The sequence below is a fragment of the Phytohabitans houttuyneae genome, from assembly GCF_011764425.1.
Lineage (GTDB): Bacteria > Actinomycetota > Actinomycetes > Mycobacteriales > Micromonosporaceae > Phytohabitans > Phytohabitans houttuyneae.
Map to the genome: position 1 here is coordinate 1,031,373 of NZ_BLPF01000004.1, position 56,941 is coordinate 1,088,313.

Sequence of the window (56,941 nt, forward strand, 5' to 3'; positions counted from 1 at the left end):
CGGCTGCCCGCGCGGGTGGTGTCGGTGACCGGCCCGCTGGCCTTCGCGGCGGCGGTGCTGGCGGTGGCGGGCATCGGGCAGAGCGGCTGGCCGTGGGGCCTGGGCAGCGCGCTGCTGCTGGTGGGCGGCGCCGGCCACGCGGCCGGCTTCACACCGCTTGTCACCCGCATCTCGCCGCTGATCCGCCCCGACCAGGCCGCCTCGTTTTCCGCGATGGTCTCCACCGGCGCCCTGCTGGCGAGCGTGCTCGGCGTGGCCGCACTCGGCGCCGTCTACCTGGGGACGGGCTCGTTTGCGCTGGTCGCGGTCCTGATCGCCGTCCTGCTGTGCGGCGGGGCGGCGAGCGCCTCCCGCGTGTAGCGCCGCATTATGCGGCACCCCCGGCTGGCGGCGGCCACTTCGAGGGTTCCGAGCCGACACGCGGTGTCCGCCCTCACCCTCATGCTCATGTACGCATCCACGCATCCGTGGCGGTCCGCCGCCGTGAGCCTTTTCGGGGCGGCCGGCCTCGCACTGGCGATCGGCCTGGGCACGGCCATGGACACGGGCGCGCCAGCGCTCAACCTCGCGTCAGACGCCGCAGCGATGCCGTCAGCGAAGCCGCTGACCGCGGAGCCGGCATCCACCGAGCTGGATGTGCCCGCCGCCGACGGCGTCCGCGTCCCGGCTTCGTCACCTTCTGATCCGTCACCTGTTGATCCTTCACCTTCTGATCTGGCGCTTTCCGATCCGGCGCTTTTCGGTCCAACCGCGCCCGCGTCGTCGCCGTCCTCACCTTCGCCGTCGCCGTCGCTGTCCGAGCCGTCGCTGTCCGAGCCGTCGCTGTCCGAGCCGTCGCTGTCCGAGCCATCGACGGCCGAGCCGTCCACGGACGAGCCGTCCACGGCCGAGCCGGTCTCACCGGCGGGGGCGGCGCCTGAGGAGGCGGAGCCGGCCTCACCGGCGGGGGCGGCGCCCGAGGCGGCGCAGGAGCCGGCCGCGGTGGAGTCCGTGGCCGCGCCGACGCCCACGGCGAGCAACAACCAGCCGATGGTCGGCCCACCGATGCCCACCAACGGCGACACGGACTGCGCGGACTACACGCGGCAGTCCTTCCCGATCGACCCCGCCAACGACCCGAACAACCTCGACGCGGACGGTGACGGCATCGCCTGCGAACCGCCGCCCGGCAGCCGCGAGTCCGAGGACCTGGACTGCGCCGACGTGGCGGAGCGTTCCTTCCGCATCGACCCGGCAAACGATCCGAACAACTTCGACGCCGACGGTGACGGCATCGCCTGCGAACCGCCGCCCGGCGAATGACCGCGAAAAGCCTGAGGCCCCGGTTCCCGCACCGGGGCCTCAGCCTGTGGCGGGGTCGTGGCTGCGCACCGCGGAGGGTGAGGCCGCGGGAGCAACGGTCCGGACCACCGCGGACATCGCGGTAGCTCAAATCGGCATGAATCTCTTTCGCGTCTCGTGGGGTGACGGACGGTCCGGGTGGCCGGGGTTGGCCCGCGTCGGTAATGCTGTGCACCGTGACCACCCCTCAAGATCTGGACGAACGTTTCCGGGAGGCGGTAGGCGGGCTGGCCGAGTCCGTGGGCCAGCAGGAGCCCGGCGCGCCTGTGCGCGAGGGCACCGACCTGACCGGGACCGCCGCGCTCGACCTGTTCGACGCCCAGCTCACCAGCCGTCACCTCGACCTGGCCGGGCGTTGGCTGCGCAGCTTCGGCGAGGGGTTCTACACGATCGGCTCCTCGGGCCACGAGGGCAACGCCGCCGTCGCCGCGGCCGTGCGGGTCGACGACCCGGCGCTGCTGCACTACCGCTCGGGCGCGTTCTACTGTGCGCGGGTCGCGCGGGCGCGGTCCGGCCCGGCCAATGGCAACGGCGACGACGCGGTCAGCGCCGCCGCGCGTGACGTGCTCCGGGGCATGGTGGCCTCCAGCCAGGAGCCCATCGCCGGCGGGCGGCACAAGGTTTTCGGCAACGCCGACCTGCACGTGATCCCGACGACCTCCACCGTGGCCTCGCACCTGCCGCGGGCGGTCGGTGTGGCGTTCGCGATCGAGAGGCTGCGGCGGCTGGGCCCGGCGGCGCGTGCGCTGCGGTCGGCGCGGCCCCAGCTCGACGCGCAGTCGCCGTGGCCGGCGGACGCGATCGCGGTGTGCTCGTTCGGCGACGCCTCGATCAACCACGCGAGCGCGGTGGCCGCCTTCAACACCGCCGGCTGGTGTGACCACGCCGGCCTGCGCCTGCCCGTGCTCTTCGTGTGCGAGGACAACGGCCTGGGCATCAGCGTCCGCTCGCCGTCGGGGTGGGTGGCGGCCGCGCTGCGCGCGCGGCCGGGGATCAGGTACTTCGCCGCCGACGGGTGCGACGCCGCCGCGACCTTCGACGCCGCGACGGAGGCAGCGGCCTGGGTACGCCGCCACCGCCGCCCCGCCGTCCTCCACCTGACCACCGTGCGGCTGATGGGGCACGCGGGCGCGGACGCCGAGAGTGCGTACCGGACGCCCGGCGACATCGCCGCCGACGTGGCGCGCGACCCGCTGGTGGCCACCGCGCGGCTGCTCGTGGCCGCCGGGCTGGCGCGGCCGGACGAGATCGTGTCGCGGTACGACGAGGTGGGCTGGCAGGTCCGCAAGGTCGCCGAGGAGGTGCTCGCCGAGCCCAAGCTGGAGGGTCCCGCCGACATCGCGGCCCCGCTGGCGCCCCGCCGGCCGGTGCGCGTGGCGAAGGCGATCGCCGAGGCCGCCTCGCGGGCGGAAGGGCCGTCCGGTGCGGCACGGGACGCTGGGTTTTCCGCCCGGCTGCCGGAGGAGCAGGGCCCGCTCACGCTGGCCCAGACGATCAACGCGGCGCTCGCCGACGGCATGGTGGCCAATCCGGGCATGGCGGTGTTCGGCGAGGACGTGGCCGTCAAGGGCGGCGTGTACGGGGTCACCAAGGGCCTGCGCGACCGCTTCGGCGCCTCGCGCGTCTTCGACACGCTGCTGGACGAGACGTCCATCCTCGGGCTCGGGCTCGGCGCGGGCCTGAGCGGCATGCTGCCGGTGCCGGAGATCCAGTACCTCGCCTACCTGCACAACGCCGAGGACCAGCTGCGGGGCGAGGCCGCCACCATGCAGTTCTTCTCCCGCGGCGCCTACCGCAACCCGATGGTCGTGCGGGTGGCCGGGCTCGCCTACCAGGAGGGGTTCGGCGGGCACTTCCACAACGACAACTCGGTGGCGGTGCTTCGGGACATTCCGGGCATAGTGGTCGCGGTGCCGGCCCGGCCGGACGACGCCGCGCCGATGCTGCGCACGTGCCTGGCCAGCGCGGCGGTGGACGGCAGCGTGTGCGTGTTCCTGGAGCCGATCGCGCTGTACCACACCCGCGACCTGTATGCGGAGGGTGACGGTGAGTGGCTCGCCTCGTACCTCCCGCCGGACGCCTGGTCCGCCGCTCACGTGCCGATCGGACGGGCCCGCGTGTACGGCGTGGGCTCGGCCGAGGACCTCACGATCATCACGTTCGGTAACGGGGTGCGCATGGCGCTGCGCGCCGCCGCCCGTTTGGCCGGCGAGGGCGTCGGCTCCCGGGTCGTGGACCTGCGCTGGCTGGCCCCGCTGCCGGTGGCGGACATCATCCGCGAGTCCTCCGCGACCGGGCGGGTGCTCATCGTGGACGAGACGCGCCGATCGGGCGGGGTCGGCGAGGGCGTACTGGCAACGTTGGTCGATGGCGGCTTCGTCGGCGCGGCGCGGCGAATCGCGTCGGTTGACTCCTTCATCCCATTAGGTCCGGCTGCCCGTCACGTCCTCGTGACCGAAGATGCCATCACACAGGGTGCCCGAGGGCTCTTGGCACGGTAAATTGCCTTCCACTCGGTGCGCCACTTGCGCGCGGCGACGCACTTGTGTGGACTACGCGCTATCGGCGGTTGACGCCGGCAGTGTTGAGATGAGGAGGCACGCGACAGTGAGCGCGACCGCTGGTCAGGCCGCCGACGGCGTACGCAGCCTGGCGGACCGGTTCGGCATCGAGCCGGGGATGGTGGTCATGGAGATGGGGTACGACGACGACGTCGACGAGGATCTCCGCGACGCCCTTATTGACCGCTGCGGGGAGCTGGTCGACGAAGATACGGACGAGGTCGTGGACGCGGTGCTGGTGTGGTACCGCGACGGCGACGGTGACTTGTTCGACCTGCTCGTCCAGACCCTCACCCCGCTGGCTGACAGCGGCGTGGTGTGGCTACTGACGCCCAAGGCCGGCCGGTCCGGGCACGTCGAGCCGAGCGAGATCAGCGAGGTGGCACCGACCGCCGGGCTGCAGCAGACCTCGACAGTCAATGCGGGTAAGGACTGGAGTGCCGCACGGCTCGTGACACCGCGCGCCGCTCGCAAGAAATAGCCCACCCGCGCGCGACCGGCGGGGCGACCAGCCACCGCCGGGCCGTCGCCATGCGCTGACGAGAAGGGTTCCCCCGATGCCGATCGACGTGGGTGTGCAGGCGCCCGACTTCCTCCTGCGCGACCAGAACAACCAGGAGGTGCGGCTCTCCGACTTCCGTGGCAGCAAGAGCGTGCTGCTGGTGTTCTACCCGCTCGCGTTCACCGGCACGTGCCGTGGCGAGCTGTGCGAAGTGTCGGAAAACCTCGACGTGTACGCCAGCAGCGAGGTCCAGATCCTCACCGTCAGCGTCGACTCCGTCTACAGCCACAAGGTGTGGGCCGAGCGTGAGGGGTACGACTTTCCGCTCCTGGCCGACTTCTGGCCGCACGGCGCCGTCGCACAGGCGTACGGCGTCTTCAACCAGGAGCGCGGGTACGCCAACCGCGGCACCTTCGTGATCGACAAGGCTGGCATCGTCCGCTTCGCCGAGATGAACATGCCCGGCGAGGCCCGCGACCAGGCAGGCTGGCGCAAGGCCCTCGCCGAGGTGCAGGCCTGACCGATCGACTTGCGCCGAGCAGGGGGCGCCCGGCAAGGTAAGCTTGCCGCCGCCTGGATTCATCCGGCGTGGGGGCGCGTAGCTCAGCGGAAGAGCACTCGGCTTACAACCGAGGGGTCGCAGGTTCGAACCCTGCCGCGCCCACAATCGTCGCCCCGGCGATCTCTAGGGCCTGTTTGAACAGAATTGTCCGGCGCAGCCCGGCAAGGATTTCCAAAAGGGTCTAATGCGGGCCGCTGTGTCCGGTGAAGTCGGGGCGTAGCGCACGCCCCGCCGCGCTGTGCGGGTCGGGTTCGCCGTCGGTGTCGGCGATCTCCCGCTGCACCTCCTCGTCGGCCTGCACGATGCCCGCGTCGTTGCCGGACTCGTCGTCGACCTGGCCGTCGCCCGGCGACATCGCCATCGCGCGGGTCAGCTCGGACAGCGGCAGCTTCTCCTCGTCCCGCCAGACGCCATCGGTGTCGTCGCTCATACCGCAAGGGCTACCCGACCGCGCTCCCCGCAAACGGCCCCCGTCCGTTTAGCGGTTCGCTTTTCAGCGCAACGCGACGATCAGGTCGCGGCAGACGCGTTCGCAGGAGCGGCATGCCTCGGCGCACACCTGGCAGTGCTGCTGGCGGGCGGCGTGCTTGGCGCACTCGTCCGCGCAGGCGCGGCAGGCGGTCGCGCACGCCTCCAGCATGGAGCGGCTGATCGCGCCGTCCTCCCCGGCGTGGCGGGAGAGCATGCGGGCGGTGGCGAGGCAGATGTCGGCGCAGTTGAGGTTGAGCGCGATGCACCGGGTCAGCTCGGCGACCGCGTCATCGCTCAGGCAGGCGTCGGCGCAGGCGGTACAGGTTTCGGCGCACGCGTTCAGCGTGTCGATCGTGGCGGCGAGCCGGGTGCGGTCGACATCCGCCCGTCGGGGGTGGGACTCCAGCATGGAGAGCGTGGTGGTCATGAGTGCGCGATTCCCCGTTAAAGCCGTCTCATGCGGCCGTGTCACGTCTGCGCCACAAGATCTGCCCAAAGCCGGCACTCACAGAACGTCCGATGTGGACGGTCCGGCCCGCCGTCAGTCGGCGAGGCGGGCGGCCCGCGCGTTGAGGTACCGCTGCTGCGGCGGGCTCGTCGTGCGCCCGGCGGCCAGCTCGTACGAAGCGCGCGCCGCCGCCCGCTCCCCGGCCATCTCCAGCAGGTGCGCACGCACCGCGTGCAGGCGGTGGTCGCGGGCGATCCGGTCGTCGGCCTCAAGCTCGCCGAGCAGGTCGAGGCCGGCCCGCGCACCGCGCGCCATCGCCACCGCCACGGCGTGGTTGAGCGCCACCACCGGGTTGTCCGACATTTCCATCAGCACCTCGTACAGGGCGAGGATCTGCGGCCAGTCGGTGGCCTCCGCGTGTGGCGCCTCGTCGTGCACCGCGGCGATGGCCGCCTGCACCTGGTACGGACCCGGTGTCCCCTTCGGCAGGGTCGCGCTGATCAGTGCGACGCCCTCCGCGATGTACGCCGCGTTCCACCGGCTCCGGTCCTGCTCGGCCATCGGCACAAGCTCGCCGCCGGGCCCGGTGCGCGCGGGGCGGCGCGCGTCGGTGAGCAGCATCAGCGCCAGCAGACCGGCCACCTCGGTGTCGTCCGGCAGCAGCCGGTGCACCAGGCGGGCGAGCCGGATCGCCTCGGTGGTCAGCTCGGCGCGCTGCAGGGCCGGGCCGGATGTGCTCGCGTACCCCTCATTGAAGATCAGATAGAGGACGTGGAGGACGGCGGCGAGCCGGGGCGCGCGCTCCTCGGGCCCGGGCATCCCGAAAGGGATGCCGCTGTGCTGGATGCTCTGCTTGGCCCGGGTGATCCGCCGGGTCATCGTCCCCTCCGGCACCAGAAACGCGCGGGCGATCTCCGCGGTGGTCAGGCCACCCACGGCGCGCAGTGTCAGCGCGATCTGGCCGGCCGGCGTGAGCGCCGGGTGGCAGCACATGAAAAGCAGGATCAGCGTGTCGTCGGAGTCGGACGCGGGCCGGTCGGCGGCCGGCGCCAGCCACTGCTCGGGCAACACCCACTGGGCGACGGTGTCCTCGCGCCGCTGCCGGGCCTGCTCGCTGCGGAGCAGGTCGGTCAGGCGCCGCGCGGCAACGGTGATCAGCCAGGCGCGCGGGCTGTCCGGCACGCCCTCCTTGGGCCACTGCAGCGCGGCCGCGAGCAGCGCCTCCTGCACGGCGTCCTCGGCGGTGTCGAAATGCCCGTACCGCCGCACGACCGCGCCGAGGACCTGCGGCGCGAGGGTGCGCAGCAGATCCTCGACCTCGGCGTCCGCCACGGTGCCGCTCAGAGCTCCAGGTCCTCGAAGCCGTCGACGATCGGGCGGATGTCCACGTACCAGTCGCGGCCGAGCTGTGCGTGCTCCGGGTGCGGCGTGTGCGCCAGCTTCGCGGCGATCTCGGTGGCGCGGTCGAAGCTCTCGCACTCGACGATCGTGTAGCCGGCCAGCACTTCCTGCGTCTCCGCGTACGGCCCGTCGGTCACCACCGGCACGCCGTCCCGCACGCTCACCCGGCGGGCGTGCACGGGCGCGGTGAGACCCCGGCCGTCGACGAACTCGCCGGACTCCACGAGCTCACCGTTCCACTTGGTCATGAACTCGTGCATGGCGCCGATCTCCTCCGGCGTCCACGCCGGCGCGTCACCCACCGCCTTGCCCGAGATCATGTCGTAGTCCCGCTGCGACCCCATCAGCATGATCAGGTACTTCATGGCAACGCCCCTCTCCATCCGGCGCCCCGGTGGCGCCGTCACGGGAGACGTCGGAGCCGCCGCCCGCCACCGGACATCGCTACCCCGCAGGCTACGAGACCTGTGGCGCGCACGCGGCCGGTCCCGCGTGGGAACCGGCCGCATGGTGTGCCAGCTACGCGGACATCGCGTAGGGATGCAGATGGGCACTTACCGCTTGAATTGCAAAATGCAATTGCGCGGGATCGGCAACCAGTGTCGCGCCGATCAGGGCAATCGATACAGCCACGAAAGCCAACGGTAAGAGACCGATGGTCGCGAGGGCTAAGAGCATGTCTGAGGGACTCGGTTGCCTCCGGTACCGAATGGTCGTGCTCCTCTGGTCAGGGGGCGTCATTGCCCCGCGCGGGACCAACCTATTGGGCGTTCACCATGACCGTCCATGGTGGACGCTAGTGCCAGTTGGTCCTTCCGCGCAACGCCTTTGGTGACACGACGTCCTGTGCAGCGCGTGACTACGCACTGTGTTGAGGCTTGCTGGAGCGAGCTATCGGGGACATTCGTTGAGCAGCTCGGAAATCGCGTTCGCAACGTGTTTCACGCCAATTCGGCGGTAGATTTTCTGTGCCTGCCGGAGCAGGTCGGTACCGTTCTCCGAATTGTCGAGGTGTTTATGGCATCGGCCCGCTCCGTGCAGGGCATTCGCCTCGGCGTTGGGATTGTGCGCTCGCCGCGCGAGGGCGAGAGCCTGTTCGTAGTGGTTGAGTGCCGCCTCCGGCTCGTCTGCGGCGAGCAGAAGCTCACCGATGTTGGAGAGCGCCTCCGACTGCCCTAACTCATCGGATACCTGCCGAAAGAGGGCAAGTGCCCGCTCGTGTGTCTGGGCCGCCGGCTCGTAGTCGTGGGTCAGTCGCTCCACGACCCCGAGGTGGTTGAGCACATCCGCCTCTCCGCTGCGGTAGCCCAGCTTGCGGTACAGGGCGAGGGCGTCTATCGCGACCTGGCGAGCCGCCGGGTAGCGGCCGGCGCGGATGTGTGCGGCCGCGAGGTAGTTGAGCGCGTGAGCCTCGCCTTGGCTGTCGCCGAGATCGCGTTGAATCAGGAGGGCCAGATCGAGCGCTTCGTGACTCGCGTCGTCCTCGCCGATGTGGCTGAGGGCGGTGCCGAGGAAGGTCAAGGCCTTCGCTTCACCGAGCCGGTCGCCGAGCTCGCGGTAGATGGCCAGCGCGCGCCGTTGTACGTCGATGGCGGACGGGTAGCCCTCTGTCAGTTGCCGCAGGCCGCCAAGCTGGTGAAGGGCCTCCGCCTCGCCTTGTCGGTCGCCGAGCTCCTCGCAGAGACGCAACGCCTGATCCGACATCTCCAGCGCCTGTGCAAAAGCGCCGCTGGCCCAGAGGGCGGTGCCCATCTCGTGGAGAGCACGGGCCTGACCGTGCGGGAGGTCCAGACTGCGGTATGTCGCGAGGGCCGCGCGCAGCTCCGCAGCAGCACCGTCATGGCTGCCCAGCCGCCACCGAACCCCGCCGAGCTCGGTCCGCACATCCGCCACTCCGAGCGCGTTGCCGATCCGCTCATAGATCTCCAGCGCCTGCTGAAGAGCTCGCTCAGCCTCGGGGTAGTGGCCAGCGTGTCGACGCAGGACCCCGAGCTCGCGCAGCGCGTCGGCTCGGCCTTCCTGATCCCCGGCCGCATCGGGCACGGACGCCGCTGACTCGTGGAGAGTGATCGCCTGATCCCACGGCCCAGCCAGCCGCAGGTACGGCGCCATCGCCGCGGACAAGGCCGGCAGCAGGCTCACCTGCCGCCGGGCACGGGGCAGGCCCGCACAGGCGAAGAGATTTGCCTGCTCGGCCTTCATCCAGCCCATCGCCTGCCGCCTGGTGCGCAGCGGCGGTAGGTCATCGTCAGTGGCAGCCGACGCGGTGGGTGGCGCGGTCGGGCGCGACAGGTGCCGCCCGGCGGACGCGGCGGCGCGCCGGTAGTAGTCCAGCAGCCGGGCGAGCGCACTGTCACGCTCGCGGGCCGAAGCGGTGCCGGCACGGATGATCGCGTACTCGCGGATCAGGTCGTGCATCCGGTAACGGCCGAGCGTGGGCTGGTCGAGGAGGTGTTGGTGGTACAGCGCGTCCAGGCATTTTCCGGCCTGGCGAGGACTGATGCCGTCGAGCGCGGCGGCGGCGAATCGGTCGACGTCCGGGCCAGGATGGAGGCCGAGGCGCCGGAAGAAGCGGCGCTGGGCGCTCGAGAGCTGGCGGTACGACACGCCGAAGACCGCCTCCACGGTGACGTCCTCGGCGCGCATGGAGGAGAGCGCGTGCTTGGCCTGCGTGAGCTCGCGTACCAGGTCGGCGACGGGCCATCGGGCCTCCAGCCGCAGGCGGGTGGCAAGCAGACAGATCGCGAGCGGCAAGTAGCCGCAGTTCCGCACGAGATCGTCCACAGTGCTCGCCTCGGCGGGCTCGAGGTGGCGGTTCGCCATCGTGGCGAAAAGCGCGGTCGCCTCCTCCGGCGGCAGCGGCTCCAGGGTCAGGTTGACCGGCGCCAGGGTCGCCACCAGGCCGCTCAACCGGTATCGGCTAGTGATCATGACAAGGCAGCGACCCGCGCCGGGCAACAGCGGGCGCACCTGCCGCCAACTGTCCGCGTTGTCGAGAATGACCAAGGCACGGTGTCCGGCCAAGCGTTTACGCCACAACGCCGCTCGGTCTTCGAGTGCCGTGGGGATCTCTGCCGGACGGACACCGTCGGCCGACAGCAACTGGGAAAGCGCATCGCCCGGATCGACCGGGCGCTGCCCCGCGGTGTGAGCGTGAAGATTGACGAAGAACTGCCCGTCCCGAAAATGCTCTTGAAGCATGTGCCCGGCGTGTACCGCGAATGCGGTCTTGCCGACGCCCGGCATTCCGTCGATCGCGTAAACGGGAACGATCGTCTGGGCTTCCGCACGCTGCACGACATAGTGCACCAACGCCCGCAGTTCGCGAGCCCGACCCGTGAAGCCGGCGGTGTCGCGAGGCAGAATGTTGCAGGGCTCGGCGGCTGTGGCGGTCTGCTCGCGGTACAAGAAGATCTGATTACCCGCCGATTGATAGATCTTTTCGCCTTCGCGGGCATGTAGTTGCCTGTCGCCATGAGGCGCCGCGCTACCGGCACCGTCATCGGCCGTTGGTGTCCACCCCACAACAACCACCGGTCCTCACTAATAGTGTTGTGATGACTACGGTACGAGGCGGATGCGAGTCAAGTTCACGGCATAGAAGATCTAATGGGCGACAGAACTGATCGACTGATTCATTCACGTCCGTCGGTCGAATGCATTGGCGTCGGTGATGTTCTTGGAACCCTCGACTTCGGTGAACAACTGGATGGGGGGTGGTTACCAAGAGCGATATCTGTCCTACTCTGGGTTGTTGGGAGGGTGACATGATTGATCCGCTCATGATCGCGGTGGCGACAACGCTGGCCGCAAAGACCGCTGAAGGGCTGTCCGAGGCGGGCCGTTCCGCGATGGGCAAGCTGATCCAGCGTGTTCGCGGACGGTTGGCCGCCGATCCGGACGGCGCGGCGGCGCTGGAGTCGGCGCGGCGCCAGCCGGAGGAAAGACAGCGGATGGAGCGGCTGGCCGCCGCCCTCTCCGAGGTTGCCGCGCGGGACCCGTTGGTCGCCGCCGACGTCGCTCGGTTGTGCGCCGCGGTCCGGGACGGCGGTGTGGCGGCCGCCGACGGTGGCGTGGTCAACCAGGTGTCCGGGAGCGTGGGCGAATCAGTTGTGCAAGCGCGCGACGTGAGCGGCGGTATCACGTTCGGCGCGCGTCCCGATCCGGGCGCGCGCGAAGCTCGATGACCGCGACGGGGCCGGACAGTCGCCCAGAGTCAGCGGTCGTCACGGGCAACCTCCTCAGCGGTTACGTAGCGGGAAACGCTGTGCAGGCCGGCGCGATACACGGCGGCGTTCACGTGTACCAACCGGCGGCTCCGGCGATCCCCGTTCCGCGCCAGTTGCCGCCACCGCCCGCTCGGCTGGTGGGGCGCGAGGAGGAACTCGCCGAGATCGACAGCATTGTGCGACGCGCCCGCGACGGACCCGCGATCGTGGTCCTGAGCGGCACCGGCGGCGTAGGAAAGTCGACTGTCGCGCTGGCGTGGGCTCACCGGGCCCGAGAGCGGTACCCGGACGGGCAGCTCCATCTCAGCCTCGGCGCGTTCGACCCCGCCGGCCCGGCCGACCCCGCCACACTCCTGGCCCGGATGCTCCGCTCGCTCGGCCTTGCGCCGGAGCGCGTACCAGCGGACACGGCCGAGTCGAGCGCCTTGTTCCGTTCCCTCGCGGCGGACAAGCAGCTACTGATCGTGCTCGACAACGCCGTCTCCGCCGCACAGGCGCGCCCACTCCTGCCGCCGTCACGGTCCGCCGCCGTGATCGTGACCGCGCGCTGGCGGTTGGGCGGCCTCCTCGGCGATGGAGCCGCGTTTCTCGACGTCGAGCCATTGGCCGACGAGCCGGCCACCGCTTTGCTGGCCGGCGCGATCGGCACCGAGCGGATGCTGGAAGACCCGGCGTCGGTTTCGACGCTTGTACGCTTTTGCGCTGGTCTGCCGATCGCGCTGGCGATGGCGGCCGCCCGGCTCGCCACACGGCCTCGGTGGCCGGTCGCCCGCGTTGTCGAGGAACTGGCCCAAGAGCGGCGGCGGCTGGTCGCCCTCGGCAGGGACGGTGACTCGGTGCAAGGGACGTTCGATGTGTCGTATCGTGCGCTGGATCCCGCGGCCGCACGGTGCTATCGGGCACTGGGACTGCATCCTGGCCCCGACTTCGGCGTCCCGGTTATGGCCGCGGCGCTGCATCGTGGCCTGGACGAGGCCGAGGACCTGCTCGACAGGCTTGTGGAGGCAAGCCTCCTCAGCGAGGGTGCGCAGCGGCGGTATCACCCGCATGACCTGATCAGGTTGCACGCGCGGGAGGTGGCCGGCGGCGACGCGGACGCGCCCAGCACGACATTGCGCATCCTCGAGTGGTACCTCGCGGGCGCACTCTCGGCCGACCGTGTCCTCACGCCGTACCGGCACCGTGATCCGGTGGACCCGTTCACCGAGCTGGACGCGGGCACGGTGCGACACGACAGCCGGCAGGAGGCGCTTGAGTGGCTGGAAACCGAACGGGACAACCTCGTCGCGGCTGTACAGCGCGCGGCTTCCGACCTGCCGCTGCTGGCGTGGCGGATAGCCGACTCGATGTGGCCGCTGTTCCTCCTGCGTCGCCACCACCGGGACCGTATGCTTGTGGACCGCGTCGCCGTGGAGTGTGCGGTGCGCTTGGGCGATCGCGATCGGGAAGCGCGGATGCTGCGCCGGTGGGCGTTCGCGCATTTCGACGTCGGGATGCTGGAGGAGGCGGAGCGGCACTTCGAGCGCAGCCGGTACCTGTGTGACGCGCTCGGCGACCAGTACGGCGTGGCCTCGGCGGTCGAAGGGCTCGGGATGGTGGCGGCGGCAAGCCACCGATACGAGGCGGCGGTCGACCACTTCGGGCAGCAGGAGCGCCTCTGCCGGGAGTTGGGCGAGCACCGTCGCACCGGCCTCGCATTGCTCAACCTTGGCGGGGCGCACAACGCGCTGTCCCGTCCCGACCGGGCCGTCCGCCATCTGCGCGAGGCGGATTCCATCTTTGCTGGCCTCGACGGAATCGATCCGTACAACCATGCGCGAGTAGGTATCGAGCTGGCCCGTGCGCTCGGCCGGCTCGGCGACTTCGCACCGGCACGGATGCGCCTGCGTGCGGCACTTGGCGAAATGCGCGGCGTGGGCTCGCCGCGTGGCGTGGCCGCCGCGCTGCACCGGCTCGGCGAGCTGGCGCTGTTGGCAGGGGACCACCGGTCGGCCGGGTCACATCTGGCCAGCGCGTTGCAGCTGTACGAGGAACTGGCCGACACGGAGGTGAGCGAGGTGCGACGTCTACTCGCGCTTGTCCCACCAGCCGAGGCTGACGCGCGCCGGATACCGTAGCCGAAGGGACGCCAGCTCGGAGCTGTCGAGCAGCACCGATGTAGGGCGACGGTGCCCGATGCGCCAGCCCGCGTAGAGAACGGCGTCGCCGAGAGCGTCCACCGGGTTTCCCGACGCCAGCCAGCCGTGCAGAAACGCGGCGAAGAGCGAGTCGCCGGCGCTGGACGTGTTCCGGACGCCAAGCGGCGTGGTGGCGGCGACCGTCACGAGCCGCCCGTCCCGCAGGCCCAAAACGCATCCGCGCGGGCCGCAGCCGACCGCCGCCATCCCGGCCCCCGGATGGCGTGTGAGCAACTGCGCTATCCACTGTGGAGCAGGGCAGGGAAGGCGCTCATGGCTGCAGAAGATGATGTCCGCGACGTCGAGCCATGGCTGGTAGTACGGCTCGTTGATGTCGGCGATCACGTTGACGTCAACGGCGATGGGTACGCCGCGCAGCACCGCCGCGGGCAGTAGGGACCGGACGAAGTCGGTGTTTGTCAGCACAGCCAGGTCGGCGCCGTCCAGCGCCTCGGCGAACCGCTCCTCGGGATAGCGGACGGTGTTGACGGTGGTGAGGTGCGGGTACACCATCCGTTGGCCGTTCGGCGCGACCAGCACGACCGCCTGGGAGGACTCCCACCCTTCCACGATTCCTGGCCCGTCCAGATCCGCGGCGCGTAGCTGAGCGCGGACGATCTCGCCCGCCGGGTCGCTGCCGACCACGGAGCAGAGCGTCACGTCGTCGCCGAGCGTTCGCAGGATGGAGGCGATCTGCGCGCCGGCCCCGCCGGGCCCCGTCTCCATCCAGGACGGGGCTACAACGGGTGCGTATCGGATGGGAAAGTCGTCGACCGCGAGGTGCACAGCGAGGCTCGCGACTCCCGCGACAAGGATCCGGCTCACCACCGGCCTCCTTCGTCGCCGACTGGAAACGCCGGCCCGACCGGAGCTGCCGTACATGGGTCCGGCGGTTCAGGCAGTCGAAGGAGGCTGTACATCTGCTCGCGCAGTAGCGCGGCCGCGCGGTTCGGCTTCGACGTGACACCACTCGCTACTGCGGAAGACAACGCTGCGCCGCGCGCGTCGAGGGCCTCACACAGTTGCGCGGCGAGCGGTGTGTCCGCCCGTACCATCGGCGCGGCCGCCGCCATGAGCTCCGCCGGCGAGCGCGGTGCGGTGTCCTGCGGCAACGGCCCGCCAAGCAGCACCGGTACGCCCGCCGCGGCCGCGTAGATGGTCGCCGAGCCATGGTCGCCGATGACTACATCCGCGGCGGCGACCAGCCCGCGCCAACTCGCCGGGTCGATGACCCGCAGACCCGCCTGCCGCAGCCGGGCCAGCCAGGCGAGCACCTGCCGGCGGCCGTGGCACCAGGCAGCGGGGTGAACCGCCATGACCACCTCGAAGTCGTCACGCGGCAGGCCGGCGATCTGCTCGAACAGGGCTGCCGGCGCGCGGCCCAGGAGCGACTGCGGCCCCAGGTCGAGCTGATCGCTACGAGGCGGCGCCCGTCCGGGACCGCCAAGGCTTGCCGGTACATCTCCCGGTTCGGGCGGCTGCTTGCCAGCCGGTCCAGGCACAGGTCGCCGACGACTGTCGCGACAGAGAGTGCCTCAGGGCACTGGCTGGACAGCACCGGCAGAACCTGGTCATGGGAAACCGCCAGCACCGCTGGCAGCAAACGGCCGTACCAGGTCAGCCACGGCGCACCGAGGCCGGTGACGAGGTGACTGGCCTGGCCACCGAGCGCCGGTGCCACGAGCTTGTTGTTCATGACTCCATGCGCGATAGCGAGCCAGGGCGCACGGATGCGGTGGACGCCGCCGCTGTCGGCGGCGATCATCAAGTCAAAGTCCGTGTGTGTCGCCTGCTCCCAGCCGATCTCCACAGCGCCGGCGGAGCGTAGGTATTCGCGAACGCCGCCGTCGAAGAGATCCGGAGCCTGTGTGAAAACGACCTGGATCCGATGATCGGGCTCCAGCAACTCGACCGCGTCGAGAACATGGCCGGCGGTGGCCATCGTGTGTACGGCCGCGAGGACCGTCCGCTCTGTCGCAAACGTGCGCCACTTCGCGGCGCCGGGGCCGGCGGGAAACTCCATCCACTGCATGGTGCCGAGGGTGTGCCCCACGTCCGGACAGGCGCCGGACACCGGGCCGGACACCAGTCCGGACGTATGTGCCGAACGCGCAGGTGGGGATAGCCGAGAAATTCTCGTGCCACACTTCGACAATGGACATCCGGCTGCTCGGCGAGGTGGAGATCGAATCCGCCGGCACGATATTCGCGCTGCCCCGTTCTGCGGAGCGTTGTGTCCTGGCGACCTTGGCCCTGAACGTCGGGCGAGTGGTCCCGCTCGGCACGTTTGTCGATCACATTTGGGGCTCCAGGACGCCAACCAAGGCCGAGGAATCGGTTGCCACCTATGTCCGAGCAGTGCGTCGAATGATCGAGCGCGCCGGCGGCACGCGGGATTGTCTGCCTAACCGTCGTCTCGACGGTTATCGGCTCGACGTCACGCCGAGCGCGATCGACCACCGCAGGTTCGTCGATCTTTCCGCCACCGCGCGGAGGTTGATCCGCCAGGAGAGTTTCCCGCAGGCGATCGGGACATTCGAGCAGGCGTTGGCATTGTGGCGCGGCGAAGCGTTGACCAATGTCAACAGTCAATGGGCTGAGAGCGTCCGCTACCGGCTGCGACAGGATCGCTTGGACGTCACCTGCGAGCTCCTCGACCTGCTGCTGCGCGTGGGTGCGCACGCGGACGTCGCTGCCCGGGCAGCTGATCTCGTCCAGGAGGAGCCGTCGGAGCGGTCGATCTCGCTCGCGCTTCGGGGTTTGGCGGGCAGTGGGCAGCGGGCCACGATTCCATCGTTCATGATGCGGGCGGCGGCACGGATGCGGGAGGCGAGCGGCGTGCGGCCGAGCGCTCAAATAGTCGCGCTGGCACGCAAGTTGGCCGACTCCGAGGAGGTCGACAAAATTGCCTTGGAAAGGCCGCGTGTGGCTGAGTCGAGCGGTGTCATCACGATAACAGCCGTCAATTCCAAGAATGTTTATCAGGCGGGTGGCGATCAGTACTTCATCGACTGACTTCTAAGTGGCGAGCGCCGCCCACGGGGTTACGGGCGCGGGACACCTGGTTGGTCGAGTGTCTGCTATGGTCCTCGATCGCGGGCGTGACCAGGAAGGCCGTGCCCGTCGACATCTCGCAGATGTGGGGTGTGGCGATGTTCGCATCGAGAGGAGTAGGCAAAGGTGATAAGCGGAAAGCGTGCACGCATAGTTCTGTGTCCGCGCGCGTGGTGACCGTCGTGGTGGCGGCGCTCGTCGTCTTGTCGCATCTGCATCCGTATACATTGCTCGGCTGAGAAAGGCCCGGCCCGCATTGCGGTGCCGGGCATTTCTTCTATTCGTGGTCGCCTTTTGGTTCCGAGCCTCGATTCGTGGTCGGCGTTGAGGGATGGTGATTGCGGTCCGGATAAGCCTTGCCTGATCACGCCTCCGTGTGGTCGTGTAGTTACGGGTGGTTACCGCGTGGTCACGGTGTGGTTGGTGGGGAGGCGCTGGTGGAGCTCGAGGCCTTGTTCACGCCTGCGGCGGAAGAGCGGATCGGGATCGAGGTCGAATGCGGTCTCGTCGACGAGCGCAGCGGGCAGAGCGCTCCCTACGACGGCCCGTGCGGGTCGCGGGCGTTGCTGGAGCGCGTGCGGCACGAGCTCGGCGCCGAGCCCCTCACCGAGGCGGGTTCGCTGGTCGGTGTGGCGCTGGCGCACGGCGCGCAGCTGTCGCTGGAGCTGGGCGGCGCGATCGAGTACTCGTCGGCCCCGTACCAGTCGTTGGTCGCGATGATCGGGGCCGCGCGGCGGGATCTTCGGGTGATCGCCGGGGTGGCCGCGCGGTCCGGGTTGGCGTTGTTGCCGGGCGGGCTGGTGCCGTTTACGCCGCGCGAGCGGATTCCGTGGGCGCCCAAGCCGCGGATCGACATCATGCGCGGCTACTTCCGCGGGCTCGGCACCGCGGCGGCGTACGCCGAGAACGTCATGGGCCTGACGCTCTCCACACAGACCACAGTGGACTATCTGTCGCCGGAGGACTTCCGGGAAAAGCTGGTGCTGCTGGTGAAGGCGGCACCGATCGCGGCGGCGCTGTTCGTCAACTCGCCGATCGAGGAGGGGCGACCGACCGGCCTGCTGTCGCGGCGGATGCAGATGTGGGGGTACGTGGACCCGAGCCGGTGCGGCGTCCTGGGTTTCGCGGTGCGGCCCGATGTGTCGGCGGCCGACGTGGTCGAGTGGGGCGGCGCGCTGCCGATGATCTACCGGCAGGTGGGAGCCGGCTATGTGGCGGGGCCGGAGCGGCCGTTCCGCGACCTTGTCGAGCACGGCTTCGGCGACGGCACGGCGCCCGGGATGGACGACTGGCGCGCGCACCTCTCCCAGGTGTGGCCGCAGGTGCGGGCGCGGCACACGCTGGAGATGCGTGCGTTCGACGGGCTGCCGTGGGAGGCGTTCGCGGCGGCGCCGGCCTTCTGCGTCGGGTTGGCCTACCATCCGCCCGCGCGGCGGGCGGCGCTCGCGCTGCTGGACGGCCTGACCGCGGCGGACCTGGCGCAGGCCACCGAGGACGTGGCGGTCAAGGGCCTCGACGCGATGGTGGGGGACAGGTCGGTCGGCGCGACGGCGGAGGCGCTGCTCGGCCTGGCGCGTCAGGGCCTGCGGGCGCGGGTCACCGCGGGCTGGGAGCGGCGCGACGCGGAGCACCTCCTCGATCCGCTCGACGACGTGGTGCGCAGCGGGGTCACCTTCGCCGAGCGGGCGGTCTCGGACTGGACCGGTCCCATGCGGGAGCGACCCGCCGCCCTGGTCGCGGCGGGTCGAGTTCCCGTGGGATAGGGCCCCGCCGGGCTTCCAGGGCAGGAAGGGCGGGCCTCCGGGAGAAACGGCGGATAGGCAGCGCTACCAGCGCGGGCCTCCGGGAGAGGAACAGCGGGTAGGGCACCGTTACCAGTGCCGGGCCTTCAGGAGCAGAACGCCGGCGATCGCCAGCACCGCGGCGGAGACCATCGCAGCGACCCACCCGCCGATGAAGGCGAGGGCCGGCACGGTGGCCCACAGCAGGGCGCTCGCCACGAAGAGCACGCGACCCCGGCGGGATCCCGTGCGGTCGCCCATGCGGACGACGAAGTCCGGATCTGTGGTACGAAGGTGCTGCGCCATCTCGTCGAGCCGGCGCCGCTCGTCGCTGCTGAGCATGACGGCGCACTTACCCAGCGGAGGGGCGTTTCAAGCGCAGGCAAGGCGACACTCTTAGCGGGTCCTTAAATCTCGTTGAGGCTGTCATCCGCGGCGGATAACCGTACGTGTTGCCCCGCAGATCGGTTTGCGCTGCTCCGCGCCGGGAATCCCGGCCTGCCGAGATCCCCGGGGGGTGCAGCGCGGGCTTAAGCGGATGCCCGAACGGGTGCTGTCGCCTTGAGCCAGCCAGGAACCTTAACTACCGTCCCGTATCACTGAGTTATATGCGGCTTCCCCGGTCGTAAGGCATAGGCCGGGAGGACAGTGCGAATTGGGACTGGTGCATGGTCGATCGGAGTGTGCCCCGCCACGCGCAGCACGCCGACGCGGCGGCGCAGGTCAAGCCGCACTCGCACCACTACCGGCAGTACGTGCCGCCGCCGCCGAAGCACCGCGCCTCGGAGCACCCGACCCGGCAGCCGCCGGAGCCGGAACCGCCGCCCGCGCCGCCGGAGAAGGAGGCGAAGCAGCCCCGCCGGCGCCGCGCGCGGGTCGGCCGGCGCAAGGCGATCCTCGGCATCAGCGGCCTCGCCGCGCTCACCGGCGGCACCGCGTTCGCGGCCACACCGGGCGGGCAGGAGGTCGTCGACTGGGCGCTGGGCCGCCCCGACTACGACCCCGCGGCCGACCCGGCCAGCGACGGCAACCCCGGCCGCCCCGGCGGGCAGCAGCCGAGCACCGTGCGCACGTACACCGAGCAGAACGAGTCCTACATGGCCTCCAAGGCCGGCGACGCGCTGCGCGGCAACATCCCGCCGGGCGGGCGCCGCTTCTCCAGCCCGGCCATCGCCGCGCAGGCGACGAAGGTGACGGTGCCGACGGCGCTGGCCTTCGATCCGGTACGGCACCTGGTCAGCCGGCTCACCTTCGGGCCCACGCAGAAGGTGATGGCGGACGTCGCGCGGGTCGGCATCGACGAGTGGATCGCTCAGCAGCTCGCCCCCGAGCGGATCGCGCCCACACCGGTCGACACGAAACTGCGCGAGCTGAGCACGCTGGAGATGAGCATCGCCGACCTGCGCGCCAAGCGGGAGGAGCTCGAAGCACAGGGCGTGCGGGCCGACGAGGAGATGGTGCAGGCCACGATCGCCCGCCAGATCTGGTCGGACCGGCAGCTGTTCGAGGTGATGGTCGACTTCTGGAACGACTTCCTGCACGTGCCCGCGTTCCACGAGGGGTCGGCGGTGCTGCGCTCGTCGTTCGACCGGGACGTGATCCGGCGGTACGCGTTGGACAACTACCCGGACATGCTGGTCGCCGCCAACCGGCACCCGGCGCTGCTGACCTTCCTCGACCAGTCGGCGTCCACAAAGGACGAAGTGACCGACAACCTGGCCCGGGAAAACCTGGAGCTGTACTCGGTCGGCGTCGACGGCGGCTACACCGAGCGCGATGTGCGGCAGGCCGCGCTGCTGCAGACCGGCCGCGCGGTCAAGGACGACAGGTACGTGTACCGCCCGGACAAGCACTACGTCGGCGCAGTAAAGGTCATGGGCTTCAGCCACCCGAACACCACGGCGGACGGCGGCGAGCAGGCCGGTGAGGAGTACTTCCGGTACCTGGCCAACCACCCCTCGACGGCCCGCCGCATCGCCGCGCGGCTGGCCACCCGCTTCGTCTCCGACACGCCGCCGCCGGCGCTCGTGGAGCGGCTGGCCCGCAGCTACACGGTCAACCGGGGCGCGGTGAAGCCGGTGCTGCTGGAGCTGCTCAGCTCGTCGGAGTTCTGGGCGGCGGTCGGGCAGAAGGTGCGCCGCCCGATGGAGTACCTGGTCGCCACGTACCGCACGCTCGGCGTGTCACCGGAGACGCCGGCCAGCTACCGCGCCGCCAGCCCGTCCCGGACCCCGTTCGTCGAGGGGATGCGGCAGCTTCAGCAGCGGCTGCAGGAGCTGGGCCACTTTCCGGCCGGCGCGCCCGGCCCGGCCGGCTACCCGGATGTGTTCGTCGCGTGGTCTTCGGCGAGCACGATGGTCGCCTTCTGGAACGAGGCCGCCGACGCCGTCGCGGGCACCCGCCCGATGTTCACGTACCAGCGGCCGGAGCAGCTCGCCGGCGCCAACCCGCCGAAGACGGCGGTCAGCTACGTGGGTGCCCTCGCCCAGCGGCTGGTCCACCAGCAGCTCGACCGCGACGACCTGGTGACGATCGCCGGCGTGAGCGGCCTCGCGCCCGGCGCGGCCGTCGACGCCACCCTCAACGGCGCCGCCGTCGCCGTGGCCCGCGTTATCCTCGCCTCCCCCCAACACCTGCTGAGGTAGCGCATGAGACACCCCGAGCTCAGCCGGCGCGCGTTCCTCACCGGAGCGGCCGCCACCGTCACGGCCGTCGCCACCAGCCAGGTGCTGCCCGGGCGTGCGGCGTACGCGGCGCCGGCCAGGGGCACGCTCGTGCACGTCTTCCTGCACGGTGGGCTCGACGGGCTGAGCGTGGTCGCGCCGACCGACGAGCCGGTGCTGGAGGACGCCCGACCCAACCTGCTGATGACCGAGCGCACCGCGCTCGCCGTCGACCGCTCGTTCCGGCTCAACAGCGCGTTCGCCCCGCTCTCGCGGTACCTCAAGGACGGCCAGCTCGGCTTCATCCCGGGCGTTTCCGACCCCCGCCTGTCGCGCAGCCACTTCCAGGCCGTCGACATGTGCGACCTCGGCGGGCTGCCGCGCGAGGCGGGCGGGCGGGGCTGGCTGGACCGCCTCGTCGACCAGCTCGGCCCCGGCACCGCGTTCCGCGGCGTCGGTGTGGGCAGCACGCTCCCGCGCTCGCTGGTCGGCGCCAACGGCGCTCTCGCACTGAGCACTGTGGATGGTCTGGCGCTCAACGGCGAGGCGCGTTTCGCGGACCCGACGCTGGCCGCGATCGGTGCGCTCTACAAGGACATCAACCACCCGGTGCAGGACGCGGTGGGCGCCACGCTCGGCGCGGTGCGCGCCGTGCGAGGGATGACGTACGCGCCGGCGCCCGGCGTCGAGTACGACGGGATCGGCCACGCGTTCCGCCAGGTCGCCCAGCTGATCAAGGGCGGGGCCAGCGTGCGGGTCGCCGCGATCGCGATGGCCGGCTGGGACACCCACGAGGACCAGGGCACCCAGGACGGAGGGTACCTGCACGCGCGGCTCAGCGACCTGGCCCGCGGGATGGCCGCGTTCTTCACCGACCTCGGACCGGCGGCCGCCGACGTCACCGTGGTCGTGTCGAGCGAGTTCGGCCGCCGGGTGGCGGAGAGCGGTACCGGCAGCGACCACGGCCACGGCGGCGTGGTGATGCTGCTGTCCGGCCGCCGGCTGAGCGGCTCGCTGATCGGCCGGTGGGACGGGCTGGTCACGCTGGACAGCGGCGACGTGCCGGAGTTCAACAACCTCTTCGACGTGTACGGCTCGGTGGCGCAAGGTCAGTTCGGCCTCACCGACGCGCAGGTGGCCAAGATCTTCCCGCAGCGCCGGTACGCGCCCATGAAACTGTTCAGCGCGTAGGCCATCTGGCGGATCTATGGACGCCGGGGGAGCGGCCACGATACGCCAGTGCTGTGTCTGCCACGCTCCGCCGCTCGGTGCTCGTCCGCCGTCGCGGTCGAGCTCCGGAGCCTCGCAACTGCACCCAACGAAAACGCTGCGCTGCGCTTCGCGCCGCTCCACGTTTCCGCCGGGGCCCGCACTCCCGCGTCGTCACTCTCCCGGGGCTCGACCCACTCAGTGCGCGCCGTTACGTTGGCTGCTATGCCGCGCGGCGCAGAGTGGACGTCTGCCGGGGCAGCTGCGCCCCGCGCGACGCGGCGCCCAGGGCATCGACCAGCATCCCCTGCACGGCGTACGAGTCGGGCAGGCGCCAGCGGGTCTCCTCCGGCGACACCGACCAGCGCACGGTCCCTTCGGGCAGGCGGGTCGGCGGCGCCGGGATCCACGAGCCGGCACCGTGCCGCACCACGTCCAGGCTGTCGTCCAGCTCCGGGCGCAGCGGGTCGCCGGGACGCACCAGAAACATCCAGCGCCCGGTCGGCGTCACCGCCACCGGCCCGCGCACCTGGCCACGCCCCGGGCCGAGCACGCTCGCGTGCAGCCGGGCCGCACCCAGCACGCGCAAGCCGAGGTGGGCGGGCACCTCCAGCACGTCGAAGGCACGTCCGGTCGGCAGCAGCACGGCGTGCGGCGCCCGTCGCCACCACTCGGCGACCTTGGCGGTGTCGCAGGTGGCGGCCTCCTCCCAGCGCTCCAGCGCCGGGTGGCAGCCGACGGTCGGGCAGCCGGGTCGGGCACAGTCAAACCTGTCCCCCGCGAGGTGCGCGCCGGGTGTAACGTCCCAGCCGTGCTCCGCGTAGCGCAGTGCCGCGTGGCGCAACCGGGAGCGGTCGAGCACCACAGATCGTATGAATGGCGGTCGAGGACTCCACCGCATGGTCAGAAAACCTCCCACTAGCGGCCGGCGTCATATCAGGCGCCAGGCACCGTCACCAAGCACGACACGCGGTCGTTGCCATTGACAGAGAGCCGCTTGCAACTTGCATCAGAAACTACGAGCGAGGGCCCAGGTGCCAGCGCACAGAGTGTGCGATCGGGCCCGAATGAGTGACGAAACGGACCGCACCGCCCAACCGGCCCGGTCGCCGGCGAGGCAAGGGGAGGTACGACGTGGATGAGCTGCCCATCGGGCGCCGCGTCGCGTACTGGCGCGGGCGCCGCAAGATGTCGCAGCAGGTCTTCGCCGACCGGCTGGGCAAATCGAAGAGCTGGGTGGACAAGGTCGAGCGGGGCGTGCGCCGGCTCGACAAGTTCTCCGTCGTCTACGAGATAGCGGACGTCCTCCAGGTCGACGTGCAGCTCCTGCTCGGCAAGGAGCCAGAGCGGCGGATCGACAGCGTCAACTGCATCGACCAGGTCGAGGTGGAGGAGATCCGCGCCGCCCTGGAGCGCTACGACCAGATCAGTGCCTTCTTTTTCGCCCCCACACAGGCGCTGCCGCTGCCGGAGATGCGCAAGGCGGTCAGCCACGCCTGGCTGACCTACCAGCACGCCAAGTACGGGGTGCTGGCCCGCGCGCTGCCCAAGCTGCTGCGCGACGGGCAGGCCGCCGACACGGCGTACGCGGATCACGAGAAGTCCTCCGAGGCCGCCCACCTGCTCGGCCAGATCTACCAGATCGCCTCGTCCACCCTGCGCAAGCTGGGCGAGCACGAGCTGTGCTGGCTCGCAGCGGACCGCTCGATCGCCGTGTCGCAACGGGCCGGCGACCAGCTTCTCGCCGGCATCGCCAGCTACCGGGTGGGAAGCGCGCTGCTCGCCCTCGGCCGCGCCCGCCCCGCGCTCGAGGTCAACGTCAACATCGCCAACCGGCTCGCGCCCGGCGATGGCAACGAGGCCACACCCGAGCGGCTGTCGGTGTATGGCATGTTGCTGCTCAACGGCGCGATGGCCGCCGCCAGGATCGGTGACAGCGCGACCGTCCGCGACCTGTTCGCCGCCGCCGAGGAGGCCGCCCGCCAGCTGGGCAGCGACCAAAACCACTTCTGGACCTCGTTCGGCCCCACAAACGTCAAGCTGCACCGGGCCGCCGCCGCGGTCGAGCTGGGCGAGGGGCGGGTCGCGGTCGACACTCACGAGCAGATCGACGGGGACGCGTTCGCGGCTCTGCTGCCCGAGCGGCGCGCGCACCACTTCATCGACATCGCCCGTGGGTACACGCAGATCGGCGACGTCGAGCGGGCCAGCGAGATGCTCCTGGAGGGCGACCGCCTCGCCCCCTCGGAGATCCGCTGCCGGCCGATCGCACACGAGGTGCTCTCGGACGTGCTGCGCCGCACCAAGGGGTCACCGCCGACCCCGGTGGCGGAGCTCGCCGAGCACATGGGGTTGGAGTATGACGGGGTGGTAGACCGCGGCGTTCTCTACATCATCGCGTGCGGGTCACCGGTCGCCAGGGACGTGGGGCGACTGGTGGCCCTGGCCCAACGCGAGGGGTGGGACGTGTGCGTCGTGGTCACGCCCGACGGGCGCAAGTTCGTCGACGTTCCCGCGCTCGCCCTCCAGACCGGCCACCCGGTCCGCACGCTCTACAAAAACCCCGGCGACCCGGACGTGCTGCCCGCGCCGGACGCGATCATCGTCGCGCCGGCCACGGTCAACACCATCAACAAATGGGCCTGCGGCATCGCCGACACGCTCGCCCTCGGGCTGGTCGTCGAGGGGCAGGGCAAGGGGCTGCCGATCGTGGCGATGCCGTACACCAATCTGGCGATGGGCTCGCACCCCGCCTTCCGCGAGAGCCTGGACCGGCTGCGCGGCTGGGACGTCACCGTCCTGTTCGGCGACGACTACTTCCCGCTGCACCCGCCGGGCACCGGAGAGCAGCACCGCGACATGTTCCCCTGGGAGATGGCCCTGGAGGCGCTGCACACCCGCGTCGACGCCGGCCCTCTCGGCGCACCCTGAAGACCGATCAAGAGACAGAAAATGTGGGCTACCGCGACGTCCGCCGTGGTCCATACCGTCGCTCCCGCGGCCTCACCCTTCGCGGTGGGCGAGCCAGACCCCCGCGGGCTGAAGCCTTCGCGACGCGGACGGTGAGGCCGCGGGAGCAGCGGTCCGGACCACGGCGGACATCGCGGTAGCCCGAGAATTTCTGAATTTGATCGTCAGCCGAAGACGACCCGGACGCGCGCGCCACCGAGCGCGGAGTCGTTGCCGGCGGTGGCGGCGCCGCCGTGCGCGCGGGCGACCGTCGCCACGATCGCGAGGCCCAGCCCCGTGCCGCCGTGCGTGCCGCGGAAACGGTCGAACACGACCGGCAGCAACGGCTCCGGAAACCCCGGACCGTCGTCGTCCACCGTGATCGCGAGCGTGGAGCCCGCCGGCTGCGCCACCGCGATCCGCACGCGGGCCGCGCCGGCCTGTGCCGCGTTGCCGACAAGGTTGCTCACCACCTGCTCGAGCCGCACCGGATCGACCTCGGCGACCACCTCCGGCCCGGTCACCTCCACCGCCAGCGCGTGCACCCGGGCGACCCGCGCCGCCGCGTCGCGGATCACGATGGTCGCGTCGGTGGGCGCCCGGTCCAGCTCCAGCGCGCCGGCCCGCGAGCGGGCGATGACCAGCAGGTCGGTGGCGAGCCGGCCGAGCCGGTCCGCCTCCACCAGCGCCGCGGTCAGGGCCCGCCGGGCGGCCCGCGGATCCTCTTCCGCGACGCCGAGCTCCAGCTCCGCGCGGAGGACCGCGATCGGGGTACGCAGCTCGTGCGCCGCGTCGTCCAGAAACGCCCGCTCCCGCCGGTTTGCCGCGTCGATGCGGTCGAGCATCTCGTTGAGCGTGCGCGCCAGCGTGGCGATCTCGTCCGCGCCCGGCGGCTCCGGCAGCCGTCCGGTGCTCAGCTCCCGCGCCCGCGTGGTCATCGCGGCGACCGGCGCGAGCGCGCCGCCCACGAGCCGCCGCACGCCCAGCGTCAGCACGAGCACCAGCGCCGGACCGAGCACCGCCAGCCCGACGAGCACCCGCCGCGCCGCGTCATCCACCGTCGCGAGGCTGGTACCCACCACGAGCAGCCGCCCGTCCGGCAGCCGCCGCCCGGCCAGCAGCGCCGTGCCGCGCAACCCCGCGCTGCGCCGCTCCACCATCCGCCCGTGCCCGGCCACCACCTGCTCGCGCGGGCTGAGCACCGGCGTGGTCGGCGTGGCCGCCGAGCGGGCGCCGACCGTGTCGCCCGAGATCACCTGCGCGTACGGGTCCCGCTCCACCGGCCGCACGTCGCCGGCCTCCACGGCCGCGCTCACGTCGTCGAGGCGCACCGACAGCTCGCCGGCGGACGCGGCGCGCAGCTGGGCCGCGAGGGCCAGATAGCCGGCGCCGAGCACGACCGCCACCACGACGGCCAGCCCGATCGCGTACGCCGCCACCAGCCGGCCGCGCAACGTCCCTGGTAGCAGCCTCACGCGCGTACCGTAAACCCGTGCGGCTGCTGCTGGTCGAGGATGACGCGGCCCTGGCCAATGTGCTGCGCCGCGGGCTCGCCGCCGAGGGCCACGCGGTCGACGCGGTCGGCACCGGCGTGGACGCGCTGTGGGCCGCCCGCGAGGAGCCGTACGACCTCCTGGTGCTCGACCTGATGATCCCCGCGCCCGACGGCGTCACCGTGATCCGCACGCTGCGCGGCGAGGAGCGGTGGGCGCCCATCCTGGTGCTGACCGCGCGGGACGCGGTCGCCGACCGGGTGGCCGCGCTCGACGCCGGCGCCGACGACTACCTCGTCAAGCCCGTCGCACTGGCGGAGCTGCGGGCCCGGGTGCGCGCACTGACCCGCCGCGCGCCGGCCCGCCGCCCGGCGGTACTGACCGCCGGCGGCATCGCGCTCGACCCCGCGCGCCGCACCGTCACCCGGGACGGCGCCGCCGTGGCGCTGTCGGCGAAGGAGTTCGCGCTCCTGCACGAGCTGATGCGCCACCCGGGCGAGGTGCTGTCCCGCACCCACCTGATCGACCACGTGTGGGACAGCGCGTACGAGGGCGGCTCCAACGTCGTCGACGTCTACGTGCGGTACCTGCGCGAGAAGCTCGGCCGCGACCGGATCGAGACGGTGCGCGGCGCCGGCTACCGACTCGTTCACCCTTCCGGGTCGAAGCGGTAGGCGCCGATTTCGGGGATCTCCTGGATGTTCTGGCGCGCGAACGGGCGGTCCACCTTGTCGCGCAGGTACCGCACGTACGCGCCGACCAGCTCCGGCCCGTCCAGCGCCAGGTCCCACACGTCGTCGAGCAGGTCCGACGGGCTGAGCACCTCACCCGGCCGGCTCAGAAACGCCGCCAGCAGCGCGAACTCCCGCGGCGACAGCGCGATCCGCGTCCCGCCGCGGCGTACCACCCGGGAGACCGGGTCGAGCGAGAGGTCGCCGATCTGGACGAGGGCCGGGCGGGCGTGCGGGTGGCGGCGGGTCACCGCGCGCAGCCGGGCGTACAGCTCGGCGAACGTGAACGGTTTGAGCAGATAGTCGTCCGCGCCCGCGTCGAGCCCGCGTACCCTGTCCGGCACCGCGTCCCGGGCGGTCACCAGCAGCACCGGCTCCCACCGCCCCTCCTCGCGCATCCGCCGGCACACCTCGAACCCGTCCGGCGGCGGGATCATCGCGTCCAGCACGACCGCGTCGTAACCGTTTTCGAAGACGCTCCACAGCGCGTCCGGCCCGTTGTCGACGGCGTCCACCACGTACCCGACCCGTTCCAGCCCGCGGACCAGCAACGCGGACATCGTCGGGTCGTCCTCGACCACGAGCAGCCGCATGGCGGCCGGCGTGGCGTCGTCACCCCACCGGGTACGCCCGGTCTGGAGGTTTTCCATCATGGGGACACGCTGCGCCACGGACTGTGAGAGGACCGTGAGAAGCGCGCGCCCGCGCTGGTAGCCTCGCCGCCGTGACGACAACTGAACCCACCGTCGCCGACGTGGTGGCGACCCTCGACGCGCGGTACCCGCCGTCGTGGGCGGAGTCATGGGACCGGGTGGGTCTGGTGCTCGGCGAGCCGGAGGCTCCCGTGCGCCGGGTGCTGTGCGTCGTCGACTGCGTGCCGGAGACGGTGGCGCAGGCGCGGGAGGTCGGCGCCGACCTGATCGTGGCGCACCACCCGCTGCTGCTGCACGGGGTGTCGTCGGTGGCGCCGACGACGTACAAAGGACGGATCGTCCATCAGCTCATCAAGGGCGACATCGCCCTCTTCGTCGCGCACACCAACGCCGACGTCGCCAACCCGGGCGTCTCCGACGCGCTCGCCGCCCGGTTGGGCCTGCACGACCTGCGCCCGCTGCGCCCGGCGGCGCCGGGTGACCGCCCGGACGGCGACGGCCGCGGCACCGGGCGGATCGGGCGCCTTCCGGCGCCGATGACGCTCGCGGAGCTCACCCACCACGCGGCACGCGCCCTTCCGAGCACCACTTGGGGGTACGGGCGGCCGGGCGGCCCGATCGCATGATCGCGACTGTGGCGGTGTGCGGCGGCGCGGGTGACTCGTTCCTCGCCGACGCGAGCGCCGCGGGCGTGGACGCGTACCTCACCGCCGACCTCCGCCACCACCCGGTGAGCGAGCACATCGCCGGCGGAGGCCCGGCGCTGCTCGACGCCGCGCACTGGGCCACCGAACGTCCGTGGCTGGACGACCTCGCCGCCCACCTGCGCGCCGCCTGCGGTGTCGAGGTGGTCGTCTCCGACCTCGACACCGACCCGTGGACCGTGCACCACTCGTTGAAGGAGCCCCACTCGTGAAGGCAGACCCGGAAGCACAGCGACGCCTGCTCGACGTCCAGGCGATCGACACCGCGCTGGCCCAGCTGGCCCACAAGCGCCGTACGCTGCCGGAGCTGGCCGAGATCGAGACGCTCGCCCGGCAGCTGTCCGCGCTGGAGGACGAGCGGGTGCGGGCCCAGGTGGCGGTCGACGACCTCGATCGGGACATCGCGCGCATCGAGCGCGATGTGGAGCAGGTGCGCGGCCGCAAGGACAAGGACCAGGCGCGGCTGGACACCGGCCGCGGTCCGGCGCGCGAGCTTGAGGCGCTGCAGCACGAGCTTGTCTCGCTGGCCCGGCGGCAGACCGAGCTGGAAGACTCCGAGCTGGAGCTGATGGAGCAGCGCGAGACCGCGCAGGGCACGCTCGACCAGCTGCTCGCCCAGCTGGCGACCGCCCGCGAGGCGCGCGACGCGGCCGAGGCACGGCGCGACAAGTCGCTCGCGGACATCGCCAAGGAGGAGGACTTCCGCACCTCGGCCCGGCGGCCGCTCGTCGGCGACCTCCCGGCCGACCTGGTGACGCTCTACGACAAGATCCGTGAGTCCTCCGGCGGCCTCGGCGCCGCACTGCTCAAGGGCGGCCGCTGCGGCGGGTGCCGGCTGGAGCTGTCCGGCAGCGAGCGCTCCCGCATCAAGGCCGCGCCGCCGGACGAGGTCGTGCGCTGCGACGACTGCCGCCGCATCATGGTCCGCACCGCGGAGTCGGGTATATGAGTACGCTCCGGGTCATTGTCGAGGCCGACGGGGGAGCGCGCGGCAACCCCGGCCCGGCGGGGTACGGCGCGGTCGTGCGCGACGCCAACTCCGGTGAGGTGCTCGCCGAGCGGGCCGAGGCGCTGGGCGTCGCGACCAACAACGTCGCCGAGTACTCGGGGCTCCTCGCCGGGCTGCGCGCCGCCGCCGAGCTCAACGCCTCCGAGGTCGAGGTGCGGATGGACTCCAAGCTCGTGGTGGAGCAGATGTCCGGTCGCTGGCAGATCAAGAATCCGGGGCTGCGCCCGCTCGCCGCGCAGGCGGCCTCGCTGCAGCGGCGGTTCGAGCTCGTGACCTTCGTGTGGGTGCCGCGCGAGCGCAACAAGCACGCCGACGCGCTCGCCAACAAGGCGATGGACGAGGCGGCCGGCGTCGCCACCGGCACGCGAGGCAAGGGTGAGGTGGCGGGCAAGGACCGGGCCGCGGAGCCCGCAGCGCTCGGCGTCCGGCCGTCCTGGGAGCCGCCGGTGGTGACGCCCACGCGCCTGATCCTCGTGCGCCACGGCGCCACCGCGCTCACCGCGCAGCGCCGCTACTCGGGCCGAGGCGACGTACCGCTGTCGGACATCGGGCTCGCCCAGGCGCGGGCGACCGCCGCGCGGGTGAAGGCGCTGGCGCCCTCGGCCGCCGCGGTCGTCACCTCACCGCTCGCGCGATGCACGCGCACCGCGGAGGTCATCGCGGCCACGCTCGGCGGCGGCGTGCCCGTGGAGGTCGAGCCGGACCTCGTCGAGTGCGACTTCGGCGAGTGGGAGGGCAAGACCTTCACCGAGGTACGCGCGCAGTGGCCGGACGAGATGGACGCCTGGCTCGGGTCCACTGAGGAGGCACCGCCGGGCGGGGAGTCGTTCCGCGCCGTGGCGACGCGGGTTCGCCGCGTGGTGGCGACACTTCACAAGACGTACCCGGAGAGCACACTCGTACTGGTGTCGCATGTCTCGCCGCTGAAGATCCTGCTGCGCGACGCGCTGGCCGCCGGCGACGCGTTCCTGCACCGGCTGTACCTCGACCCCGCCGGCCTGTCCATCGTGGACATGTGGGCGGACGGCGGCGTGGCCGTCCGGATGGTGAACGAGACCGCCCACCTCGCGTGAGCGAGCTCGCGAGCGAACCATCAGGCTCAGGGAGAGACGCACCGCGTTGCCGCACGATCAGGCGGTGCTAGTACGCCCGCCACAGCAGCACGAGACCCACGACCGTCCCCGCGGTCACGATGACCGCCTTCAGCACCCCGCCGGGCAGGCGGCGGGCGAGCCGCGAGCCGGCGTACCCGCCCAGCAGCGTGGCCGGGGCGATGACGGCCACGCCCACCCAGTCGACCGGACCGAACGCCGCGTACGCGACGACGGTGGCGAGGCCGATGACCGCCGACAGCACGTTCTTGAGCGCGTTGATGCGGGCGAGCGGCTCGTCCAGCAGCAGCGCCAGCCCGGCGACGAGCATCACGCCGAGCGCGGCGCCGAAGTACCCGCCGTACACGCCGCCGACCGCCGTGAGCGCGTACAGCGCGACCGCGTGGCGGCGCGGCGCCATGTGACGCGGGTGACCCACGAGGCGCCGCAGGCGGTCCTGGAAGGCGAGCACGGCCGCCGCGCCGAGCACGAGGAAGGGCACCACGACCTCGAACGCGCGCTGCGGTGTGGCGAGCAGCAGCACGCACCCCGCGAGGCCGCCCAGCACGGCGACCGGCACGAGCGCGCGCACGCGTTCGCGCGGCAGGTCGGCGCGGCTGCCCACGACGCTGCCGACGTAGCCGGGGCTGACCGCGACCGAGTTGGTCACGTTGGCCGGCACCGGCGCGAGCCCCACCGCGATGAGCGCGGGGAACGTGATGAGCGAGCCTCCGCCCGCGATCGCGTTCACCGTGCCGGCGCCCAACCCGGCCGCGGCGAGCAACGCCATTCCTGGAAGATCCATCAACGCCGAGGCTAGTACGATTGAGCGCGCGACGGACGAGTCGGCCGGGCGGTCGCGTCAGCTTCGTGCTCCGCACGTAGCTGCCGAGGAACGTCCGGACTCCACAGGGCAGGGTGGTTGTTAACGGCAACCCGGGGTGACCCGCGGGACAGTGCCACAGAAAACAGACCGCCGCGCTACGGCGCGGTAAGGGTGAAACGGTGGGGTAAGAGCCCACCAGCGCTCCGGGTGACCGGAGCGGCTCGGTAAACCCCACCCGGAGCAAGGCCAAGAAAGAGCCGCCACCGCGAGGCGGCGGCTCGCGCAGGCGTTCGAGGGCGGCCCGCCCGATGCCTGCGGGTAGGCCGCTGGAGCCTGCCGGCAACGGTAGGCCGAGATGGATGGCCGCCACCGGCGGCACATGCCGCCGGGACAGAATCCGGCGTACAGGCCGACTCGTCCGTCGCCCTCACGCAGTCGCGTTGAGGGCCACAGTGGAGGCTCAGGTACGCCACGCGGGTGTCATCGCGCCAGAATTTTTTTGGGACGCGGTCATGGGTGCCCCGCTGTGTGGGTCCTTGCGCTTACGCGGATAAATCCCTTATCGAATAAGGCTTTCTCTTCGAATCGCGTCGCGCGGCGAGCCGCGTACAGTTGTCGACGGGGCTGGTCTATTGTGGAGGCGCGGCCGATTTTTCTGCGGAAAAGGTAGCGCTTGTTCGGTTTGCGGTGCACAGTGATCTCATGACTAACAGCGGAAGTGGCGCGCAGTACTACTGGTGTGTGCGCCATCACCGCGTCGAGGACGACTCCGACTCGTGCCCGGCCAAGTACACGCTCGGTCCGTACGGATCCGCACAAGAAGCGGAGCGCGCACTCGAGCAGGTGCGTGAGCGCAATGACAAGTGGGACGAGGAAGACGCCCGTTGGTCGGGTGGGGAGAAGTAATCGGCGCGGTTCCGCTGCGCGCGGCCGTCGGCTGAGCGCGGAAACACATTCGCAAGGAGGAGACAGAGATGGCCGTAGCGAAGAAGGCCACCAGCACCCCGGCCGCGAAACGCGCGGCTGCCAAGAACAGCGCGGCGACGCCTGAGGCAGCGCCGGCGGCGGACGAGGTAAAGGCGGCTGTGCCGGCGACCGCGACGACCGCCGCGCGCAAGACCGTCACGAGCAAGGCGACGGCTAAGAAGGCCCCCGCCAAGAAGACCGCCACCGCGAGCAAGTCCACTTCCGCAGCGCGTAAGACTGCGGCGGCGAAGTCGACGACGGCGCGGAAGACCACCGCCGCCAAGAAGACGACGACCGCCAAGAAAACCGCTGCCAAGAAGACCGCGCCCGCCACGAGAACCGCGGCTAAGAAGGCCCCCGCCAAGAAGGCCACCGCGACCAAGAGCACCACCGCGCGCAAGGCGGCCGCAAAGAAGACGACGACGGCGAAGAAGACCACCGCCGCCAAGTCGACGACCGCCAAGAAGACGGCCGCCGCTAAGTCGACGACCGCGCGGAAGACCACTGCCGCCAAGACCACCACGGCGCGCAAGACCGCCGCGAAGAAGACCACGGCAAAGGCGGCTCCGGCCAAGAAGGCCGTCGCCAAGAAGACGGCGGCGAAGAGCACCGCGGCCAAGCGCACCACCACGGCGGCCAAGAAGGCGCCGGCGCGCAAGACCGCCGCTCGCAAGACCACGACCCGCACCACCCGCTAGTACAGCGGGGTGGGACGCGTGCAGTAAGAATGACCGCGTGGTTATTCGACGCGTAGTCGCACCCCGCATCGACTTCGGCGAGCTGCGCCGCGAGCTGGAACTCCCTGAGGTGTTCCCGCCCGCGGCGCAGCGCGAAGCCGACGAGGCGGCGTCCCGTACCGCCCTTCCGGCCGCCGACCGCACGGACATCCCGTTCGTCACGATCGACCCGCCCACGTCCCGCGACCTCGACCAGGCGATGTGGATCGGGCGCCGCGACGGGGGCTACCGGGTCCACTACGCGATCGCCGACGTCGCGTCCTACGTACGCCCCGGCGGCGAGCTGGAGGCGGAGACCTGGCGCCGCGGCCAGACCGTGTACCTCCCCGACAGCAAGGTGCCCCTGCACCCGGTCGAGCTGAGCGAGGGCGCGGTGAGCCTGCTGCCCGACCAGGAGCGCGCCGCGGTCGTGTGGACGATCGACCTCGACTCCTCGGGCGAGACCACTTCCGTACACCTCGAGCGGGCACGCGTGCGCAGCCGCGCCAAGCTCGACTACGCCGGCGTGCAGGCTGACGCGGACGCGGGGAGGCTGCCCGAGTCGATCGCCGCGCTGCCGGAGCTCGGCGCGCTGCTCGCCGAGCGTGGCTTCGACCGCGGTGCGATCAGCCTGCCGCTGCCCGAGCAGGACATCGAGCCGGACGGCACGGGATGGCGCCTGGTGCTGCGCGCGCCGTACCCGGTCGAGGAGTTCAACGCGCAGATCTCGCTCCTGACCGGCATGGCCGCCGCGCGCGTGATGCTCGACGGCGGCATCGGCCTGCTGCGCACGATGCCCGCGCCGCGCGAGCAGTCCATCGCGAAGCTGCGCCGCGCCGCCGGGCCACTCGGCGTGCGGTGGCCGGAGGGTGCCGCCGTGGGGCGCGTCGTCGCCTCGGTCGACCCGGCGCAGCCGCGTGCCGCCGCGTTCCTCGACCACGCGGCCGAGCTGATGCGCGGCGCCGGCTACACGGCCTTCGACGGCAAGGTGCCCGACGATCCGGGACACGGCGCGGTGGCGGCGCCGTACGCGCACGTGACCGCGCCGCTGCGGCGCTTGGCCGACCGGTACGCCACCGAGGTGTGCCTGGCGCTGTTCAGCGGCGAGTCCGTGCCCGACTGGGCCGGCGCGGCACTGCCCAAGCTGCCCGAGGTGATGGCCGAGACCGACCGCGTCGCGTCCGCCGCGGAGCGCGCCGCCGTCGACCTGACCGAGGCGGTCCTGCTCGCCGGCCGCGTGGGCGAGGAGTTCGACGCGGCGGTGCTCGACCTCGACGACCGCCCGAAGCGCGTGCCCGGCGGGATGATCGCGCTCGACGAGCCGCCGGTGCGCGCCCGCTGCGAAGGCGACCTGCCGCTCGGCGAGCGCGTCCGCGTCCGCCTGGTGACCGCCGACCCCCAGGAGCGCCGCGTCCTCTTCGCCCGCGCGGGGTGAACGACGACCTGGGCGCGGCGGTGCACCTGCCGCGCCCACCCCGCCGGGTCGTGTCGCTCGTGCCGTCGCTGACGGAGGCGATCGCGGTGTCCGCGCCCGGCCTGCTCGCCGGCGCCACCGACTACTGCACCCACCCGCCGAGCCTGGACGTGCCGCGCGTCGGTGGCACGAAGTACCCGTCGGTCGAGCGCGTCCGCGCGCTCGCGCCCGACCTGGTGGTCGCCAACGCGGAGGAAACCCGCCGTGAGGACGTCGAGGCGCTGCGGGCGGCGGGCGTGCCGGTGTGGGTGACCTACCCCCGCACGCTGGACGAGGCGCTGGCGTCGCTGGCGCGCCTGCTGGCCGTCCTGGGCGCTGGCGAGCCCGCGTGGTTGGCCGACGCCCGCACGGCCTGGACACCACCGCCCTCGGGCCCGCCGGTGCGCGCCGTGATCCCCGTCTGGCGCCGCCCCTGGGTCGTCCTGGGGGGCGAAACCTTCGCCGGTGACCTCCTGCGCCGCCTGGGCGTCCAAAACCTCTACGGCGGCTCTCAAGACCGCTACCCGAGACCGCCGCTGGCCGAGATCCTGGCGCGCACCCCGGACCTGGTCGTCCTCCCCGACGAGCCGTACGCCTTTACGCCCACCGACGGCCCCGAAGCCTTTCCGGGCGTGCGCTGCGCGCTGGTGTCCGGCCGCCACCTGACCTGGTACGGCCCGTCGCTCGCCGGGGCCCGCGCCCTGCTCGCGACCCAACTCGACCGATAGAGCTCCGGCAGATGTGCCCCGGTCCGCGCCAGCTGCGGACCGCACGCTCCCGCGGGCACCGCTGCGGTCGGCGGCGAGCTTGGCGCTCGCCGAAATCCCCGACCTCCGCTGCCGGGCCCGCGGGACAAGCCCGGACCCGGCCGCGCCGGCAGCGACTAGTGGAAGGCGTGCTCCGGGCCGGGGAACTCGCCGCCCCGGACCTCGTCGGCGAAGCGCTTGGTGGCGTCGGTGAGCGCGCCGGCCAGGTCGGCGTAGCGCTTGACGAAGCGGGGGGCGTGGCCCGTGCGCAGGCCGGCCATGTCCTGCCAGACGAGCACCTGAGCGTCGGTGTCCGGGCCGGCGCCGATGCCCACCGTCGGGATGGGGAGGTCGTGCGTGATGCGCTTGGCGACCTCGCTGGTCACCATCTCGAGCACCACCGCGAACGCGCCCGCCTCCGCCACCGCGTGCGCGTCGGCCACCACGTCTTCGGCGGCGTCGCCGCGGCCCTGCACGCGGTATCCGCCGATGGCGTGCTCGCTCTGCGGGGTGAAGCCGACGTGCGCCATCACCGGGATGCCGGCGGCGGTGATCGCCGCGATCTGCTCCGCGACGCGGCGGCCGCCCTCCAGCTTGATCGCGTGGGCGCCGCCCTCCTTCATGAACCGGACGGCGGTGCGCAGCGCCTGCGTGGGGCCCTCCTCGTACGAGCCGAACGGCAGGTCGGCGACGACGAGCGTGCGCTTTGTGGCGCGTACCACAGCGCGTACCAGCGGGATCAGGTCGTCGACAGTGACCGGGACGGTCGTCTCGTAGCCGAACACGTTGTTTGCCGCCGAGTCGCCCACGAGGAGCACCGGGATGCCGGCCTCGTCAAAGATGCCGGCGGTGTACTGGTCGTACGAGGTGAGCATCGGCCAGCGCTCGCCGCGCTGCTTGGCCGCGATCAGGTCGCGCGTGCGGATCCGCCGGGTGGCAGGGCCGCCGTACAGCGTGGGCTCGGACATCGTCGTCTCCTCTCCTCGAGGCCGCGCACGCGGTCCCCGGGTCACTGGAGCAACTGTCCCACCGCACCCGCGGGACACGTCAGGTGTTAGTGGAAGATTTCACACGCGTTACGCGAGGGTGGGTGGTGGCCCCTCGACAAGACGGTCGAGCAGCGCGGCCTCGTGACCGATGTAGGTCCGCTCGCCGCGCTCGTCGAGCCCGAGCGCGAACATGTGAACCGTCGCCGGCCCGTTGTCGCGCTCGACGCGCCAGAAGTGCGGGACCCCGGCACCGGCGTATTCCGCGGGCTTACGCAGCCGATCTTCGCTCCGGGTGCTGGGCGAGACGACCTCGACAACCAGGAGCGCGTCCTCCGGCTCGATCCACACAGTGTTTCCGGCGACAGAGTGACGCAGCACCATCAGATCGGGGTTACGGCCGGACGACCGTCCTTTGATGCGCAGGCCGGGCGTCGGAAGCACGAGATCCTGGGCGTAGCCATTGGCAACAAACCAAACCAGTAGCTGTGTGATGACGCGCATGTGGTCGACGTCGGCCGGCGCCATGATGAGGAGGTTACCCTCAACCAGCTCGTAGCGATGTCCGTGCTCGTCCGCGGCGGCCAACTCCGCCACGTCGTCGAGCGTCAGGTCGTAGACGGGTAGGTCCACACGCAGGCGCGGCCTGGGGTCGACCATGGTCATGGCTCACCTCCCTCGATCTGCCCATGCTACCGGTCGGAGGGCTCGCGCCACCTGTTCGTGATGGGCAGGCGGCGGTCGCGGCCGAACGCCTTGATCGAGATCTTCGTGCCAGGCGCGGACTGGCGGCGCTTGTACTCGGCGACGTCGACCATCCGCAGCACCTTGTCGACGACGGTGGCGTCGTGCCCCTCGGCGATCAGGTCGTCGCGCCCCTTGTCGCCGTCGACGTACCCGGCGAGGATCGCGTCCAGCTCGTTGTAGTCGGGCAGCGAGTCCGTGTCGAGCTGGCCCGGGCGAAGCTCGGCGCTCGGCGGCTTGCTGATCGCGTTTTCCGGGATGGGCGGCTCGGCGCCGCGCCGCTCGGCTTCGGCGTCGCGCCACCGGGCGAGCGTCCACACCATCGTCTTCGGTACGTCCTTGAGCGGGTTGAAACCGCCGACCGAGTCACCGTACAAAGTGGAGTAGCCGACGGCCAGCTCGCTCTTGTTGCCCGTCGTGAGCACCAGATGACCCTCCTGGTTGGACAGTGCCATGAGGATCACGCCGCGCACGCGCGCCTGCAGGTTTTCCACCGCCAGGCCGGACAGCGACATGTTCGACAGGAACGCGTCGACCATCGGCTGGATCGGCTCGATCCGGTAGTCGAGGCCGGTGCGCTTGGCGAGGTCGGCCGCGTCGTCACGGGAGTGCTCGGACGAGTGCTGGCTCGGCATCGAGACGCCCACCACGCGGTCGGGTCCGAGCGCGTCCACCGCGATGGCCGCCACCACCGAGGAGTCGATGCCGCCGGAGAGGCCGAGCACGACCGACCGGAAGCCGTTCTTCCGCACGTAGTCGCGCAGCCCGAGCACGAGCGCCTGCCACACCTCGGCCTCGTCGGTGACCCGGTCGGCGACGCCGCCGTCGAGCGGGCTGGCGGGTGCGGCCGGCACGGGGTCGATGACCAGCCGCCGCACGCTCATCTCGCCGAGGTCGCCCTCCGGCGCGTCCGGGTCGGCGGCCGGCAGGTCGAGGTCGTGGATGAGCAGGTGCTCGCCGAACTGGGGTGAGCGAGCCAGCAGCGTGCCGTCGGCCGCCACGAGCATCGAGTCGCCGTCGAAGACAAGCTCGTCCTGGCCGCCGACCATGTTCACGTACGCCACAGGGGCACCGGCCTCGCGCGCACGCCGGGCGACAAGCGGGAGCCGCACGTCGTCCTTGTCCAGCTCGTACGGCGAGCCGTTGATGTTGACGACCAGGCCGACCCGCGCCTGCCGGGCGATCGCGAACGGCCCGCCTGCCTGCCAGATGTCCTCGCAGACGGTGAGCGCGACGTCGACGCCCGCCATCCGGACGACGGCCAGGAAGTCACCGGGCACGAAGTAGCGGTCTTCGTCGAACACGCCGTAGTTGGGCAGGTGGTGCTTGTAGTACTTCACGGCCACCCGGCCACCGTGCAGCAGCGCCAGGGCGTCGCGCGGCCCGCGGTCGGGCTCGGCCTCGGCGCTGATCCGGGCCGGCCCGTCGGCGTCGAGGTAGCCCACCACGACCGGCAGGTCGCCGAGGCCGTCGGCGGCGAGGTCGGCGGCGAGGCGCTCGAGGGCGGCGACCGACGCGGCCACGAAGGACTCGCGGAAGACGAGGTCCTCCACGGGGTATCCGGTCAGCATCATCTCCGGGAACGCGACGAGCTGGGCGCCCGAGTCGGCGGCGGCCCGGCTCCACTCGCGCACGATGGCCGCGTTGCCGGACAGGTCGCCGACGGTCGGGTTTACCTGGGCGAGGGCGAGACGCAGAGTCGGCATGTCCTCATCTTCCCAACTTCGGACGCCTCATGCTCTGTGACAGGGCGCACGAGAGGGCTGGCCCGCCGCAGCGTCCGGGTGAGCATCTCCGCCACGCGCTCCGCCTCGGCCGCGCCGGCCGTGCCCAGGTGGCGCAGCACGGACAGCACGGGGCCGAGGCGTCCGACGGCCAGGTAGCCGTGTCGCGTACCCGATGCGTCGCGGTGGCCCAGCGGGCGGGCGGTGAGCCTGACCGCGTAGGCCTCGTCGCCGACCCGCCGCAGTGCCATCTCGCGGAGCTGGACCCGGACGGCGGTCCCGTCCTCCAGGCGGGCGTCGAACTCGGGGCACGAGCCGGACGCGCGGCGCAGCTCGCCCACCGCGCGCGCCGCGCCGCCGGGCTCGAAGAGCGCCAGCGCCTGGCGCAGGAGCGCGGCCGGCTGCCGCCCCGCGTAGGCGCCGACCGCCTGCTCACGGGCACCCTCGCCGGCCACGTCCCACGGGCGCTCGAAGAGTGCACGGCACCGCTCGGTACGGCCGCCGTCCTCGACCGGCGCGGGTCGCGTGGCCGGCGCGGGGCGGTACCCCTCGGGCAGGTCGCGGTCCTCCAGCAGGGCGTCGGCCAGCTCCGGCTGGGTGGCCGTGAGGTGCCCGGCCAGCGCGGACGAGCGCGGGGCCGGCGGGTGGTCACCGTCGTTCACGCGTACGTGGATGACGCCGGCCACCGCGATCACGGCGGCCAGCGCACCACCGAGTGCGATCCCGCAGGCGATCACACGGAATCGTGGCATGGCGCTTGTCCCTTCCCGTACGTTTGGTATCAACGTTCACGAACCGGACAGGTTGCGCCAGGACCCGGTACCGCGACCGATGCCCTCTTCACGTAACGTCGGTGTAACGGTGTGGCGGGAGACTGATCCGCCAGCTTTTGCGCAGCTAGAGCGCCACCACGGCAGAGCGTCAGTAGGGGATGAAGTGGACCGTCAGCAGGAGTTCGTGCTCCGTACGTTGGAGGAGCGCGACATCAGGTTCGTCCGGTTGTGGTTCACCGACGTGCTGGGCACGCTCAAGAGCGTTTCGGTGGCGCCCGCCGAGCTGGAGGCGGCGTTCGACGAGGGCATCGGCTTCGACGGCTCGGCGATCGAGGGCTTCGCCCGCGTCTTCGAGTCCGACATGATCGCCATGCCCGACCCGACGACGTTCCAGGTGTTCCCGTTCGAGGGTGGGGTGAGCGGCGAGAGCGCCCGGATGTTCTGCGACATCCTGCTCCCCGACGGCAGCGGCTCCTGGGCCGACCCGCGCCACGTGCTGCGCCGCGCGCTCTCCAAGGCGGCGGAAAAGGGCTTCACCTTCTACACCCACCCCGAGGTCGAGTTCTTCCTCCTGGAAAACGGCCCTTCCGACGGCTCGGTGCCGACGCCGGTCGACGCGGGCGGCTACTTCGACCACACCACCCACGCGGTCGCGCGCGACTTCCGCCGCCAGGCGGTGCTCGCCCTGGAGCGGATCGGCATCTCGGTGGAGTTCAGCCACCACGAGGTCGCGCCCGGCCAGCAGGAGATCGACCTGAGGTATGCGGACGCGCTCACCACGGCCGACAACATCATGACCTTCCGGCACGTGGTCAAGGAGGTCGCGCTCTCGCACGGGGTGCGGGCCACGTTCATGCCGAAGCCGTTCACCGACCAGCCCGGCAGCGGCATGCACACCCACCTCTCACTCTTCGAGGGCGAGCGCAACGCGTTCCACGACGCGAGCGACCCGATGAAGCTCTCGAAGGTGGCCAAGGCGTTCATCGCCGGCCTGCTGGTGCACGCCCGGGAGTACACGGCGGTCACCAACCAGTGGGTCAACTCGTACAAGCGGCTCTTCCCGCAGGCGCTGCCCGACCGGATCACCGAGTCCCCGGCGTATGTGTGCTGGGGCCACCTCAACCGCTCCGCGCTGGTGCGCGTCCCGGCGTATGGCAAGCCCAACTCGGCCCGCGTCGAGGTCCGCTCGCTCGACTCGGCCGCCAACCCGTACCTGGCCTTCGCGGTCATGCTCGGCGCAGGCCTCAAGGGCATCGAGGAGGGGTATGACCTCCCGCCGGGCGCCGAGGACGACGTGTGGGCGCTCTCCAACGCCGAGCGCAAGGCGATGGGATACGAAGCGCTGCCGGAAAACCTCTCCGAGGCGATCGACGTGATGGCCGGTTCCGAGCTTGTCGCGGAGGTGCTCGGCGAGCACGTCTTCGACTTCTTCCTGCGCAACAAGCGGGCGGAGTGGGAGCAGTACCGTCGCGAGGTCACGCCGTACGAGCGGCAGCGCTACCTCGGCGCTCTCTGACACGCGCGAGCTGACCGGGCGGCGTCCGCTGGCCGCGGACGCCGCCTGGGCTCGCTACTTCGTCGGGCTCGGCGCCGGGCTTTCCGGTGACGACGGCGACGATGGGGACGACGGCGGCTGGCCGCCGCGGGGGCCGTGGCCGCGGCCCGGACCCTCGCCAGGCTTGCCCTCGGGACGCAGCTGCTCGCGCACCTTGCTCAGCGCGTCCGCTACCTGGTCCTCCGGGATGCCCAGCTCCTTGGCCAGCGCCGCGGCAAACTCGGCCTCGTGTGCGGCGCGGTCCTTGCCGCCACCCTGCCGGTCCGGGCCGTAGCCGTACGAGCCGGCTGGCGGCCGGCCGTCCCGGTCGGCGGCGTAGGCGGCGATCGGCGCGGCGATGCCCACTGACAGCACGCCCGCGACGGCCAGTCCGGTGAGCGCGGCCCGCTTGGTCATTGGCCTACTCATGCAACCTCCAAATTCGCTCGGAAGGGGGTACCCGACCGAGGCTGGGGGCGTGAGCTGGGCTTTCACCGTGGAGAACCTGTCCCGGGGCTGAAAATTCGCGCCCGTCTTGCGCGGATAGCGCCGTTTGGCGTCCTGCGCCATCAGCCCGCACACAGGAAGTGGATCGAACACTTGTTCGATCACGTGTGCCGGCCGTAGCGTCGATGGATGTGCTGCACCCTTGAGGTCACGCCGACGGAGGCGGTCGCGATCGCGATGGCGCTCTACGGCCTGGCCGGCACCCCGCTGCACGCCGACGCCGCCTCAGCGCTGCGCAAGCTGGTGCGCGTGATGCCCGACGACGACCTTGTCGCGGCGCGCGAGCTGGCCGACCGCGCGTCCCGCGACACGACGCCGGTGGTGCCGCGGGTGGTGGCGGACGCGCTGCACGAGCGCACGGTGCTCCGCATCGACTACGCCGACCGGCACGGCGTGCCCACCACGAGGAGCATCGAGCCGATGGGTTACCTCGCCGATCACGGCTACTGGTACCTGGTGGCCTGGTGCCGGATGCGTGACGCGGTCCGCGCGTTCCGCACGGACCGCATCGAGTCCCTGACAGCGACGGGCGAGCCGGCGCCCCCGCGCCGGCTCGCCGCTGCCGATCTGATCGTCGCCGGCTTCGGAGCCGGCCCTCGTGTCACATCCGACGGCGCATGCCCATCGTGAGCATGCCGAGGCCGAAGAGCACCGCCAGCGCGCCGGCGATCACCGTGCTCGTGACCGCCGAGGCGTCCGCCGTCGGGCCGCTGACCAGCCACGGTGACAGGATGGTCCAGACGCCGATGACCGGGGTGACCCAGGCGATGCCGTGCGTCCGGCCGTACGCGGAAGCGAAGCCGAGAGCCAGCAGCGCGACCGCGACCCCGGAGAAGAGGCTGCTCGCGGCCAGGCCGCCGTGGTCGGTAAAGCCGACGACCCATGGAGACATCGCCAGGTAGAGGCCCGTGAGCAGGGTCAGGCCCTCGACGAGCTGTGCGGTCGGGGTCTCCGCCGCCCGGTCGTAGCGGGCGCGGAGAGCGGCGATGTCGGGGTGCTGTTCGATTGCGGGCGCTGTCATCGCGACCCACCTCCCTGAGGAGAACGGTGGGGGTTTCCCACCCACCTCTCAGCCTGCTCCGCGGGGCGGCCGGCCGGCCACGGACAAAGTGACTGTCACGTCACACCCGGCGACACGGTGAGCACGCCGGCGTCCGCGTCGATGGTGGCCAGGGTGCCGACCGGCACGGTGAGCTGGCCGGTGCCGTGCCCGATCGGCAGGCCGCCGAGCACCGGTACGCCCAGGTCGCCGAGGCGTTCGGCGAGCACGTCGCTCACCGTCACGGGCCAGCCGTCGGCGCAGTCGGTGAACTGCCCCACCGCTACGCCCGCCACGCCGTCGAGCGCGCCGGCGCGGCGCAGGTGCGTGAGCATGCGGTCCACTTTGTACGGCGCCTCGGACACGTCCTCCACGAGCAGGATCGCACCGCGCAGGTCAGGGAAGTCCGGCGTGCCCACAGTGGACACGATGAGGCTCAGGTTGCCGCCGATCAGCGGCCCCGTGGCGGTGCCGGGCACCGTTACCGGCGCGGTCTCCTCGGTCTCGACCCGCTTGACCACGATCGGGTCGGTGGCCATGAGCGCGCTCCGCAGCGACTCGGCCGACCCCGGCGGCGTCCGCTCGTCCAGCCACGCCGCGCCGGGACCGTGCACTGTGGCCAGTCGCGCACCCCGCCAGAGCGCTAGCTGCAGCGCGGTGATGTCGGAAAAGCCGGCCACCACCTTCGGGTCGCGCCGCACGGCGGCCATGTCGATGTCGTCCACGATCCGCTGCGCGCCGTACCCACCGCGGGTGCACAGCACGCCCCGTACTTCCGGGTCGGCGAACGCCGCGTTGAGGTCGGCGGCGCGCAGGGCGTCGGCGCCGGCGAAGTAGCCCTGCCGCGCGTACGCGTTCGGCGCGAGCAGCGGCCGCAGCCCCCACCCGGTCAGCAGCTCGATGCCGCGGGCCACGCGCTCGGGCCGGGTGGGTCCGCTCGGCGAGACGAGCATCACGGTGTCGCCGGGCCGCAGGGCACGTGGTAGCAACGCGGTCACGCCCAGAGCCTACGGCCAGCCCGGTCCGGGATAGCCTCGGTACGTGAGTACGGCGCTGGTGATCGAAAACGACCCGACCGACGACGCGCGGCGGCTGGGGGAGTGGCTGACCGAGGCGGGCCTGGCCCTGACGGTCGTCCGCCCGTACGCGGGCGAACCGCTCCCACCGGACCTCGAGGGGTACGCCGCGCTTGTGGTGCTGGGCGGTGAGCAGTCGGCGTACCCGCCGCGCCCGGACTGGTTCGACGGGATCGAGGCGCTGCTGCGCAAGGCGACCCGCAACGGCGTGCCCACGCTGGCGATCTGCCTCGGCGCCCAGCTGATGGCGACGGCGCACGGCGGTACCGTCGAGCGCAGCTCCGCCGGACCGGAGATCGGACCGGCGCTGGTCGGCCGCCGCGACGCGGCCGAGACCGACACGCTGTTCCGGTACGTGCCGCTGGCGCCGGACGTGCTCCAGTGGCACATCGACGAGATCACCGAGCTGCCCGCGGGCGCGGTGCTGCTCGCCGCCTCGACCCGATACCCGCACCAGGCGTTCCGGATGGGTGAGCGGGCCTGGGCGCTGCAGTTCCACATCGAGTGCGACACCCCGATGATCGCGGAGTGGGCGGCGAGCGCGCCGGAGGGCTACGACGCCGACGAGATCGTCGCGGCCTGCGACGCGGTGATGGTCGACATCGAGGAGGTGTGGCAGCCGTTCGCGGCCCGCTTCGCGGCGCTGGCGCTCGGCGAGCTGAGCGACGTGCGCCGCCCGCTGCCGCTGCTGGGCCAGTAATGACCAAGCCGTCGAGCGCGCGCCTGGCGCGATTCGGGTTCGGCCTGTCCAGCGACATCGACCGGGCCGCCGAGCTGCTCGGCCCGGACGGCCTCGGGCTGTGGGACCAGGCCGCGCAGGAGCCGACCGGCGAGCCGGCCGCCGAGCTGCTCACCGCCCTTTCCCGCGCGGCCGACCCCGACCTCGCGCTGCGGCAGCTGCACCGGCTGGCCGAGGCCGACAGCCGCCAGGACGGGACGCTGCTGACCACCATGACGCGGGACGCCGGCCTGCGCCGCCGGCTCGTGGCCGTGCTCGGCGCCTCGTCCGCGCTCGGCGACCATCTCGTCGCCAACCCCGAGCACTGGGGCGCGCTGGTCACCGGCGAGGACGGCGTCGCGCCGAACGGTGACGGCGGGCTGCGCCTGGCCACGCCGACCGTGCCTGCGCTGCGCACCGCGTACCGCCTGGCGCTGCTGCGGATCGCGGCGGCCGACCTGACCGGCGGGCGCGGCCTGGAGCAGACCATGGCGTCGCTGTCCGCGCTGGCCGACGCGACGCTCGGTGCGGCGTACGGCATCGCGGTCGCCGAGCTGCCCGCCGGCACCGAGCCGCCCCGCCTCGCGGTCGTGGCGATGGGAAAGTGCGGCGGAAACGAGCTCAACTACGTGTCCGATGTGGACGTCATATTCGTCGCGGCCACCGACGCCGACCTGTCCGCGGGTACCACGGTCGCGGCCCGGCTGATCGCGATCTGCGGCCAGGTGGCGTGGCAGGTCGACGCCGCACTGCGCCCGGAGGGCAGCCGCGGCCCGCTGGTGCGCACGCTCGCCAGCCACCTGTCGTACTACCGGCGGTGGGCGCGCACGTGGGAGTTCCAGGCGCTGCTCAAGGCCCGTCCGGCGGCCGGTGACGAGGAGCTGGCCCGGGAGTGGATCGACCAGCTGGCCCCGCTGGTGTGGCACGCCGCCGAGCGACCCGAGGCGGTCGAGGACGTACGCGCGATGCGCCGCAGGATCATCGACAACGTGCCGGCCCGCGAGCTCGACCGCGAGATCAAGCGCGGGCCGGGCGGGCTGCGCGACATCGAGTTCGCGGTGCAGCTGCTCCAGCTCGTGCACGGCCGCGTGGACGAATCGCTGCGCGTGCCCGGCACGCTGCCGGCGCTGCGCGCCCTTGTCGCCGGCGGCTACGTCGGCCGCGCGGACGGCGAGGCGCTGCTGCGCGGGTACCGCTTCCTGCGCTCCGTTGAGCACCGGCTGCAGCTGCAGGCGCTGCGCCGCACCCACACCGTGCCGACCGACCCGACCGCCGTCCGCTGGCTCGCGCACGCGTTGGGGTACACGGCCATGCCGGGGCGCGAGGCCGTCGAGTCGTTCCGCGCCGACTGGGTCTCGCACGCCGCCGAGGTACGCCGCCTGCACGCCAAGCTGCTCTACCGACCGCTGCTGGAGGCGGTCGCCCGGGTGCCGGCCGAAGGGCTGCGCATGGTGCCCGAGTCGGCCGCGAAGCGCCTGCGCGTGCTGGGCTTCGAGCCGGCGAACGCGCTGCGCCACATCGAGGCGCTGACCGGTGGCCTGTCCCGCACGGCGGCCATCCAGCGGACACTGCTTCCGGTGCTGCTGCAGGAGTTCGCCGACGCGCCGGAGCCCGACCGCGGGCTGCTCAGCTACCGGCAGGTCTCCGACAAGCTCGGCGGCAGCCCCTGGTACCTGCGCCTGCTGCGCGACGAGGGTCCGGTCGCGCTGCGGCTCGCGCGCGTGCTCGGCCTGTCCCGGTACGCGGTCGACCTGCTCGCCCGCGATCCCGAGGCGCTGCGCCTGCTCGCCGACGACGCGGAGCTCGTGCCGCGGCAGCGCGACGTGCTCCGCGAGGGGTTCGTCGCGGCGGCGGAGCGGCACGGCGTCCTACAGGAAGCGATCGGAGCGGTGCGCGCGCTGCGCCGCCGCGAGCTGTTCCGCATCGCCTGCGCGGACGTCCTCGCCCACGCCGGCACGCTCGCGCCCGCGCAGCCGGTCGACATCACGGCCGTCGGCAGTGCACTGTCCCATGTGGCCGATGCGACGCTCGGCGCCGCGCTGCGGGCCGCCCGCGCCTCGGTGCCGGCGCTGCCGGGGCTGCGGTTCGCCATCATCGGCATGGGCCGGCTCGGCGGGTACGAGATGAGCTACCCTTCCGACGCCGACGTGCTCTTCGTGTACGACCCGCCGGCCGGTGTGCCCGAAGACGGGGCGAGCGCCGCCGCGCACGCGATCGCCGAGGAGCTGCGCCGCCAGCTCGGCCGCCCGGCGCCCGACCCGCCGCTCGGCGTCGACGCCGACCTGCGCCCCGAGGGACGGCAGGGCCCGCTCGTGCGCAGCCTCGCCGCGTACGCGCAGTACTACGCCCGCTGGTCGAAGGTGTGGGAGGCGCAGGCACTGCTGCGCGCCCGGTGGGTGGCCGGCGACGAGGCGCTGGGACGCGAGTTCGAGGCGCTCGCCGACACCATCCGGTACCCGCGGGACGGCCTCACCCGCGAGCAGATCACCGAGATCCGCCGCATCAAGGCGCGGGTCGAGACCGAGCGCCTGCCCCGCGGCGCCGACCCGGCCACCCACGCCAAGCTGGGCCGCGGCGGACTGGCCGATGTGGAGTGGGCGGTACAGCTGACGCAGCTGCGCCACGCGCGGGCGGTGCCGGAGCTACGCTGCACGCGCACGATCGACGCGCTCACCGCCGCCCACACGGCCGGGCTGGTGCCGACGGGCGACGCCGAGGCGATGGCCGCCGGCTGGACGCTCGCCGCCCGCGTCCGCAACGCGCTGACGCTGGTCCGCGGCCGCCCGACCGACCAACTGCCCCGGCACGGCGTCGAGCTGGCCGGCGTCGTGCGGCTGCTCCACGGCAACGACCCGGGCGAGTTCCTCGACTACTACCTGCGCACGACCCGACGATCGCGCGCCGCCTGCGAACGCGTCCTCGCCAGCTGAGCCAATCTTTCGAGATTGCCCAGGTCGGGGACGTATTGATCGGAAAGCCCGCTAGATCACTGGCGTTGGTCACCAAGGCGGTGGCATGCTAAGCCTCGGGACAGCCCCGGGAGGTGCGGGTGACTGGATTGCCAGAGCAGGACCGGCCCGTCGACGGCCCCACCGCCGTCCGGATCATCGTGGGTGCCCAGCTCCGCCAGCTGCGTGAGGAGCGGGGGCTGACCAGGGCGGAAGCTGGCGAGACCATCCGTGCTTCTGAGTCGAAGCTCAGCCGGATGGAGCTGGGTCGGGTCGGCTTCAAGGTGCGCGACGTCAAAGACCTCCTCACGCTGTACGGGGTTGACGACGAGACCGAGCGTGAGGCCGTGCTGGCCCGCGTCCGGCAGGCCAACGAGCCTGGCTGGTGGCAGCCGTACAGCGACGTGACGCCCAACTGGTTCCAGCGCTACCTCGGCCTGGAGGCGACCGCCTCGCTGATCCGGACCTACGAGGTCGCGTTCGTGCCGGGGCTGCTGCAGACCGAGGAGTACGCGCGGGCGGTCATGCGCCTCAACCACGGCGTCGGCCAGCTCGAAGAGGTGGAGCGGCGCGTCCGGCTCCGCCTGGAGCGCCAGCAGGTGCTCACCCGGCCGGACCCGCCGCGGCTGTGGGCGGTGGTCGACGAGGCGGCGCTGCGCCGTCCGGTCGGTGGCAAGCGGGTGATGCGCGACCAGCTCGAGTCGCTGATCTCCGTGGTCATCAAGGCGCCGAACGTGAGCCTCCAAGTCGTGCCGCTCGCGGCTGGTGGTTACGCCGCGGCCGGCAGCCCGTTCACGATCCTGCGTTTCCCGCAGGCCAGCCTGCCCGACGTGGTCTACATGGAACAGTTGGCCGGCGCGCTCTACCTGGACAAGCGCGAAGACGTCGACCACTACTTCGACGCGGTCAACAGGCTCTTCGTCGAGGCCGCGCCGGTGCGTGACACCGTGCGGATACTGGACCGGATCATCCACGACCTCGACGAGGCCCCGGACTGATCGGATGTATATCCTTGGCGCGCGCCAAACCCCAGTGCGGCACACCCCCGAAGGGCATCGCTCGTGACCGAGGAAACGGACCTCTCCAGTAGCGGAGAGGCAGTAAAGCCCAAGATTGACACCACTGTTCCGCAGACCGCTCGGGTGTGGAACTACTGGCTTGGCGGCAAGGACAACTACGCCGTCGACCGCGCCCTCGGCGACGAGATCGCCAAGGCGTTTCCGATCATTGTGGACATCGCCCGCGCCGACCGCGCAGTGCTCAACCGCGCGGTGCGCTACCTGGCCGGCGAGGCGGGCGTCCGGCAGTTTCTCGACGTCGGCACCGGCCTTCCCACGGCCAACAACACACACGAGGTGGCGCAGTCCGTCGCGCCCGAGTCACGCATCGTGTACGTCGACTACGACCCGCTCGTGCTCGTGCACGCCCGCGCCCTGCTGACCAGCGGCCCCGAGGGTGCGACCGACTACATCGACGCGGACCTGCGCGACACCGGGACGATCCTGCGCGAGGCGGGGCGCACGCTCGACTTCACCAAGCCGATCGCGGTGATCCTCTCCGGCATCCTGGCCCATCTGCCCACAGTGGAGGAAGCGCAGGCGGTGGTGCGGCGCATCATGGACGCGCTGGCTTCGGGCAGCTACCTGGTGGTGGTCGACGGCGCCAACACCAACCCCGAGCTCAACGAGGTCATGAAGATCTGGAACCAGACGGCCAACCCGCCGTACGCGATGCGCAGCCCCGAGGAGATCGGCAGCTACTTCGACGGCCTGGAGTTCGTCGAGCCCGGTCTTGTCGACGTCACCACCTGGCGCCCCGACCCCAGCCCGTCCGGCCCGCCGCCGCTGCTCGACAACCTGGTCGGCGTCGCCCGCAAGCCCTAACCCTTACGACGTGATCGTGTAGCGGCCCGGGCCGGGTACGCGGGCCAGTGCCCACTCGCCGTCGCGGGTCAGGGTCGCGCCGCCGTCGATCGCGAGCCAGCGGCTGTGCCGTATCCGGACGCGCACGTCGCCGCCCACCGGTGTGTCGAACGCCAGCGTGGCGGCGTCGCTCGTGACGAGCGTGGCGGGTGGGGCGACGATCGGCGTGGGGTCGGGCACCGCAAACAGCCGCCAGTGGCCGCCCGCCCAGACCTGCTGCAGCACCCGCGGCACCAGCGCGGCCTCGGTACGGCCCACCCAGGACAGCTCCGCGTCGGGCACCGCCACGTAGGTGACCGCGTTGTCTGCCAGCCACGCGCGGTACCCGTCCGGCGTGAGCGCGACGCCCGTGCCGGACGCGCCCGGCACGCTCTCGAAAAACAGCGGGTTGCGCTCGATGTCCACCTGCCGCAGCCACCCCCGGGCCAGCGGAAACCCGTCGAGGTACGCGGCCTCCCAGTAGTCCCGCGTCGGCGGTACCTCGATCCTGCCGGCGGGGCGGCGGGCGCGCAGTTCGGCGAGCAGCGGCGCGAAGTACGCCGGGTCGCTGGTCGGGTTGCCGGCGTCGCGCAGGTCGGCCCAGGACACCGGCGGCTGCCACCAGTACCCGGCGGCGAGCGTCACGACAAGCCCGGCCGCGGCGAGGCGGTTGCGGGTGCGGCGGGGCAGGCGGATCCGGGCGTGGATGCGCGGCGAGCGGACGCCGCGCGGCATCCGGGGCACGCGCGCACAGGCCGCAAGGACCGGCAGCGCGAACATCGCGGCAAGCCGGGTCGCGTTCAGCCCGACCGGGGTGTGCACCAGCGCGGCGGCCAGCACGCCGGCGGCGGACAGCAGCGCACCGGCACGGACCGGGCGGTACGTGACCAGCAGCGCCACGGCCAGGCTCGTGACGATCGCGTGGGTGGCGTCGGTGCGGCTGATGTTCATCCAGCCGCCCTCGCCGAAGAGCAGCGCGGTGACACCGAGCGGCACCGCGCCGGCGAGCGCGACTACCGCGCCATCCAGCAGCCCCACCTGCCGGCTCGGCCCGGCCCGACCCCCGGGACGCTTCCCCAGCATCAGCGCTACGCCGGCCAGCCCCACGAAAAGCCCGGCCACCGGGCTTGTCGCGGAGGCCAGGAGCGCGAGCCCGCCGGCGAGGAGCAGCCGGTGGCGGAGACCGGACACGAGCGCCACCAGCGCCGCGAGCCCGAAGGCCACGCCCAGCGCGTACGTGACCCGGCCCGAGACGAGGTTGCCGGCGATGCACACGGCGCCGACCAGGCTGCCGAGCAGTGGCCGGGGCACGCCGGTGCGCACCAGCAGCGCCGCGAACGCCACGGCCGCCCCGACAAGCGCGAGCGCGCCGGTCACCCGGACCCCGAGCAGGGCCATGACCGGCTGGGACACGAGGCTGTACCCGAACTGGTTCGTCCCCCCGTACCAGCGCAGATCGATGAACGTGAGGCCGTGGTCGGCGAAGAAGTCCGCGCGGGCGACCTGGGCCGACAGGTCCGACCCCATCTTCGGCAGTGCGAGGAACGTGGCGGCCAGCGCCGTCGCCAGGGCCGCGGTGGCACCCACCGTACGACCCTCGGACACGCCCACCTCCACTTGGCGCCGAGAGTAACTGGCAGCATGGAGCAGGTGAACAGGAGGATCGCCATCGTCGCCGCCGCGGTCGTGGCGACGGCCGCGTTCCTGTACGTCGCCACGATCCGCCACGACTTCTTCGACCTCAAGGTCTACTACGGCGCGGTCAACTACTGGGTGCACGACGGCGGCCAGATCTACGACTGGCTCAAGCCCAACAGCAAGTACGGGTACACCTATCCACCCTTCGCCGCGCTCGCGATGCTGCCCATGGCGTACGTGTCCTGGCCGGTCGCCATCGTGATCAGCTGCCTCGCCGCGGTGGTCACCGGCGGCCTCGTCGTGTGGTGGCTGGTCGACCCGATCGCGCGGCGGGAGGGGTGGACGCGCTGGTTCGCGTTCGCTATCGCGGTGCTGCTGGTGGCCGCGTTCGAGCCGATGCGGGAGACGTTCACGTTCGGCCAGGTCAACATGCTTCTGCTCTTCCTGGTCGCGGTCGACCTGCTGTGGCTGGCCGGGCGCGGGCACAAGGCGGCCGGAGTGGGCATCGGCCTGGCCACCGCGGTCAAGCTGACCCCGGGGATCTTCATCCTGTACCTGCTGGTCACCCGCCGCTGGCGGGCCGCGATCACCGCGAGCGCGACGGCCGCGGGGGTGACGCTGCTGGCCGCCGCCCTAGCCCCGGACGCGTCGCGGCAGTTCTGGACCGAGATGCTGTGGAACACCGACCGGATCGGCTCGCTCTCCTTCGTCTCCAACCAGTCGCTGCAGGGTGTCGTGGCGCGGCTCGACCCGCTGCACCCGAGCACTGTCGCGTGGCTGGCCCTTGTCGTCGCCACGCTGGGCGTGTGGGTGTGGCGGGTGCGCAACGCCGACGTGCGAACCGGGCTCGCGCTCACCGGCGTGGTCCAGTGCCTGATCAGCCCGGTGACGTGGGTGCACCACCTCGTGTGGCTGCTGCCCGCGCTGATCCTGCTCTTCGACCGCGCGCTGGAGGCCCGCAACCGCCGCCTCGTCATCTTCGCGATCGTGGCCTACGGGTTCCTGATCAGCCGGTTTGTCTGGATCTGGGAGCGCGGCTCGCCCGGCGTGAGCGGTTTCATCGGCAGCAACATGTACGTGTGGCTCAGCATCGCCCTGCTGGTGCTGCTGCCGATACCCGACCGGTCGGACGGGCCACCTCTTTCCGATTGGTCCTCCGCGCGGGCCGATCAAGGGCGCATTGTGAGGGCATGACCGACCCACTGCTGGACGGCGACGGCGAGAGTGTTCTTCGCCAGGTGTACGACGCGGCCGGACCGTACCTCGCCTCGCTCGCCGGGCGCCCGGTCCTCGACCCGGCCGCCGCGCCGCTGCTGCGGGAGCTGGCCGGCGACCTTCCGGACAAGGGCGACGGCTCGGCCGCCGCGGTGCGCAAGCTCCTCCACGTGGGTACCGAGGCCGCCACCCACTCCGCCGGCCCGCGCTTCTTCCACTTCGTGATCGGCGGCGTGACCCCGGCCGCCCTCGCCGGCGACTGGACGGCCTCGCTGCTCGACCAGAACGCCGCCTTCCGCAACTCCTCCACGTTCGCCACCGAGGTCGAGACCGTGGCGCTGCGCTGGCTGCGTGAGCTGTTCGGCCTGCCCGAGGGGTACGGCGGTGCGCTGGTCGCGAGCGCGACGTTCGCCAACTTCACCGGGCTCGGCGCGGCCACCCACTGGTGGGGTGAGCGGCACGGGGTGGACGTTGCCGCGAACGGGCTGGTCGGGCTGCCGCGGATGCCCGTGCTCTCCGGCGGGTACGTGCACGCGAGCTCGCGCAAGGCACTGCAGATGCTGGGACACGGCCGGGACAGCGTCGAGGTGTTCGCCCGCGACGACATCGGCCGCGCCGACCTTGCCGCGATGGAGCGGCGCCTGGCCGAGCTGGGCGCGCCCGCCGTCATCATCGCGAACGCCGGTGAGGTCAACGCCGGCGACTTCGACCCCGTCGCCGAGCTCGCCGACCTCGCCGAGCGGTACGGCGCCTGGCTGCACGTGGACGGCGCGTTCGGCCTCTTCGCCGCGCTGTCGCCGCGGACCGCGGGACTGGTCGCCGGCATCGAGCGCGCCGACTCGATCGCCTGCGACGCGCACAAGTGGCTCAACGTGCCGTACGAGAGCGGCTTCGCCTTCCTGCGCGAGCCAGCCCGCTTAGCCGCCGCGTTCGGCATGCCGGGTGCGGCCTACCTGCCCGCCCCCGACGACCCGCGGGGCGGCTATGCGCTGCTCGGGCCCGAGTCGTCCCGCCGCGCGCGTGCGCTGCCGATCTGGGCGACGCTCGCCGCGTACGGCCGCTCCGGCTACCAGGCGATGGTCGAGCGCCACCTCGATCTGGCGCAGCACCTCGCGGCCCTCGTCGACGCGGCCCCCGACCTCGAACGCCTGGCCGACGTCCCGCTGTGCATCGTCTGCTTCCGGGTGCGCCCGCCGGGCGTACCCGAAGAGGAGCTGGACGATCTCAACCGCCGCGTGGGCGCGGCGGTGCTCGCGGACGGCCGCGTGTTCGCCGGCACCACCCTCTACGGCGGCCGCGTCGCCCTGCGGCCGGCGATCGTCAACTGGCGCACCACCGAATCCGACATCGAGGCGTTCGTCGAGATCGTCCGCTCCCTGATCCCTTGACCAAGGCGTCGTCGCCCGGATGTCGCCGCAGTCCGCCGCCGGATGCCGTCCGTCGTGGACACCCCACGTCGTCGCTGTCCAAGGTGGACCCCACCGCCCTCGCCGAGGTCGGCGTGGGGAGACCCCGGAGGACGCTCCCCGTCGCTCCTGCGGCCTGTAGCCGGGGAGTGGCTGGGGGTGGCTCCGGAGCTGGGCGCAGCAATGCGCCCAGCCACCCCAGGCGTCCCAAGAGCGGTGGGGTCGAGGTGGCGGATCTGTCCACAACCGAGCGGGGTGGTCGCCGTTGCCGATGCCGATCAAGAACGCTGACTGATCCGCCGGAGTCGGCCGCCCGGGGTTGGGGTGAGCTCGCCGACCGCGGAGGGCGAGGCCGCGGGAACGCACCCCAAGAAAACGCTCCGCTGCGCTCCACGTTTCCCCGGGGGCCCCGCGCAACGGTCCGGACCACGACGGACGTCGCGGTAGCCCGCATCTGTTTCGGGTTGGGTCTCTTGGAGGCCGGCGTCGTGGTCGGGGAAACGTGAAGGCCGGCGCGCCCAAGCACGCCGGCCTTCACGACCCGGACTTTCGATCAGACGTTGTAGTAGAGCTCGAACTCGTGCGGCGTCGGGCGGAGGCGGATCGGGTCGACCTCGTTCTCCCGCTTGAACGTCACCCAGGTCTCGATCAGGTCAGGCGTGAAGACGCCGCCCTCGAGCAGGAAGTCGTGGTCGGCCTCGAGCGAGTTGAGCACCTCGGGCAGGGAGCCGGGCACCTGCTTGACGCTGCCCCACTCCTCCGGGGAAGGTCGTACAGGTCCTTGTCGATCGGCTCCGGCGGCTCGATCTTGCTCTTGATGCCGTCGAGGCCGGCCATCATCATGGCCGAGAAGGCCAGGTAGACGTTGGCGGACGGGTCCGGCACCCGGAACTCCACCCGCTTGGCCTTGGCGTTGCTGCCGGTGACCGGGATGCGGGTGCAGGCGGAGCGGTTGCGCTGCGAGTAGACCAGGTTGACCGGGGCCTCGAAGCCGGGGACCAGCCGCCGGTACGAGTTGACGGTCGGGTTGGTGAACGCCAGCAGCGACGGCGCGTGGTGCAGCAGGCCGCCGATGTACCACCGGGCGGTGTCGGACAGGCCCGCGTAGCCGGTCTCGTCGTAGAAGAGCGGCTCACCGTTGAGCCAGAGGCTCTGGTGGGTGTGCATGCCGGAGCCGTTGTCACCGAAGAGCGGCTTGGGCATGAACGTCGCGGTCTTGCCGGCGGCAAAGGCGGTGTTCTTCACGATGTACTTGAAGAGCTGCATCTGGTCGGCCGCGTGCAGCAGCGTGGAGAACTTGTAGTTGATCTCGGCCTGGCCGGCGGTGCCCACCTCGTGGTGCGACCGCTCGACGGTGAAGCCGGCACCGAGCATGTTGGACACGATCTGGTCGCGCAGGTCGGCGTAGTGGTCGACCGGCGGCACCGGGAAGTAGCCACCCTTGTAGGCGGTCTTGTAGCCGAGGTTGCGGCCGTCTTCCTCAGCGCCGCTATTCCAAGCGCCCTCGATCGAGTCGATGTAGTAATACGCCTTGTTGGCCGCCGTCTCGTGGCGGATCGAGTCGAAGACGTAGAACTCGGCCTCGGCACCGAAGTACGCCGTGTCCGCGATGCCGCTGGCGGCGAGGTAGGCCTCCGCCTTCTTGGCGACGTTGCGCGGGTCACGCGTGTAGGCCTCACGCGTGAACGGGTCGTGGATGAAGAAGTTCAGCGCGAGGGTCTTCTGCGCGCGGAACGGGTCGATGTACGCGGACGCCACGTCCGGCAGCAGCAGCATGTCCGACTCGTGGATCTGCTGGAAGCCGCGGATCGACGAACCGTCAAAGGCAAGGCCGTCGGTGAAAAGACTGTCGTCGACGGACTCGACCGGGGTGTTGAAGTGCTGCATCACACCGGGCAGGTCACAGAACCGTACGTCGACGAATTTCACGCCCTCGTCTTTGAGGTACCGAAGGAGTTCCTCGGAATTGGCGAACAACACGTCCTCCTGGCACGTCGCTGAGCTATTACGTCGCTGAGCTTTAGGGCGGGCACCGCCGCCTGCATGGCTGGCTGGTCGCGACGGTATGGCTGTGCCGTTGCCCGGGCGTGTCTCTAATGTTTCCGCCGTGTTACGTCAGCGGTAGAGGGTGCGCTGTGTGGCAAAGTCCACCACTTGGCCGCCACCAAGTCACCGAACGGACCATACACCGACCGACCGCCTCCGGGGGCGGTATGTGCTCAGGTGTCCCGTAGGCTGGGCGATCGTGACCGAGCCAGCCGAGCTGCCGACCCTCGCGAAACGGTTCGGCGCGCTCATCATCGACTGGGTGCTCTGCCTTCTGGTCTCCAACCTCTTCAGTGACCCGCTGCGCGACGGCTGGCCGCCGGTGCTCGTCCTCATATTGGAGTACGGCTTCTTCATCGGCCTCTTCGCGCAGACGCCCGGCATGGCCATCGTCCGGCTCAAGTGCGTCTCGTTCAAGGACGGCGGCCGCATCGGCATCCCGCGCGCGCTCCTGCGCGGCCTGCTGCTCGCGCTGGTCGTGCCCGCGCTCATCATGGACGCCCACCGCCGGGGCCTGCACGACCGCGCCGCCGGCTCGATCGTCGTCAACCCGTAGCCCCTGGCTGCGCTCCCGCCGGGCAGCGGGCAGGATGGGGTTGTGGATCTCAGGGGACTGCTGGAGCAGTACCGGCTGGTCGCGATCGTCCGGGGGCGGGACGCGGACGCGGCCACCCGGAGCGTCATCGCGCTCGTCGAGGCCGGCGTGCCGCTTGTGGAGGTGTCGCTGACCACGACCGGCGCCGAAGCCGTGATCGAGCGGGCCCGCGCCGAGCTCGGGCCGGAGGTGGCGCTGGGCGCCGGCACCGTGTGCACGGCCGTCGACGCGATGCGGGCGGCCGAGGCGGGTGCGTCGTTCGTGGTGACCCCCGGCTACGGGCCTGGTGTCGACGAGGCGTCGCGGCTCGGGCTCCCGGCGCTCGTCGGCGCGCTCAGCCCGACCGAGGTGATCG

At 71.7% G+C, this 56,941-nt stretch carries 48 protein-coding genes, 1 tRNA gene, 1 other RNA gene and 4 pseudogenes (2 of these 54 only partly in view); 33 read left to right on the forward strand and 21 right to left on the reverse strand.

The window, feature by feature from the left end:
* The 6 genes from Phou_RS46820 to Phou_RS46845 form a co-directional block, all read left to right on the forward strand.
* Window positions 1-360, forward strand: partial view of an MFS transporter gene (locus Phou_RS46820; RefSeq protein WP_218579616.1) — the 3' portion only. 972 nt of this gene lie to the left of the window's left edge; the window shows 360 of its 1,332 coding nt (coding positions 973-1,332); its start codon lies beyond the left edge, outside the window; it ends in the stop codon at window positions 358-360.
* Window positions 361-447: 87 nt separating this feature from the next.
* Window positions 448-1,302 (forward strand): hypothetical protein, encoded by an 855-nt coding sequence (locus Phou_RS46825; RefSeq protein ID WP_173070705.1) that lies wholly within the window; start codon window positions 448-450, stop codon window positions 1,300-1,302.
* A gap of 203 nt (window positions 1,303-1,505) precedes the next feature.
* Window positions 1,506-3,842 carry a thiamine pyrophosphate-dependent enzyme gene (locus Phou_RS46830; RefSeq protein WP_173070707.1) on the forward strand — a complete coding sequence of 779 codons (2,337 nt, stop codon included), beginning with the start codon at window positions 1,506-1,508 and terminating at the stop codon, window positions 3,840-3,842.
* A gap of 106 nt (window positions 3,843-3,948) precedes the next feature.
* Window positions 3,949-4,383: a DUF3052 domain-containing protein gene (locus tag Phou_RS46835; protein ID WP_173070709.1), complete on the forward strand. Its 435-nt coding sequence runs from the start codon at window positions 3,949-3,951 to the stop codon at window positions 4,381-4,383.
* Window positions 4,384-4,459: 76 nt separating this feature from the next.
* A complete protein-coding gene (locus Phou_RS46840) occupies window positions 4,460-4,924 on the forward strand; it encodes a peroxiredoxin (RefSeq protein ID WP_173070711.1) in 465 nt (154 codons plus the stop codon).
* A gap of 72 nt (window positions 4,925-4,996) precedes the next feature.
* A tRNA-Val gene (locus tag Phou_RS46845) sits at window positions 4,997-5,068 on the forward strand.
* Window positions 5,069-5,147: 79 nt separating this feature from the next.
* On the opposite strand, the gene Phou_RS46850 is transcribed toward Phou_RS46845, so the two are convergent.
* The 5 genes from Phou_RS46850 to Phou_RS46870 all read right to left on the reverse strand — a co-directional run bounded on the left by Phou_RS46850 (window position 5,148) and on the right by Phou_RS46870 (window position 10,820).
* Window positions 5,148-5,396 (reverse strand): hypothetical protein, encoded by a 249-nt coding sequence (locus tag Phou_RS46850; protein WP_173070713.1) that lies wholly within the window; start codon window positions 5,394-5,396, stop codon window positions 5,148-5,150.
* A gap of 63 nt (window positions 5,397-5,459) precedes the next feature.
* A complete protein-coding gene (locus tag Phou_RS46855) occupies window positions 5,460-5,864 on the reverse strand; it encodes a four-helix bundle copper-binding protein (protein WP_173070715.1) in 405 nt (134 codons plus the stop codon).
* A 114-nt stretch (window positions 5,865-5,978) separates the two neighbouring features.
* Window positions 5,979-7,217 (reverse strand): RNA polymerase sigma factor, encoded by a 1,239-nt coding sequence (locus tag Phou_RS46860; RefSeq protein ID WP_173070717.1) that lies wholly within the window; start codon window positions 7,215-7,217, stop codon window positions 5,979-5,981.
* A gap of 8 nt (window positions 7,218-7,225) precedes the next feature.
* Window positions 7,226-7,651 (reverse strand): YciI family protein, encoded by a 426-nt coding sequence (locus Phou_RS46865; RefSeq protein WP_173070719.1) that lies wholly within the window; start codon window positions 7,649-7,651, stop codon window positions 7,226-7,228.
* 526 nt (window positions 7,652-8,177) lie between these two features.
* The gene (locus tag Phou_RS46870) at window positions 8,178-10,820 is read right to left on the reverse strand and encodes an ATP-binding protein (RefSeq protein ID WP_173070721.1); all 2,643 of its coding nucleotides are present in this window, start codon (window positions 10,818-10,820) and stop codon (window positions 8,178-8,180) included.
* Window positions 10,821-11,068: 248 nt separating this feature from the next.
* On the opposite strand from Phou_RS46870, the gene Phou_RS46875 reads away from it, so the two are divergent.
* Window positions 11,069-11,473 (forward strand): hypothetical protein, encoded by a 405-nt coding sequence (locus Phou_RS46875; protein ID WP_173070723.1) that lies wholly within the window; start codon window positions 11,069-11,071, stop codon window positions 11,471-11,473.
* Between the two features lie 218 nt (window positions 11,474-11,691).
* Window positions 11,692-13,632 carry a tetratricopeptide repeat protein gene (locus Phou_RS46880; protein WP_246274825.1) on the forward strand — a complete coding sequence of 647 codons (1,941 nt, stop codon included), beginning with the start codon at window positions 11,692-11,694 and terminating at the stop codon, window positions 13,630-13,632.
* On the opposite strand, the gene Phou_RS46885 is transcribed toward Phou_RS46880, so the two are convergent.
* Together Phou_RS46885 and Phou_RS46890 are read right to left on the reverse strand one after the other, a co-directional pair.
* The gene (locus Phou_RS46885) at window positions 13,582-14,517 is read right to left on the reverse strand and encodes a carbohydrate kinase family protein (protein WP_173070727.1); all 936 of its coding nucleotides are present in this window, start codon (window positions 14,515-14,517) and stop codon (window positions 13,582-13,584) included. The two genes, Phou_RS46880 and Phou_RS46885, sit on opposite strands and share 51 nt — an antisense overlap.
* 358 nt (window positions 14,518-14,875) lie before the next feature.
* Window positions 14,876-15,634, reverse strand: a complete 759-nt coding sequence (locus tag Phou_RS46890) for a hypothetical protein (RefSeq protein ID WP_173070729.1) — start codon at window positions 15,632-15,634, stop codon at window positions 14,876-14,878.
* 212 nt (window positions 15,635-15,846) lie between these two features.
* Between Phou_RS46890 and Phou_RS46895 the strand changes: the two genes are divergently transcribed.
* Window positions 15,847-16,707: an AfsR/SARP family transcriptional regulator gene (locus Phou_RS46895; RefSeq protein ID WP_173070731.1), complete on the forward strand. Its 861-nt coding sequence runs from the start codon at window positions 15,847-15,849 to the stop codon at window positions 16,705-16,707.
* 476 nt (window positions 16,708-17,183) lie between these two features.
* Complete coding sequence (locus Phou_RS46900) at window positions 17,184-18,509, forward strand: glutamate-cysteine ligase family protein (protein WP_173070733.1); 1,326 nt, start codon at window positions 17,184-17,186, stop codon at window positions 18,507-18,509.
* A 108-nt stretch (window positions 18,510-18,617) separates the two neighbouring features.
* On the opposite strand, the gene Phou_RS46905 is transcribed toward Phou_RS46900, so the two are convergent.
* Window positions 18,618-18,869, reverse strand: a complete 252-nt coding sequence (locus tag Phou_RS46905; protein WP_173070735.1) for a DUF3040 domain-containing protein — start codon at window positions 18,867-18,869, stop codon at window positions 18,618-18,620.
* A gap of 326 nt (window positions 18,870-19,195) precedes the next feature.
* On the opposite strand from Phou_RS46905, the gene Phou_RS46910 reads away from it, so the two are divergent.
* Both Phou_RS46910 and Phou_RS46915 read left to right on the forward strand, forming a co-directional pair.
* A complete protein-coding gene (locus Phou_RS46910) occupies window positions 19,196-21,172 on the forward strand; it encodes a DUF1800 domain-containing protein (RefSeq protein ID WP_178135024.1) in 1,977 nt (658 codons plus the stop codon).
* A gap of 3 nt (window positions 21,173-21,175) precedes the next feature.
* Complete coding sequence (locus tag Phou_RS46915) at window positions 21,176-22,381, forward strand: DUF1501 domain-containing protein (RefSeq protein WP_173070737.1); 1,206 nt, start codon at window positions 21,176-21,178, stop codon at window positions 22,379-22,381.
* A 241-nt stretch (window positions 22,382-22,622) separates the two neighbouring features.
* Here Phou_RS46915 and Phou_RS46920 read toward each other — a convergent pair whose 3' ends face one another.
* A complete protein-coding gene (locus Phou_RS46920) occupies window positions 22,623-23,300 on the reverse strand; it encodes a bifunctional DNA primase/polymerase (protein WP_173070739.1) in 678 nt (225 codons plus the stop codon).
* A 233-nt stretch (window positions 23,301-23,533) separates the two neighbouring features.
* Between Phou_RS46920 and Phou_RS46925 the strand changes: the two are divergent.
* Both Phou_RS46925 and Phou_RS50805 read left to right on the forward strand, forming a co-directional pair.
* Window positions 23,534-24,754 (forward strand): annotated as a pseudogene (locus Phou_RS46925) (helix-turn-helix domain-containing protein); the annotation flags it as partial.
* Window positions 24,746-25,330 (forward strand): flavoprotein, encoded by a 585-nt coding sequence (locus Phou_RS50805; protein ID WP_178135026.1) that lies wholly within the window; start codon window positions 24,746-24,748, stop codon window positions 25,328-25,330. The pseudogene Phou_RS46925 and the gene Phou_RS50805, both read left to right, overlap by 9 nt.
* Before the next feature lie 203 nt (window positions 25,331-25,533).
* On the opposite strand, the gene Phou_RS46930 is transcribed toward Phou_RS50805, so the two are convergent.
* The gene (locus tag Phou_RS46930; protein WP_173070741.1) at window positions 25,534-26,823 is read right to left on the reverse strand and encodes a HAMP domain-containing sensor histidine kinase; all 1,290 of its coding nucleotides are present in this window, start codon (window positions 26,821-26,823) and stop codon (window positions 25,534-25,536) included.
* Between the two features lie 17 nt (window positions 26,824-26,840).
* Here Phou_RS46930 and Phou_RS46935 point away from each other — a divergent pair, with 17 nt between their 5' ends.
* Window positions 26,841-27,515: a response regulator transcription factor gene (locus tag Phou_RS46935; RefSeq protein ID WP_173070743.1), complete on the forward strand. Its 675-nt coding sequence runs from the start codon at window positions 26,841-26,843 to the stop codon at window positions 27,513-27,515.
* Here the strand turns inward: Phou_RS46935 and Phou_RS46940 are convergent.
* Window positions 27,491-28,225, reverse strand: a complete 735-nt coding sequence (locus Phou_RS46940; RefSeq protein ID WP_246274704.1) for a response regulator transcription factor — start codon at window positions 28,223-28,225, stop codon at window positions 27,491-27,493. The genes Phou_RS46935 and Phou_RS46940 overlap by 25 nt on opposite strands.
* 101 nt (window positions 28,226-28,326) lie before the next feature.
* Between Phou_RS46940 and Phou_RS46945 the strand changes: the two are divergent.
* From Phou_RS46945 to Phou_RS46955, 3 genes and pseudogenes are all read left to right on the forward strand, one after another.
* A pseudogene (locus Phou_RS46945) lies at window positions 28,327-29,141 on the forward strand (Nif3-like dinuclear metal center hexameric protein).
* On the forward strand, window positions 29,138-29,878 hold the full coding sequence (locus Phou_RS46950) for a zinc ribbon domain-containing protein (protein WP_173070745.1): 741 nt from the start codon (window positions 29,138-29,140) through the stop codon (window positions 29,876-29,878). Before Phou_RS46945 ends, Phou_RS46950 begins: the two are co-directional and overlap by 4 nt.
* Complete coding sequence (locus Phou_RS46955) at window positions 29,875-31,011, forward strand: bifunctional RNase H/acid phosphatase (RefSeq protein ID WP_173070747.1); 1,137 nt, start codon at window positions 29,875-29,877, stop codon at window positions 31,009-31,011. Before Phou_RS46950 ends, Phou_RS46955 begins: the two co-directional genes overlap by 4 nt.
* A 67-nt stretch (window positions 31,012-31,078) precedes the next feature.
* On the opposite strand, the gene Phou_RS46960 is transcribed toward Phou_RS46955, so the two are convergent.
* The gene (locus Phou_RS46960; protein WP_173070749.1) at window positions 31,079-31,834 is read right to left on the reverse strand and encodes a sulfite exporter TauE/SafE family protein; all 756 of its coding nucleotides are present in this window, start codon (window positions 31,832-31,834) and stop codon (window positions 31,079-31,081) included.
* Between the two features lie 36 nt (window positions 31,835-31,870).
* Here Phou_RS46960 and rnpB point away from each other — a divergent pair.
* The 5 genes from rnpB to Phou_RS46985 all read left to right on the forward strand — a co-directional run bounded on the left by rnpB (window position 31,871) and on the right by Phou_RS46985 (window position 35,718).
* Window positions 31,871-32,276: RNase P RNA component class A (gene rnpB / locus Phou_RS46965), an RNA gene on the forward strand.
* Window positions 32,277-32,557: 281 nt separating this feature from the next.
* Window positions 32,558-32,761 carry a hypothetical protein gene (locus Phou_RS46970; protein WP_173070751.1) on the forward strand — a complete coding sequence of 68 codons (204 nt, stop codon included), beginning with the start codon at window positions 32,558-32,560 and terminating at the stop codon, window positions 32,759-32,761.
* A gap of 68 nt (window positions 32,762-32,829) precedes the next feature.
* Complete coding sequence (locus Phou_RS46975; RefSeq protein ID WP_173070753.1) at window positions 32,830-33,519, forward strand: histone H1; 690 nt, start codon at window positions 32,830-32,832, stop codon at window positions 33,517-33,519.
* Between the two features lie 37 nt (window positions 33,520-33,556).
* Window positions 33,557-34,972 carry an RNB domain-containing ribonuclease gene (locus Phou_RS46980; protein WP_173070755.1) on the forward strand — a complete coding sequence of 472 codons (1,416 nt, stop codon included), beginning with the start codon at window positions 33,557-33,559 and terminating at the stop codon, window positions 34,970-34,972.
* Window positions 34,969-35,718 (forward strand): helical backbone metal receptor, encoded by a 750-nt coding sequence (locus Phou_RS46985; RefSeq protein WP_246274706.1) that lies wholly within the window; start codon window positions 34,969-34,971, stop codon window positions 35,716-35,718. The genes Phou_RS46980 and Phou_RS46985 overlap by 4 nt, the downstream gene beginning before the upstream one ends.
* A 155-nt stretch (window positions 35,719-35,873) precedes the next feature.
* On the opposite strand, the gene panB is transcribed toward Phou_RS46985, so the two are convergent.
* From panB to Phou_RS47005, 4 genes are all read right to left on the reverse strand, one after another.
* A complete protein-coding gene (panB, locus tag Phou_RS46990) occupies window positions 35,874-36,704 on the reverse strand; it encodes a 3-methyl-2-oxobutanoate hydroxymethyltransferase (RefSeq protein WP_173070757.1) in 831 nt (276 codons plus the stop codon).
* Between the two features lie 108 nt (window positions 36,705-36,812).
* Window positions 36,813-37,388, reverse strand: a complete 576-nt coding sequence (locus Phou_RS46995) for a Uma2 family endonuclease (protein WP_173070759.1) — start codon at window positions 37,386-37,388, stop codon at window positions 36,813-36,815.
* 26 nt (window positions 37,389-37,414) lie between these two features.
* Window positions 37,415-39,172: an NAD+ synthase gene (locus tag Phou_RS47000; protein WP_173070761.1), complete on the reverse strand. Its 1,758-nt coding sequence runs from the start codon at window positions 39,170-39,172 to the stop codon at window positions 37,415-37,417.
* Window positions 39,139-39,942, reverse strand: coding sequence for a hypothetical protein (locus tag Phou_RS47005; protein WP_173070763.1), 804 nt, complete (start codon window positions 39,940-39,942; stop codon window positions 39,139-39,141). The genes Phou_RS47000 and Phou_RS47005 overlap by 34 nt, the downstream gene beginning before the upstream one ends.
* A 184-nt stretch (window positions 39,943-40,126) precedes the next feature.
* Here Phou_RS47005 and glnA (Phou_RS47010) point away from each other — a divergent pair, with 184 nt between their 5' ends.
* Window positions 40,127-41,479 (forward strand): type I glutamate--ammonia ligase, encoded by a 1,353-nt coding sequence (gene glnA, locus Phou_RS47010; RefSeq protein ID WP_173070765.1) that lies wholly within the window; start codon window positions 40,127-40,129, stop codon window positions 41,477-41,479.
* A gap of 54 nt (window positions 41,480-41,533) precedes the next feature.
* On the opposite strand, the gene Phou_RS47015 is transcribed toward glnA (Phou_RS47010), so the two are convergent.
* Entirely contained in the window at window positions 41,534-41,926 is a 393-nt protein-coding gene (locus Phou_RS47015; RefSeq protein WP_173070767.1) for a hypothetical protein, read from the reverse strand.
* Window positions 41,927-42,133: 207 nt separating this feature from the next.
* Here Phou_RS47015 and Phou_RS47020 point away from each other — a divergent pair, with 207 nt between their 5' ends.
* On the forward strand, window positions 42,134-42,634 hold the full coding sequence (locus tag Phou_RS47020; RefSeq protein WP_173070769.1) for a helix-turn-helix transcriptional regulator: 501 nt from the start codon (window positions 42,134-42,136) through the stop codon (window positions 42,632-42,634).
* Here Phou_RS47020 and Phou_RS47025 read toward each other — a convergent pair.
* The gene (locus tag Phou_RS47025) at window positions 42,606-43,025 is read right to left on the reverse strand and encodes an SPW repeat protein (protein WP_173070772.1); all 420 of its coding nucleotides are present in this window, start codon (window positions 43,023-43,025) and stop codon (window positions 42,606-42,608) included. The two genes, Phou_RS47020 and Phou_RS47025, sit on opposite strands and share 29 nt — an antisense overlap.
* 95 nt (window positions 43,026-43,120) lie before the next feature.
* Window positions 43,121-43,996: a S66 peptidase family protein gene (locus Phou_RS47030; protein ID WP_173071527.1), complete on the reverse strand. Its 876-nt coding sequence runs from the start codon at window positions 43,994-43,996 to the stop codon at window positions 43,121-43,123.
* Between the two features lie 88 nt (window positions 43,997-44,084).
* Between Phou_RS47030 and Phou_RS47035 the strand changes: the two genes are divergently transcribed.
* The 4 genes from Phou_RS47035 to Phou_RS47050 all read left to right on the forward strand — a co-directional run bounded on the left by Phou_RS47035 (window position 44,085) and on the right by Phou_RS47050 (window position 49,668).
* Window positions 44,085-44,819 (forward strand): type 1 glutamine amidotransferase, encoded by a 735-nt coding sequence (locus Phou_RS47035; RefSeq protein WP_173070774.1) that lies wholly within the window; start codon window positions 44,085-44,087, stop codon window positions 44,817-44,819.
* Window positions 44,819-47,767 (forward strand): bifunctional [glutamine synthetase] adenylyltransferase/[glutamine synthetase]-adenylyl-L-tyrosine phosphorylase, encoded by a 2,949-nt coding sequence (locus Phou_RS47040; RefSeq protein ID WP_173070776.1) that lies wholly within the window; start codon window positions 44,819-44,821, stop codon window positions 47,765-47,767. The genes Phou_RS47035 and Phou_RS47040 overlap by 1 nt, the downstream gene beginning before the upstream one ends.
* A gap of 119 nt (window positions 47,768-47,886) precedes the next feature.
* On the forward strand, window positions 47,887-48,783 hold the full coding sequence (locus Phou_RS47045) for a Sco1979 family transcriptional regulator (protein WP_173070778.1): 897 nt from the start codon (window positions 47,887-47,889) through the stop codon (window positions 48,781-48,783).
* Between the two features lie 63 nt (window positions 48,784-48,846).
* Entirely contained in the window at window positions 48,847-49,668 is an 822-nt protein-coding gene (locus Phou_RS47050) for an SAM-dependent methyltransferase (RefSeq protein ID WP_173070780.1), read from the forward strand.
* Window positions 49,669-49,671: 3 nt separating this feature from the next.
* On the opposite strand, the gene Phou_RS47055 is transcribed toward Phou_RS47050, so the two are convergent.
* Window positions 49,672-51,291 (reverse strand): hypothetical protein, encoded by a 1,620-nt coding sequence (locus tag Phou_RS47055; protein ID WP_173070782.1) that lies wholly within the window; start codon window positions 51,289-51,291, stop codon window positions 49,672-49,674.
* A gap of 36 nt (window positions 51,292-51,327) precedes the next feature.
* Here Phou_RS47055 and Phou_RS47060 point away from each other — a divergent pair, with 36 nt between their 5' ends.
* A complete protein-coding gene (locus Phou_RS47060) occupies window positions 51,328-52,518 on the forward strand; it encodes a glycosyltransferase family 87 protein (RefSeq protein WP_173070784.1) in 1,191 nt (396 codons plus the stop codon).
* Complete coding sequence (locus Phou_RS47065) at window positions 52,515-53,927, forward strand: pyridoxal phosphate-dependent decarboxylase family protein (protein WP_173070786.1); 1,413 nt, start codon at window positions 52,515-52,517, stop codon at window positions 53,925-53,927. The genes Phou_RS47060 and Phou_RS47065 overlap by 4 nt, the downstream gene beginning before the upstream one ends.
* A gap of 571 nt (window positions 53,928-54,498) precedes the next feature.
* Here Phou_RS47065 and glnA (Phou_RS47070) read toward each other — a convergent pair.
* Window positions 54,499-55,922 (reverse strand): annotated as a pseudogene (gene glnA / locus Phou_RS47070) (type I glutamate--ammonia ligase).
* A gap of 319 nt (window positions 55,923-56,241) precedes the next feature.
* Between glnA (Phou_RS47070) and Phou_RS47075 the strand changes: the two are divergent.
* Both Phou_RS47075 and Phou_RS47080 read left to right on the forward strand, forming a co-directional pair.
* Window positions 56,242-56,547 (forward strand): RDD family protein, encoded by a 306-nt coding sequence (locus tag Phou_RS47075; protein ID WP_173071529.1) that lies wholly within the window; start codon window positions 56,242-56,244, stop codon window positions 56,545-56,547.
* Between the two features lie 42 nt (window positions 56,548-56,589).
* Window positions 56,590-56,941, forward strand: a pseudogene (locus Phou_RS47080) (bifunctional 4-hydroxy-2-oxoglutarate aldolase/2-dehydro-3-deoxy-phosphogluconate aldolase) (its annotated part continues 113 nt past the right edge of the window); the annotation flags it as partial.

Coding starts and splice junctions, on each gene's coding strand:
- Phou_RS46825 (WP_173070705.1), top strand. CDS start 448: ATGTACGCATCCACGCATCCGTGGCGGTCCGCCGCCGTGAGCCTTTTC.
- Phou_RS46830 (WP_173070707.1), top strand. CDS start 1,506: ATGCTGTGCACCGTGACCACCCCTCAAGATCTGGACGAACGTTTCCGG.
- Phou_RS46840 (WP_173070711.1), top strand. CDS start 4,460: ATGCCGATCGACGTGGGTGTGCAGGCGCCCGACTTCCTCCTGCGCGAC.
- Phou_RS46850 (WP_173070713.1), bottom strand. CDS start 5,396: ATGAGCGACGACACCGATGGCGTCTGGCGGGACGAGGAGAAGCTGCCG.
- Phou_RS46855 (WP_173070715.1), bottom strand. CDS start 5,864: ATGACCACCACGCTCTCCATGCTGGAGTCCCACCCCCGACGGGCGGAT.
- Phou_RS46865 (WP_173070719.1), bottom strand. CDS start 7,651: ATGAAGTACCTGATCATGCTGATGGGGTCGCAGCGGGACTACGACATG.
- Phou_RS46875 (WP_173070723.1), top strand. CDS start 11,069: ATGATCGCGGTGGCGACAACGCTGGCCGCAAAGACCGCTGAAGGGCTG.
- Phou_RS46890 (WP_173070729.1), bottom strand. CDS start 15,634: ATGGCCACCGCCGGCCATGTTCTCGACGCGGTCGAGTTGCTGGAGCCC.
- Phou_RS46895 (WP_173070731.1), top strand. CDS start 15,847: ATGGACATCCGGCTGCTCGGCGAGGTGGAGATCGAATCCGCCGGCACG.
- Phou_RS46905 (WP_173070735.1), bottom strand. CDS start 18,869: ATGCTCAGCAGCGACGAGCGGCGCCGGCTCGACGAGATGGCGCAGCAC.
- Phou_RS46910 (WP_178135024.1), top strand. CDS start 19,196: ATGGTCGATCGGAGTGTGCCCCGCCACGCGCAGCACGCCGACGCGGCG.
- Phou_RS46915 (WP_173070737.1), top strand. CDS start 21,176: ATGAGACACCCCGAGCTCAGCCGGCGCGCGTTCCTCACCGGAGCGGCC.
- Phou_RS46920 (WP_173070739.1), bottom strand. CDS start 23,300: ATGCGGTGGAGTCCTCGACCGCCATTCATACGATCTGTGGTGCTCGAC.
- Phou_RS50805 (WP_178135026.1), top strand. CDS start 24,746: ATGGGGTTGGAGTATGACGGGGTGGTAGACCGCGGCGTTCTCTACATC.
- Phou_RS46940 (WP_246274704.1), bottom strand. CDS start 28,225: ATGATGGAAAACCTCCAGACCGGGCGTACCCGGTGGGGTGACGACGCC.
- Phou_RS46955 (WP_173070747.1), top strand. CDS start 29,875: ATGAGTACGCTCCGGGTCATTGTCGAGGCCGACGGGGGAGCGCGCGGC.
- Phou_RS46960 (WP_173070749.1), bottom strand. CDS start 31,834: ATGGATCTTCCAGGAATGGCGTTGCTCGCCGCGGCCGGGTTGGGCGCC.
- Phou_RS46970 (WP_173070751.1), top strand. CDS start 32,558: ATGACTAACAGCGGAAGTGGCGCGCAGTACTACTGGTGTGTGCGCCAT.
- Phou_RS46975 (WP_173070753.1), top strand. CDS start 32,830: ATGGCCGTAGCGAAGAAGGCCACCAGCACCCCGGCCGCGAAACGCGCG.
- panB (WP_173070757.1), bottom strand. CDS start 36,704: ATGTCCGAGCCCACGCTGTACGGCGGCCCTGCCACCCGGCGGATCCGC.
- Phou_RS46995 (WP_173070759.1), bottom strand. CDS start 37,388: ATGACCATGGTCGACCCCAGGCCGCGCCTGCGTGTGGACCTACCCGTC.
- Phou_RS47000 (WP_173070761.1), bottom strand. CDS start 39,172: ATGCCGACTCTGCGTCTCGCCCTCGCCCAGGTAAACCCGACCGTCGGC.
- Phou_RS47005 (WP_173070763.1), bottom strand. CDS start 39,942: ATGCCACGATTCCGTGTGATCGCCTGCGGGATCGCACTCGGTGGTGCG.
- Phou_RS47015 (WP_173070767.1), bottom strand. CDS start 41,926: ATGAGTAGGCCAATGACCAAGCGGGCCGCGCTCACCGGACTGGCCGTC.
- Phou_RS47020 (WP_173070769.1), top strand. CDS start 42,134: ATGTGCTGCACCCTTGAGGTCACGCCGACGGAGGCGGTCGCGATCGCG.
- Phou_RS47025 (WP_173070772.1), bottom strand. CDS start 43,025: ATGACAGCGCCCGCAATCGAACAGCACCCCGACATCGCCGCTCTCCGC.
- Phou_RS47030 (WP_173071527.1), bottom strand. CDS start 43,996: ATGCTCGTCTCGCCGAGCGGACCCACCCGGCCCGAGCGCGTGGCCCGC.
- Phou_RS47040 (WP_173070776.1), top strand. CDS start 44,819: ATGACCAAGCCGTCGAGCGCGCGCCTGGCGCGATTCGGGTTCGGCCTG.
- Phou_RS47060 (WP_173070784.1), top strand. CDS start 51,328: ATGGAGCAGGTGAACAGGAGGATCGCCATCGTCGCCGCCGCGGTCGTG.
- Phou_RS47065 (WP_173070786.1), top strand. CDS start 52,515: ATGACCGACCCACTGCTGGACGGCGACGGCGAGAGTGTTCTTCGCCAG.